Source organism: Burkholderia ambifaria AMMD, from assembly GCF_000203915.1.
GTDB lineage: Bacteria > Pseudomonadota > Gammaproteobacteria > Burkholderiales > Burkholderiaceae > Burkholderia > Burkholderia ambifaria.
On the sequence record NC_008391.1, the window covers coordinates 2,397,038 to 2,454,708 of the forward strand.

A 57,671-nucleotide genomic window follows, 5' to 3' on the forward strand; every position below is an offset into this window, starting at 1 on the left:
CGATCGTCTGGTAGGGAATGTCGCTCATCGTCGTCGTGGGGAAAGAGTCGCGAAGTCGGGCCGCGCTGTGCGCAGCGTCGGGAGACCAGTCTCGGCTTCTGCTACATATCCGTCAAATTGATCTAAAATTGCTGATCAAATAAATACGGCAAATGATGGAGGTCACGATGACATCGGTCGATCACCTCGATCTGAACCTGTTGCGGGTGTTCCAGGCGATCGTCGAGGAGCGCAGCCTGACCAAGGCCGGCGAGCGGCTCGCATTGTCGCAGCCGGCCGTCAGCTATTCGCTCGGGCGGCTGCGCACGCTGTTCGACGATCCGCTGTTCGTGCGCACGCGCGCGGGGATGCAGCCCACGCCGGTCGCGCTCGAACTCGCGGGGATCGTCGGCAAGGCGCTCGACATGGTGCGCGCCGCGCTGCGCTATGCGGAGCGTTTCGATCCGGCATCGAGCACGCGCACGTTCCGGCTGTCGCTGTCGGACGCGGGCGAGATGGCGTACCTGCCGGCGATCTGCCAGGCGCTGCGCGAGCGCGCGCCGCGCGTGACGCTGAGCGTGCAGCCGCTGCCGGTGGAGGAGATCGAGGAGGCGCTGCGCGCGAGCCGGCTGGACTTCGCGATCGGCAACCTGCCGGAGCTGATGCCGCGCACGCGCCACCAGGTGCTGTTCGAGGAAACCTACGTGTGCATGACGGGCCGCCGGCGCGGGTTGCCGGCCGGCGCGGCGCTGAGCCTCGAGCAGTTCGTGCGCGCCGCGCACGTCAACGTGAAATCGGTCGAGCACAGCCACCACGCGCTCGACGACGCATTGCGCGCGCAGGGCGTGGGCCGCAACATCGCGCTCGAAGTGCCGCACTTCGTCGCGCTGCCGAGCGTGCTGTCGGTCACCGATCTCTATGCGACGCTGCCGAGGCGGCTCGCGCGGATCCTGAACCGCGGCAACGCGTTCCGGCTGTACGACCTGCCGGTGACGTTGCCGCCCGCGCCGGTCACGATGCACTGGCACGAGCACTTTCACGAGGACGAGGGCATCGCGTGGATGCGCGCGCTGCTTGCGGAGATCGTCGAGCATTTCGACGAGGCGTGAGCGCGGGGGGGCGGCCGTTGCGATGCAGCCGCGCATCGTCGCGTTATCGCATCAAAGATCGAGGACGAGCACCGCCGAGCGCGCACGCGACACGCAGCAGCAGATCACCGTGTTGCTCGCGCGCTCGGCCTTGCTGAGGCAGTGGTCGCGATGATCGGGCTCACCGTCGAGCACCGGCACCATGCAGGTGCCGCACACGCCTTCGCCGCATGACGTGTCGACCTCGATGCCGATGCGCGCGAGCGCGTCGACGATCGACGTGTCGGGCGCGACGCGCACCGATTGCCCGCTGCGCTGCAGCCGCACTTCGAAGCCTTCGGCCGGCGCGGCATCCGTGGCGGCATCGGCCGCGGCCGGTTCCGCCGCGAAGCGTTCGAGATGAATCGCATCCTCGGGAATCCGCGTGGCCGCCGCCGCGACGACCGCATCCATGAACGGGCCGGGGCCGCACGTGTACACATGGGCGCGCGCATCGATCGCTTCGACGCAGCGGCCGAGCTCGGCCGCCAGCGCATCGGGCTCGATGCCGTAGTGGAATGTCACGTGCGTGGCGAACGGGTCGGCCGACAGTTCGTCGACGAAGGCCGCGTGTTCCCGGCTGCGCGCGAAGTAGTGCAACCGGTAGCGCGCGCCGCGCTGCTCGAGTGCATACGCCATCGACAGCAGCGGCGTGATGCCGATCCCGGCCGCGATCAGCACATGTTCGCTTGCGTCGTCCGTCAGACGAAACAGGTTGCGCGGCGCGCCGATCGACAGCTCGGCGCCGACGCACACGTCGTCGTGCAGCGAGCGCGAGCCGCCGCGCGAGCGCGCTTCCTTCTTCACCGCGAACAGATAGCTGCCGCGCTCGTCGGGGCGGCCGCACAGCGAATACTGCCGCGTGACGCCGGACGGCGCAGTGACGTCGATATGGGCGCCCGGCTCGTACGCGTCGAACGGCTGGCCGTCGACACGCGAGACCCGGAAACAGCGGATGTCCTGCGCCGCGTCGATCAGCGCATCGATCCGGACCTGGTGGCGGTTCGCTTGCATGGGTGTTCCGTGGGGTAGGAAGAAACCGGCGCGGCGGATACCGCGCCGTCATGCAGCCGAGAATAGGGATGGGCATCGCATAAATCAAATCGATAAAAAAGCGATGCCGGAATCAGTGGGATGGATAATTGATCCGCGACCCGATCGCCACGCGCTCAGCGTGCGGCGACCGCGTTGCCGCCGTCGATGGCCACGCTGGCCGACGCGGCCGCATGGCCACGCTCGCGTTCGAGACTGCGGCGGTACTGCCGGCACCCGGCCGCGAGCAGCAGCGCGGCGAGCGTGGCGGCGACGACGTTGACGATCGACATCGAATGGCCGACCGCCGCCGGCGCGCCGAACACGCGATCGGTGAACAGCGCGACGACGGTCGTGCCGATGCCGAGCGCGATCAGGTTCGACACGAGCAGGAACAGCGCTGAGATCTGCGCGCGCATCTGGTTCGGCGCGAGCGTCTGCATCGCGGCGGTCGACGTCGGCATCGGGAACGACGCGAAGAACATCGCGACGACGAGCATCGCGAGCGACGCCGGCAGGCTGTCGAGCTGCGTGAACAGCGTCTCGGGAATGACCATGCACGCGGCGCCGATCGCGCCCGCACGCATCGGCGCATCACTGCGTCCGCGGCGCAGCAGCCAGTCGTTGAGCCAGCCGCCGCAGAACACGCCGGCCGTGTTCGCGACCAGCAGCACGATGCCGAGCGTGTAGCCGGCTTCGACGGCCGTCATCCCGAAGTGGCGGATATAGAACGCGGGCGTCCAGCTCAGCAGGCAGTACAGCGTCATCGCGTAGAACGAGAAGCCGAGGTAGTGGCACGTGAAGGTCGCGCGATGCGTGCCGACGAAGCGCAGCGAATCGCGCATCGACACGCGCCGCACGGCGCCCGAGCGATCCTGCGCGAGCCCCTTGCGCTGCGGGTCGCGCACGGTCGCGGCGAACAGCAGCGCGACGAGAATCCCCGGCAGCCCGACGATCAGGAACGTGACCTGCCACGCGTGCACCTGCCCGACGAGCGGCAGCGTGAACGCGCTCGCATGCTTGAGCAGCGCGATCACGTAGCCGCCGATCAGGAACGCGACGCCGCCGCCGATGAACGAGCCGAGCGAATACACGGCGATCGCGCGGCCGAGCTTCTCCTTCGGGAAGTAGTCGGCGAGCATCGAATACGCGCCGGGCGACAGCGCGGCCTCGCCGACGCCGACCCCCATGCGTGCGACGAACATCTGCACGAAATGCTGGCTGAGCCCGCACGCGGCGGTCGCGACGCTCCACAGCGCGATGCCGAGCGCGATGATGCGCGGGCGCGCGTAGCGGTCGGCGAGATACGCGACGGGCAGCCCCATCACCGCGTAGAACAGCGAGAACGCGAAGCCGTTGAGCAGGCTGAACTGCGTGTCGGTCAGGTGCAGGTCGCGCTTGATCGGTTCGATCATCAGGACGAGCACCTGGCGGTCGACGAACGAAAAGACGTACGCGAGCATGCAGACGACGACGACATACCATTCGTACGTATAGCGCTTGCCGTCGGCAGCGCGGGCCGTAGGTGCGGACATGCGGATTCTCCAGGAGCGGGCGGTGGAAAGACGCGGCGCCGGCCTCGCGGGCCGGGCGCCGTCGCGGCGCGAAAGCGTGCGGGTGACACGTGTCGGAGACGCAGCGTAGTCGGCCAAATTCGGCCGCCATAGCCGGAGTGACAGCCGCGCCACACGGACCTTTACCGACCCGGATAAAGAAAACACCGAGGCCGTGGGTGCGGGGCGGCGCGCAGCGCGCGTGCGGCGGGGCGCGCGCGCATCATGCGGCGCATCTATAAGCGTTATAGAGCGGATTGCGTCGACGTCCGAAATTGTCGTTCCTAGACTCGGCCCGGTTTTGATCGGCAGTGTTCGCACGAGATCGCGAACGCGTTTCACATCGAGCGGCGCGACGCCGACCGGCGCCGGAATGACTACGGGACGACGAAGATGAACCATCCGAACGGGCGGGCCGACCAGCTTGCCGTACCGCGTGCCACGCTGGTTGCCGCGCTCCTGGCGTGCGCGTCGCTGCCGGCCCTCGCGCAATCGAGCGTGACGCTCTACGGCCGCATCGACACCGCGATCGAATACGCGAACGCCGGGCCGAACCACGTGACGCGCATGGGCAGCGGCAACCTGTGGGCGTCGCAGTGGGGGTTGAAGGGCGTCGAGGATCTCGGCGGCGGCTACGCGGCGATCTTCAAGCTCGAGGACGGCTTCAACGCGGCGAGCGGCGCGCTGTCGAACAGCAGCGCGCTGTTCGGCCGCGAGGCGTGGGTCGGCATTACCGGGCCGTTCGGCGGCGTGCAGTTCGGCGAGCTCTACACGATCCTGCACACCACGCTCGTCACGTACAGCCTGCCCGGTCTCGGCGCAGGCCTCGCGTGGGGCAACGCGACGAACAACTTCGTCGGGCCCGCGTTCCTGCGCGTGCGCAACTCGATGCGCTACACGTCGCCGCGCTACGCCGGCTTCCTGCTCCGCGCGATGGCCGCGCGCGGCACCAACGGCGCGACCGGCCAGCCGGCGACGCTCGGCGATACGTACGGCGCGGGCCTCAACTACGCGCGCGGCGGATTGTCGGTCGACGTCGACTACATGCAGCAGAAGTTCAGCCCGGTCGCCGCATCCGCGCTCGGTGCCACGAGCACGGCCGCGAACGGCAACTACACGCTCGGCGCGATCTCGTACGACTTCAGCGTCGTGAAGATCGCCGCGCTGTACATGCGCCATCGCGGCGGCCCCGACGTCGGGGCCGCGATCGACAGCCAGAGTGCGTATCCGCACAGCGACACGATGGAGCTCAGCGCGACGGTGCCGATCGGCCGCGCGTCGCTGCTGCTGAGCATCGGCCACTACCGGAAGGTCGCGGACAGCGACGGCAACGCCGATTCGTACGGCATCCGCTTCGACTATCCGCTGTCGAAGCGCACGGTGCTGTACACGGGCGCGGCGATGGTGCGCAACGGCGCGCATGCGCGCTTCGTCGTGAACGGCGCGGCGGGCGGCGGCGTCGCGGTCGCGAAACCCGGCGCGACCGCCAGCTCGATCGTCGCGGGCATCCTCACGTCGTTCTGAGCGCCGAGCGTTGCCGCTGGCCGCCTGCGCCGCTACGCGCAGGCGGGCGGGTGCGGCGCGAGCCATGCGTCGAACGGCGGCTGCCGGCCGATATCGAACAACTCCAGCAGCAGCGCACGCAGCCAGCGATGGCCCGGGTCTGCATCGAAGCGCCGGTGCCAGTACGCGTTGACGGCCCATTCGCCGGCCCCGGCGATCTCGTACAGCGTGCACGGCTGACGCGCGGCGAACGTGATCGCGACGGTCTCCGGCAGGATCAGCGCGTAATCGCCGTGTTCGAGCAGCGCCGGCACCACCATGAAGTCGGGCAGCGCGGCCCGTACGCGCGGCATCAGTCCGTGCCGCTCGAGCAATTGCATCGACTGCGGATGCGATGTCACGGCGACGAAGCGCAGCGTGTCCGGCGCGTTGCCGTCGAGCACGAAATCGTCGGGCAGCGCGACGCGTTGCGCGGTGCGGCGCGGCATCAGCAACACGCAGCGCTCGTGCAGGAGCGCCGCGCGCTGGAAATGGCTCGACGCATCCGCGAAATGCCCGAGCGCGAAATCGATGCGGCCCGATTCGAGCGCGACGTTGAGCTGGCATTCGTCGACGTGCAGCGTCTCGATCACCGCGCCCGGTGCGCGCCGGTCGAAGGCCGCGAGCAGCGTCGGCAGGAAGGCGCTCGCCGCGAAATCGCTCATGTGCAGCCGGAACACGCGCTGCGTGCTGTCCGGCGTGAACCGAGAGCCTTCGTCGAGCACGTCCTGCAGGATCGCGAGCGCCTTGTCGACCGAGATCGCGAGCCGCTGCGCGCGCGGCGTCGGCTCGACGCCGGTGCCGGTGCGCACGAACAGCGCGTCGCGGAACATCAGCCGCAAGCGGCCGAGCGCGTAGCTGACCGACGGCTGCGTGACGCCGAGCCGCAGTGCCGCGCGGCCGACGTGCCGCTCCTCGTACACCGCACGAAACGTCTTCAGCAAGTTGAGATCGAGATCCTGCACGCGCAGGCCGTCGGGCGAGTCGCCGTCGTGCGGTGAAGGTTCGGCGCGGGCCGAGGCCGGCGCCCGGCTAGTGGCGGAGTGCGTCATGGTGCTTGCCTCGCGGTGACGGAAGGCGCGTGGCCGTAACGCCGCGCATAGGCCTTCGCGAAATGGCCGAAGCCATGAATGCCGTGCGCGATCAGCACGTCGGTCACGCTGCGCGCGTCGCCGCGTTGCAGCGCGGCGTGCACCGCGGCAAGCCGACGCTCGCGCACGTAGGCGGCCGGCGTGGTGTTCAGGAACGCGCGAAACGCATGCTGCAGCGTGCGCGGCGCGACGCCCGCGACGGCCGCCAGCGCGGCGAGCGCGAGCGGTTCGCCGAGATGCGCGTCGACGTGGTCGCATGCGCGGCGCACGTGCGCCGGCAGCGGCGGCGTGCCGCGCGTCAACGGGGCGCTGTACGAATGCGGCAGATGCGTGAGGAGCAGCGACATCAGCCACGCGGTGAGATCGGCGCCGAACGTCGTCGCCGATGTGCCGATGCCCGGCTGCGCGCCGAGCCGGCACAGATACTCGAACGTCGACGGCACGAGCGCGGCCCCCGCGCCGTTGCCGCCCGCGGCGAGCTCGAACTGCAGCGGCCGCGTGAGCGTCGCGTGCAGCATGTCCTGCAGCTTGCGCTCGAGTGCGCCGCGCTCCAGCCGCAGCACCAGGTTGCGGCAATCCGGGCTCGTGCTCAGGCGGCTCGCGAGCGCCGGCGACGACACGGTCAGCTCGCCCGGGCCCGCACGCGCGACCCGCTGGCCGGCCCGCAGCTCGCACGCGCCCGACAGCGTCAGCCGGAACAGGAAGTGATCGGCATCGTCGCCGAAATCGATGCGCGTTTCGCGGCCGTAGCAGAGTTCGAGCAGCGCGCCATGATGCAGCGGCACCTCGTACAGCTCCGCATGAAACGGATCGCGGCCGTGCGCGGCCATCCGGTGCGGCCCGAGCCGGTGCGCGACCGCGCGTTCGACTTCGTCGGGCGCATGCAGCGTGCCGAGCCGGTTCGGCGCATGTCGGGAGAGGGCGATGTCCATGCGGTGGCCTCGTGTCGGATGCGTGGGTGCGGCGTCATGCGCGTCGCCGCGATTGCGTTGCGCGAACGGGCGTGCCGTTGCGTGTTTTGAAGCGACGCGCTGCGCGCCGCCGCGTAGTCTCGGCAACACTCACTCACCGGGAGAAAACGATGAAGGTATGTGTACTGGGCGGCGGCCACGGCTGCCATGCGGCCGCGATCGACCTGTTCGAGAAGGGCCACGACGTGACGTGGTGGCGGCGCGACCGCGAACCGCATGCGCGGCTGCGCGAGCTCGGCGCGTTGCACGTGACCGACTATCGCGGCGAGCGCGCGGTGCCGCTCGGCGATGCGCCCGGCGCGATCCGGCTGACCGACGATCTCGCGGCCGCGCTGCGCGGCGCGCCGCTCGTCGTGGTGCCGCTGCCGGCCGTGTCGCACGACGCGCTGGCCGCGCAGGTCGCACCGCTGCTCGAGGACGGCCAGGTCGTGTTCCTGCCGCCCGGCACGTTCGGCAGCTTCGTGTTCGCACGCGCGGCGGCCGATGCCGGCAACCGTGCGCGCGTCGCGTACGCCGAGACGGGCACGTTGCCGTACCTGGTGCGCAAGCACGGCGACAACGCGGTCGTGATCAGTGCATACGCGACGCGCCTGCCGACCGGCGTGTTTCCCGCGAACGCGGCCGGCTGGGCGTTCGACGTGCTGCGCGTCGGCTATCCGTCGGTCGAGCCGGTCGAGGACGCGCTGTCCGGCGCGCTGATGAACGCGGGCCCGGTGATCCATCCGCCGCTGATCCTGATGAACGCCGGGCCGCTCGAACACTTCGATGCGTGGGACATCCACAACGAGGGCACGCAACCGTCGATCCGCCGCGTGACGAACGCGCTCGACGCCGAACGCATCGCCGTGCGCGAGGCGCTCGGCTACCGCGCGCCGCATTTCCCGCTCGCGGACCACTACGCGACCGACGGCGACGAATGGATGTACGGGCGCGGCGCGCACGGCAAGCTGACCGACAGCGGCGACTGGCGCGAGAAGATCGATTTGCGCACGCATCGCTACATGCTCGAGGACACCCGGCTCGGGCTGTCCTTCATCGTGTCGTGTGGGCGCTGGGCCAACGTGCCGACGCCCGTTGCGCAGGGGCTGCTGAGCGTCGCGTCGGCCGTCACCGGCCGCGACCTGTATGCGCAAGGGCGCACGCTCGATGGTTTGGGTCTTGCCGCGCTGTCGCGCGACGCGCTGCGCGCGCTGCTCGATGCGGGGTACGCCGCATGACGGCCGCCCTCGACGTGACGCGCGTGCACGTGCTCGGCGCGGGACGCATGGGGCAGGGGATCGCGCTCGTGTTCGCATTCGCGGGCCTCGACGTGATGCTGATCGACTTCAAGCCGCGCGACGCGCAAGGGTGGCGTGCATTCGAGGAGCGCACGCGCGGCGAGATCCTGCGGCCGCTGCATGCGCAGGTCGCGCTCGGCCGCATCGATCGCGCGCAGGCCGACGCCGTCGTCGCGCGCATCGCGCTGGTTCACCGCGACGGCGCGGCGCACGCGGTGCGCGACGCCGGAATCGTGTTCGAAGCGCTGCCGGAAGTGCTCGACGCGAAGGCTGACGCGCTGCGCTGGATCGGAGAACATGTCGGTGCGCGTGCAACCATCGCGTCGACGACGTCGACGTTCGTCGTCACCACGTTGCAGCGCCATGTCGCGCACCCGGAGCGGATGCTGAACGCGCACTGGCTGAACCCGGCGCTGCTGATGCCGCTCGTCGAGATCAGCCGCAGCGACGTGACGGATCAGTCGATTGTCGATGCGCTCGCCGCGCTGCTCGAGCGCGTCGGCAAGAAGCCGGTGATCTGCGGGCCGGCGCCCGGCTACATCGTGCCGCGAATCCAGGCGCTCGCGATGAACGAGGCCGCGCGGATGGTCGAGGAGGGCGTCGCGAGCGCCGCGGACATCGACACGGCGATCCGCACCGGCTTCGGCCCGCGCTTCGCGGTGCTCGGGCTGCTCGAGTTCATCGACTGGGGCGGCTGCGACATCCTGTACTACGCGTCGACGTATCTCGCCGGCGAGATCGGTCCGCGCTTCGCGCCGGCCGCGAGCGTCGTGCGCAACATGGAGGCCGGGCGCGACGGCGTGCGCACAGGTACCGGGTTCCACGACTATGCGCAGGTCGATGTGCCGGCTTACATGCAGCAACGGCTCGGCGAGTTCGCGCGCCTGCTCGACCACCTCGGGCTCGCGCCCGCGTTCGATGCCGCACGGCGCGATTCCGGGGCCTGAGCGTCGCACGGCGCGCGGCCGCGCGGTCATGCCGCGTCGCCGCGCGTGCTGGCGGCGGGCATACCGGCTGCGGGCGTACCGGCTGCGGGCATACCGGCACCGGGCGTACCGCGCGTCTCGCGCATCACGCACAGCGTCGCGACGGTCACGAGGCCGAGCGCAATGAGGAACAGCGATACGGGCCACGACGCGTGATAGCGCGCGAGCAGCGCGGTCGCGATCAGCGGCGACATTCCGCCGGCGAAGATCGATGCGACTTCATGGCCGAGCGCGACGCCTGAGTAGCGCACTTCGGTGCTGAACAGCTCGCCGACCAGCGCGGGCAGCGTGCCGATCATCGCGCCGTGGCTCACCGCCGTGCCGATCGTCAGCGCGAGCCACACGAGCGGCGTCGCGCGCGTGTCGAGCAGCCAGAAGAACGGAAACGCGCACGCGACGAGGCTCAGCGCGCCGATCAGGTACACGGGCTTGCGGCCGATCCGGTCGGACAGGCGGCCCCACGCGAGCATCGCGCCCATTTCGACGATCATCGCGATCATCACGCCGGTCAGCATCACACCGTTCGGGATGCCGACGTATTTGCCGTAGACGAGCGAGAACGCGAGGAAGATGTACGCGCCGCCGTTTTCGGCGACGCGCAGCCCCATCGCGAGCAGGATTTCCTTCGGATGACGACGGATGCACTCGACGATCGGCAAATGGGTATGCGCGCCGCGCTTGGCGGCCTGCTCGTAGTCGCGGCTTTCCGGCAGGTGGCGGCGGATATAGATGCCGATCGCGAAGATCGCGATGCTCGCGAGGAACGGCAGCCGCCAGCCCCACGTGCGAAACGCATCGTCCGGCAGCGCCTGCGCGGCGAGGAACGCGGCTGACGACAGCACGAAGCCGCCGCCCACGCCGAGCTGGCTCCACGCCGCGTAGTAGCCGCGCTGCTCGGGCGGTGCGTTCTCGCTGATCATCAGCACGCCGCCGCCCCATTCGCCGCCGGACGCGACGCCCTGCAGCAGCCGCAGCACGACGAGCGCCGCGGGCGCCCACAGCCCGACCTGTGCGTAGGTCGGCAGCAGGCCGATCGCGAACGTCGACGCGCCCATGATCAGCAGCGTCCACACGAGCGACGCCTTGCGCCCGTAGCGGTCGCCGACATGGCCGAACACGATCCCGCCGAGCGGCCGCGCGACGAAGCCGAGCGCGAACGCCGCGAACGCGGCGAGGCTGCCGGCGAGCGGCGACGCGCCGGGCGGAAAGAACACGTGGCCGAACACGAGCGCGGCGGCCGTGCCGTAGACGAAAAAGTCATACCATTCCATCGCGTTGCCGGCGACGGAGGCGATGACGATCCGGCGCAGTTGCCGGTCGGCGAGCGGCCGGGCGGCGCTCGGGGATTGCACGGTGTCGGTCGGGTACATGGCGGACTCTGAAGGGGGACGAACGCGTGCCGTCTCTGGAGAGCGCATGCGGCACTGCGGGCTAGTGTTGTCGGCACCGCCGCCCCGGTCAAATCCACAAAAAAAGGGGAGTGTCATCACTCCCGCTGATGATGGGTGGGCCACGTACCTGCCTCACGGTCAAGAAGGGGCACCGGGGACGATTCGGACGCGTACAACCTGCGTAGTGGACGGTCGATTGATTTGTCCTTGGCGGGGGAACAGCTCAGACAGCGTGCAATGAGTTTGCGTGGAAACACAAGCGGATGCCGTCAGCGGTTCACGAACGTTCAGACAGCCTGAGTTCCAGCATCCGTTGTTTCAACTATAAGAAAGGTCACGTCGAAAAGTGGTTTCCCTAACGAAAGTCAAAGTCGGAAAAATCGTATTCATCCCATAGGCGACGCTGCATTTTCACGTTATCAATCTCGATCCACGTGATATGCGAGATCGCTGATGAAGAATGCACAAGGCCATGAAATGGTTCGCCTGGGTGACCAAACCGACCACGGCGGCGAAGTCGTCGAATGCGCGAATGACCTGAAACATCTCGGAATCGGTGTGGCGCTTGACGGCCATGGCGTGCGTTGTCCGAAATGCGGCGGTATTTTTCCGTTACTGGCGAGTGGCCCGCGTACGCATCACGGTCGACGTGTGGGGTATCACGGCGACAAGACTGGTTGCGGCGCGACCGTCATCGGTCAGCGAACAACGGGGGCCGCGTAAATGGCGATGTTTACTCAGGCTCACACGCTGTCCATCACGGGCGCGGCATTGCCGACCTATGGGATGGACGCGCTACCAGTATTCGTGCCAGTGCGCTTGCAAGGCACCGAAACCATCGGCCGTCTTGATGAATGCCGCTACCTCGTCACGCTGCGCACCGACGGCGCTTATGCGGTTTCGCCGAGTCGCACGGCCGATCTCGATCTGGACAAGATGGTCGGTACTGAAGTGACGGTGTCGATCCAGATCGAAGGCAAAGGGCATTTCATTCCCGGGCTGGCCGGGAGCGCCGGGCTCCGCAACATCGGCGCGGGAACGCGCGAAATCACCGGGCTTGTCGAAGCAGCACGGCTCGCGGGTAGGGATCGAGATTCGATCCTCTACGAACTCGAACTACGGCCGTGGCTCTATCGCGCAACCCTGACGCAGGATTGTCGCCTGTTTCAGGATATGACAGTCGTTGAAGTCACCGACGCGGTGCTCGCGAAATATCCCTACCCCGTCGATAAACGCCTGGGTGCATTCCGGGGCACCTATCCGAAACGTGACGTGCAGCGACAGGCGTTTGAATCGGACTGGGCGTTCCTGCAACGCCTCTGGGAGGAATGGGGGATCTGGTGGTGGTTCGAGCACGATGATGGCCATCACCGTCTGGTCTTGTGCGACTCGATGGGCGGCCATCATCCGCACGGCGCGGCCTATGAGATGCTGCGTTATCTGCCGCCCGATGGTCAGCGTATTGATGAGGAACACATTCGCGCGCTGTCCGTGACCAGCCGACTGACGCCGGGGCGCGTAGTCGTGACAGACTACGACTACACCCGCCCGCGCGCCAATCTGGCCGCCACGGCGGAAGACCCTCGCCCGACCGCAAGCGCAGACGGCGAGATTTACGGTTGGGGCGATTACAGTCAGCCGCTCGCGGGCGCGCAAGGGCTGACGGGCCAGCCGAACGATACGGAACGGGAGGCGCAGCACTTCGCGCGCGTGCAGCTTGAAGCGCAGCGCTGCGCGGGGCGGCGTGCGAACGGCCAAGGCAATCTGCGCGGCCTCACGGTCGGCTACACCTTTACGTTGACCGGCTATCCGCAGCAGGCAGCGAACCGTGAATACCTCGTTGTAGCGTGCACGCTCGACATTGAGGAAGTCGCGGGACGGACCAGCGGCACCCGGACCTATCGCGTTGACGCGCAATTCGAACTGTTGCCGACAAACGAACCGTTCCGGCTGGAGCGTAGCGTCCGCAAGCCCGTCCTGAGCGGGCCGGAGAAAGCCATCGTCGTCGGCCCCGCCGAACAGGAAGTCTGGACGGACCAATACGGCCGGGTCAAGGTTCAGTTTCAATGGGATCGGCAGGGCCGGCACGACGAGCATTCGGGTATCTGGCTGCGCGTGCTGTCGCCGTGGCAAGGTGTGGACATGGGCGCGACGTTCCTGCCGCGTATCGGTCATGAGGTCGCTGTGTCGCACTACTACGGTGATCCGGATTTACCGGTGATTATCGGCAGTGCCGTCAACGCGTTCCGCCAGCCTGCGTTGGACCTGCCGCACAATCATGCGCTGTCGGTACTGCGCGGCAAGGAATTCCACGGCACCGCATCCGGCCACGTAGCAATCGACGATACGCGGGAGCAAATCCAGACGCAGATAGCCAGCGACGCGGGCACGTCGCAACTGAGTCTCGGCAATATCCGGCGTATTACCCGAAAGAAGGGCCGTGCCGACGCGCGCGGCAAAGGCTTCGATCTTCGTACCGACGACTGGGGCGTTGTCCGGGCTTTGAAAGGTTTGCTCGTGTCGACGGACGGTCAACCGGGCGGCCCCGGTCACGCGAAGGACGTCAAGGAGGCAGTGGGTCGGCTGACGCAGGCGCGCAAGCTACAGGAAAGCCTCACGGATTTGGCGCAACAGCACGACGCGCAACAGCATGGCGCAGACCAGAGCGTCGTGACCTCTGCGCTCAAGGCGCGCAACGAGGCGATCGGGGGCAACACGCCCGCCGGCCCGGACGATTTCCCGGAACTGACGGAGGCCGACATCGTGTTTGCGGGGCCGGCGGGTATCAGTCTGGCGGCCGGGCGTAGCGCCCATATCGCGAGCAACGAGGACGTGGCGGTCACGAGCGGCCGGCATGTCGGAATTGCGGTAGGGCGCTCGCTGTTCGCGAGCGTGTCGAATGCGTTCTCGCTGTTTGTGCACAAGGCAGGCATGGCACTCGTTGCCGCCGCGGGGAAAGTGCGCGTCGAGGCGCAGACCGATGGTGTCGACGTGACCGCTAAAAAGGCAATCCAGATCACGAGCACGACCGACAGTATCCATCTGCACGCCGCGAAGGAAATCGTGCTACATGCCGGTAGTACGGAAGTGCGCATTAGCGATCAGGGCTATGTGGTGCGAACAGCGGGTGAGCACACGATCTTTGCAGGCAGTCATCAGACAGACGAAGCGCGGGTGCGACTGATGCGGCTGCCGGTCACGCCCCACAATCCGGGGCAGTATGCCGTGCACTTTGTGCTGTTGGAGCACGACAGCGGGTTTGCCCTGCCGAACCAGCCGTACCGGGTCACGCTCGACAACGGCCGCGTGATAGAGGGGGTGAGCAACGAACTGGGCGAAACGGACGTGGTGACGAGCCACGACATCGCGTTCGGCACGGTGGAACTGCTGGCGGCGAGCGACCCGGACAAGGTGATTGCGGTGAACCGGGCCGCCATCGTGCGCGACAACACGACGCCCTACACCGCCCAAGCGCCGAACGCCGACAAACGCACCACAACGATCAAGGGCAAGAAGGTCAGCACCCCGGAACAGGGGGCTACGTCCGAGAGTCAGCCGGCCGCGTTCGCGAGCTGCGACCCGCTCAACTTCGGATTGCGCTTCCATCACTTCATCGACGGGGCTAAACAGGGCGATGCGCGTGCGGACATGCCGATACGCCGGGATGTTGAGTATCCGGTGACGAAGACCTATACAGCCGCGATCAAGAAGGCGCTCACCGGGATCGAGTGGGGCAAGGTCAATGCATTGAGCCGCGAGATATCGGACGAGGCAAAGGAAAGTATCGCGCTTGCGGTTGGCAATGTATTGAATACCGCTCTTGCGGCGGGGCCGTTTGGATTGCCAAGAGGTTCTTCAAGTGACCCGATGAAGTCAAATGGCGTGACTCCCAAGATCGATATTGTTAACGCAACGGAAGGGGCTGCCAAATACAACATGCGTCCGGATGTCAGTGCGTCATTTATCGCTAGGTACTGGGCAATAGTTATCCAAGAGAAAGAAATTGCGAAGATCGATGCATCATCGAACAATGCAACTGCCTTGGATGGAACGCTGAAGGCGTTCGCGGACATGCTTTATCACGAAGCACGACACTGCCAGCAGGCGTTCTGGATGGTGGCGCTATTTAGGCAACATCCAGCCGATTACGCAATGTTTTCCCATGCAACAAAAGTTTACAAGGACAGCACGCGCAAGGACGTCTTCAGCGCAGCCCAAAAAGCCATTATCCCAGATGACGCGCGTGTGATGGCGGGGCTGCATCGCATGTTGATATTTCACTATTACTGGATGATTTCGTACATACAAAATCAACCGGGCGGAGCCTATGTGAAGCCCGACGTGCCAATTGCACAGGCCGAGGTGTGCAAGCTGTTGAGGGTGTCGCCAGAAACGGCGGCCAAGATGGCGAGATTCGAAGTTGGATACCGGAGCCAGTTACATGAAGAAGATGCTTATGCGTGTGCGGAGGCGGTGCAAGCCTATTGGGACCGCCCTGATCGTGCTTTCGTGCGTAACCCCGGTACATGCACAGGAGGATACGATGCTTCACATAACGCCATTGGGGGAGGGGTTTGAAATGCAGACGACCGACGAAGAGCAGCGCGTTATGCTGCGCACCATCCTTAAAACAGCAATGGCAATCCTACGCGATGACGCGCCATACGATCCTGAACATATTGTCTTCGGAAAAAATTACACAACGTGGACGCACCCTCCGGCAAAAGGGTTTCTTTATAAATACAAAAATCGTGTACTACGGGGTACGAAGATTGAGTTTTCCACTGGCGACGATCCGGAGGATTACGGTGACGATCGCGATAAGGTGAAAATTGTTCCGGCTGGAGTAAGAATTGTCCTCGACGCAAAGGTTGCCAATCTGCCTGATACGGAAATCAAATCGCTCCTCCAACTAGAGGACTATTGGGTTGACGGGGATGGGAATCGTGAATATGGGAATGAAATAATGGGACGCACTCCCGACGCCCCCAATTTGCAGTCCTTTCGCTACCGCTCAAAAGATATTCCAGGCAGTAAATTTCCGATCGATGTCGATCTTGGTTACATCAATCCGGTGGATGGATCATTTCCGCAGCGACTGTGGATAGTCGAGATACGCCGCACATACGAGATTTTGACGCCACAAGAACGCGAACAGCGCCGCTTGGAAGAGCAACAAGCAAAGCGCCACAAATACGGGTTGATGAATCTGTGTACTGGGATGCTGTGCCCTGAAACGGGGATCTGGCAGGGATACACCAAGACTTCCAGTTCGGATATTCATATGATCCGGAAGGGGCATACATTCCCCGATGTCCGCACGCTGACCCCTCGGGAGCAAGCGGAGCGAAACCAGTACACGAACCTGTTCGAGCCGGGCCAGTGGATGTGGGTGAAGGAATACGTGGAGCCGGAGTGGATGAAGGAAGGCTGACCCGGAAATTGCGGCAAGGGCAGGAGCGGCTTCCGAAAATGATGGCCTTGCTTCAACAACATCCGGGCGACTATGTGATCTTCTCGTAGGCAATAAAAGTATATAAGGCTGACTCTCCAAAGGAGATTTTTGAAGTCTCAGAGAAGACGAAAATTCCCGATGATGCGCGGGTTACCACGGGACTTCATCTCATGTTGATTTTCCACTATTACTGGATGATTTCGTATCTGCAAAATCAGACGGGCGCATCCTATGTGAAGCCAGACGTACCGATTGCACAGGCCGAGGTGTGCAAGCTGTTGAGAGTGTCGCCAGAAACGGCGGCCAAGATGGCGAGTTTCAAAGAGGGTTACCGGAGCCAGTTACATGAAGAAGATGCTTATGCGTGTGCGGAAGTGGTGCAAGCCTATTGGGACCGTCCTGATCGTGCTTTCGTGCGTAACCCCGGTACATGCACAGGAGAATACGATGCTTCACTTCAAGCCATTGGGGGAGGGATTTGAAATGCAGACGACCGACGAAGAGCAGCGTGTCATGCTGCGCACCATCCTTAAAACAGCAATGGCGATCCTACGCGATGACGCGCCGTACGATCCTGAGCATATTGTCTTCGGAACAAACTACACAACGTGGACGCACCCTCCGGCAAAAGGGTTTCTTTATAAATACAAAAATCGTGCGCTGCGCGGGACGAAGATTGAATTTTCCACCGGCGACGATCCGGAGGACTACAGTGATGATCGCGACAAGGTGAAAATTGTACCGGCTGGGGTAAGAATTGTCGTTGAGGCAAGGGTTGCCAATCTGCCTGACACGGAAATCAAATCGCTCCTCCACCTAGAGGACTATTGGGTTGATGGCGAAGGAAATCGTGAATACGGGAACGAGATGATGGTACGCGATCCGAAGATGCCAAACTTGCAATCTTTCCGCTACCGATCAAAAGATATTTCAGGAAGCAAGTTTCCTGTGAACGTCGATCTATTTTACGTGAATCCGCCAGACGGATCAACTCCGCCCTTTCTTGATGAAGTCAGAATAAGCCGAGCATACAAAATCCTGACGCCTGAGGAACGCGAACAGCGCCGCTTGGAAGAGCAACAAGCAAAGCGCCACAAATACGGGCTGATGAATCTGTGTACGGGCATGCTGTGCCCTGAAACGGGGATCTGGCAGGGATACACCAAGATTTCCAGTTCGGATATTCATATGATCCGGAAGGGGCATACATTCCCCGATGTCCGCACGCTGACCCCTCGGGAGCAAGCGGAGCGAAACCAGTACACGAACCTGTTCGAGCCGGGCCAGTGGATGTGGGTGAAGGAATACGTGGAGCCGGAGTGGATGAAGGAAGGCTGACCCGGAAATTGCGGCAAGGGCGGGCGGCGTGGCAGAGCGCTCAGCGACACGTCGCTCAACACCCTGCCACGTGGCGACGCAAACCGGAGGTCGTCGCGCCTTTGCAGTGACTAGCGCTAGCCGAGGGCGATAAAGGAACATGGCGCGACCTCTGCGCTTTCATCCGCATTCGCCACGCCGCCCGTACGTCGTCGCCCGTTACCGCTCGATCTGCCGGTTCCAGCGCGTATCCCACTGCGCGCGGCGCGCGTTGATCGCCGCCCAGTCGACCACCGTCACCTTGCGCACGAGATCGTCGACGTTGCCGAGGCTTTGCTGCATCGCGGCCGGCATCTTCGCGAGGCGGTTGGTCGGGATCTGCTTGCCGGCTTCGGCGGCCTTCGTCTGCGCGGGCGCGGACAGCAGGAACTGCGCGAGCTTCTGAGCCAGCTGCGGATCCGGATTGTTCGCGACGACGCACAGGTCGACGAGCAGCAGCACCGGGCCTTCCTTCGGGTTCGCATACGCGACCGGAATGCCCTTGTCCTGCAGGTCGCCGACACCGGTCGGCGTCAGCGGGAACAGGCCGGCCTCGCCGGTCTGCACCATCTCGGAGATCTTCGCCGAGTTCGGGATGTATTCGACGACGTTCGGCCCGACCGTGCTCGCCCACTTGGTGAAGCCGGGCTCGACGTTCTGTTCGCTGCCGCCGAGCAGCCGGTTGATCGCGAGGAAGCCGTGCAGCCCGAACGTGCTGCTCGACGCGGACTGGAACACGACCTTGCCCTTGTATTTCGGGTCGGCGAAATCCATCCACGACGTCGGCGGCGCCCAGCCTTTCTCCGCGAACAGTTTCTTGTTGTACGCGATGCCGGTCATCCCGAGCTGCACGCCCGCGCCGACGTCGTCCTTCATCCGCGCGAACGGATACAGCTCCTTGAGCACCGGCGAATCGTCGAGCTTCTGGCACACGCCGAGGCTGACCGCGCGCGCCATCACGCCGTCGTCGAGGAACGCGACGTGGATCTGCGGCTTGTTGCGGTTCGCGAGCAGTTTCGCGAGCACGTCCGACGACGTGCCGGGCACGACGACCACCTTCACGTTGTTCGCCTTCTCGAACTCGGGCAGCACCTGGCTCGTATAGGCCTTTTCCATCGGCCCGCCGTTCATGCCGACGTAGATCGTCTTCGTTTGCGCGAACGCGGGCGCGGCGGCGCCGGCGACGCAGAGGGCGGCGGCGGCCGCGATCGTTCCGAACAGTTTCACTTGTGGGTCTCCTCTTGACGGAAAGGGGCGATCGGCGTGTGCGGCGCGAAGCGGCCGATCGAGAATGCTTCGAGTGGCGTGGCGGTTTCGCCGGTCGTGACGAGCTCGGCGAGTACCTCGCCGACGCCCGGCGCGAGCAGGAAGCCGCCGCCGGAAAAGCCGAACGCGTGCAACAGGTTCGGCGTCGTGCGGCTCGCGCCGATGATCGGGTTGTGGTCGGGCGTGCAGCCTTCGACGCCGCTCCACGTGCGGATCAGCAGCGCATCGCGCAGCGCGGGCAACAGCGCGCACGCGTCGCGCATCACCGCGCGCGTCGTGTCGACCGACGGCTGGCCGAATTCGCCGTCGCCGCGGCCGCGTCCGCCGCCGATCACGCAGTTGCCGCGCGCGACCTGCCGCGCGTACACCCCGCCGCCGTACACGCCGAGGTTGTGCGTGATGAACGGAGGCAGCGGCTCGGTCACCCACATGTTCGGATAGATCGGTTCCATCGGCACGGCTTCGCCGAAGCGTTCGGCGATGGTGTTCGCCCAGGCGCCGGCCGAATTGATCAGCCACGTCGCCGTGCACCTGCGGCCGCCCCCCTGAACGTGAAAGCGCATGCCGTCGTGCCGGGCGTCGTCGACCGCTGCGTGCTCGAACACGTCGGCGCCCGCCGCGCGGGCCGCACGCGCGAACGCGGGCGACACGACGCGCGGGTTCGCGTGCCCGTCGGTCGCGCACAGCGAGCCGCCGAGCGCCGCGCGGCCCAGCCACGGGTAGCGGCGGCGGAACGCGTCGCCGCGCATCACCTGCAGCGGCAGCCCGTGCTCGCCGGCGACCGTTGCATACGCATCGAGCGCATCTAGATCGGCGTCGCTGCGCGCGAGCCGCAAGTGGCCCGACACGACGAATTCGCCGTCGATGCCGATCAGCTCGGGCAGGCGGTCCCAGATGCGCCGTGCGCGCAGCGCGAGCGGCAGTTGCTCGGCCGGGCGTCCCTGGCAGCGCACGCCGCCGTAGTTCACGCCGCTCGCCTGCGCGCCGCAGTCGCGGCGCTCGAACAGCGCGACACGCAGCCCGCGCCGCGCCAGCGCCAGCGCGGCCGACGCGCCGACGAGGCCGCCGCCGACGATCGCGACGTCGTAGTGACGGCGTTCACTCATCGCGCGCCTCGTCGGGAATCGCCGCGACGTCGTCGCCCGCGAGCGCGGCCGAGATCGGGAACGGCTTCACAGGTGGTTGCGCGCGCAACCGACCGACGTCCGCGAGCGGGCGGCCGGTTTCGGCGGCCAGCACGAGAGCGGTCGCGTCGCCGCACATGCGGCCCTGGCAGCGGCCCATCCCGGCGCGCGTCAGCGCCTTCAGCCGGTTCAGCTCGGTGGCCGCGCCGTCGCGGATGCAGCGCCGCAGCGTGCCCGCGTCGATCTCCTCGCAGCGGCACACGATCGTGTCGTCCGGGCAGCGTGCGGGGAGCTCGGGCGGCGGCGCGAACGCCGCCTCTAGGCCCGCGCGGAATGCGCCAAACCGGGCGAGCGTGCGGTCCAGCGCGGCCGCATCGGGCTTGCCGGCCGGCAATGGCGATGACGATGACGTCGCGATGCCCGCGTCGTCGAGCAGCGCGAGTGCCGCGCGTCGCCCGGACGCCTCGGCCGCATCGGCCCCCGCGATGCCGGCGCCGTCGCCCGCGACGTAGAGGCCGCGCACCGACGTGCGACCGGCCGCATCGCGTTCCGGCAGCCATGCGTGATTGAGCGGATCGAAACGGAACCGGCAGCCGGCGAGATCGGCAAGCTGCGTTTCCGAACGCAACCCGAAGCCGAGGCCGAGCGCATCGCAGTCGATCCGGCGCGGCGGCGCATCGCTACCGGCCGCGCGCCACGCGAGGCCGGTGACGTGCCGCTCGCCGAGTACGCGTTCGAGCGTGACGCCCGTTTCGATCGCGACGCCGTGCGCGCGCAGCCAGCCGATGTAATACAGCCCCTTCGCGAAGGTCGCCGGCATGCGCAGCAGCGCCGGTGTCGCGGCCGCCTGCCGGCGCAGCGGGCTCGTGTCGAGCACCGCCGCGACCTGCGCGCCGGCCTTCGCGTACTGGTAAGCGACGAGATACAGCAACGGCCCGGTGCCCGCGAACACGATGCGACTGCCGATCGCGCAGCCCTGCGACTTCAGCGCGACCTGTGCGCCGCCGAGCGTATAGACGCCGGCAAGCGTCCAGCCCGGCACCGGCAGCATGCGATCGGTCGCGCCGCTCGCGATGATCAGGTGCGAGAACGGCACGGTCGTTTCGCGACCGTCCTGCAGCGTGTCGACGCGGCCCGCGCCGCATGCCCAGGCGAGCGTGTTCGGCCGATAGTCGACTCGTGGCAGCAGCGCGGCCATCGTCCGGTGCACGGCGTCCGCCTTCGCGGCCTCGAAGCCGTACAGCGCACGCTTGCCGCGGGCGAACGCGCCGTCGACCGGCGGCTGCCGGTAGATCTGGCCGCCCCAGCGCGCGTTCTCGTCGATCACGACAGGGCGCAGCCCCGCGTCGACCAGCGCCTCGGCCGCGCGCACGCCGGCCGGCCCCGCGCCGACGATCACCGGTCGCAGTGCGTCACTCACGATGCGTCTCCGTTGAGGGCGTGCTGCGCGCCGGTGACGATCCGCATGCCTTCGGCGATCGGCGTCGAGCAGGCGCGCACGCGTGCGCCGGCCTCGGTGCGCACCCAGCAGTCCTGGCACGCGCCGATCAGGCAGAAGCCCGCGCGCGGCGTGCCGCTGAATTCGCTCACGCGCACGCGGCGCTGCGCGACGAGGATCGCGGTGAGCACGGTGTCGCCGGCGAGCGCGTTCGCGGGGCGACCGTCGAGCGTGAACGCGATGGCGGCGCGCTCGCGTTCGGCGACGCGCACGAATTGCGGGCCGTCGTCGGCGATGTCGGTGGAACGGGAAACGGAAGTCATCGTCAGTGTTGGCCGATCAGGATGCGGTTCAGGCCGTACACGCGATCGAGCAGCAGCATCGCGCCGGCGGTGATGAGGATGACGAGCGTCGATACCGACGCCATCATCGGATCGATCGATTCGGTCGCGTACATATACATGCGGACCGGCAGCGTGATCGTCTGCGGCGACGTGACGAAGATCGACATCGTCAGCTCGTCGAAGCTGTTGATGAACGCGAGCAGCCAGCCGCCGGTGATGCCGGGCACGATCATCGGCAGCGTGATGCGGCGAAACGTCGTCCACGGATCGGCGCCGAGCGAGCACGCGGCCTGCTCGATGCTGCGGTCGAGGCCCGCGACGGACGCGAGCACGAGCCGCATCACGAACGGCGTGATGACGATCATGTGCGCGAGCACCAGCCACGCGAACGAGCCTGTCGCGCCGATCAGCGCGAAGAAGCGCAGCAGCGCGATGCCGAGCACGAGGCCGGGAATCACGAGCGGCGATAGCAGCAGCCCGTTCAGGAACGCGCGGCCCGGAAACGTCGCGCGGCCGATCGCGAGCCCGGCGGGCAAGGCGATCGCGAGCGACAGCGTCGCCGACGCGAACGCGAGCTTCACGCTGTTGGCGAACGCGGTGACGAAGTCGGGATAGTCGAGGATCGCGCGGAACCAGCGCAGCGACAGCCCGTGCGTCGGCAGCGTCAGCGTTTCGTCGGGCGTGAACGCGACGAGCACGACGATCGCGAGCGGCGCGAGCACGAACAGGATCACGAGCGTATGGAACGCCAGGGCGAAAGGGCCGTTCTTGCTCATCGGGAAGCGCCTCCGAGGCTGCGCGCGTAGCGGCGTTCGAGCACGCGGTAGTAGGTAAGCATCACGACGAGGTTCGCGACCAGCAGCAGCACCGCGATCGTCGCGCCGAGCGGCCAGTTCAGCGAGCCGAGGAATTCGTCGTAGACGGCGGTCGCCGCGACCTTCAACCGACGTCCGCCGAGCAGGCCCGGAATCGCGAAGGCGCTCGCCGACAGCCCGAACACCATCAGGCTGCCCGACAGCACGCCCGGCATCAGCTGCGGCACCACGATGCGGCGCAACGTCGTGAACGGCGAGGCGCCGAGCGACAGCGCCGCGTGCTCGGTCTGCGGATCGAGCCGCTGCAGCGCGGTCCACACGGGAATCACCATGAACGGCAGCATCACGTGAACGAGCGCGATCACGATCGCGAACGTCGTGTATTCGAGCTTGTACGGCCCGAGGCCCGCGAGCCCGAGCGCCTGGTTCACGAGCCCGCTCGTGTTCAGCAGCATGCTCCAGCCGAACGCACGCACGACGACCGACACGAGCAGCGGCGCGAGGATCACGAGCAGGAACAGCGAGCGCCACGGGTCGCGCATTTTCGACAGCACGTACGCTTCCGGCGTGCCGATCGCGACGCAGATCACGGTGGTCAGCGCGGCGATGCCGAAGGTGCGCGCGAAGATCGTGTGGAAGTACGACGAGCCGAGCACCTCCGCGTAGTGGCCGAACTGGAACGCGGCGATCGGGCCGGTGGCCGGGTCGAAGCGATAGAACGTGAGCGTGAGGGTCATCGCGAGCGGCACGAGCACGAGCGCGGCGAACAGCGCGAACGCGGGCGCGCACATCAGCCACAGCGGCGCATGCGCGCGCCACGTGGCGCGCGGCACGCGGCCGCCGGCAGCGCGCGGCGTCACCGCATCGCCTGCGGCGGCGGACGGCGCGAGGCCGGCCGTCGCGCCGTCGGCGGGTAGCGGGCGGGTAGGCTGTCCCATTCAGGCCTCCCGGCGCATCACGCGCACCGCGTCGCTATGCCAGTCGACGCCCACCGGCGCGCCTTCCGCGAGCGGCTCCGCGCCTTCGTTCTGGCAGCACACGAGCACTTCGCCGAGCGCGCTGTCGACGCGGTACAGCCACTGGCTGCCGAGGAAGAAGCGGCTCGTGACGGTCGCGGCGAAGCGGCCTGCGCCCGGCGCGCACAGTCGCAGCTTTTCCGGGCGGATGCAGACCGACACGGCGTCGCCGACACGGATGTCGCGCTCGCGCGCCGGCAGGTGCGCGGTGCGGCCCGTTTCCGCGAGATCGTGGCCGAGGTCGATGCGGATCGCGTCGCCGTCGTGCGCGACGATCGTGCCGGGCAGCAGGTTCGCCTTGCCGATGAACTGCGACACGAAATGGTTCTCGGGACGTTCGTACGCGCGGTACGGCGTGTCCGTCTGCGTGATGCGGCCGGCTTCCATCACGACCACGCGGTCGCTGATCGACAGCGCTTCCGACTGGTCGTGCGTGACCATGATCGTCGTCGTGCCGATCTTGCGCTGGATCGCGCGCAGTTCGAACTGCATGTCCTCGCGCAGCTTCGCGTCGAGATTCGACATCGGCTCGTCGAGCAGCAGCACCGGCGGTTCGATCACGATCGCGCGCGCGATCGCGACGCGCTGCCGCTGGCCGCCGGATAGTTCGCGCGGGAAGCGGTGCGCGAGCGCATCGAGTCGCACGAGCGCGAGCGCCGCGCGGATGCGCTCGGCGCGCTCCGCCTTGTCGACGCCGCGCATGTCGAGGCCGAAGCCGACGTTCTCCGCGACGCTCATGTGCGGAAACAGCGCATAGCTCTGGAACACGATGCCGAGCCCGCGGCGGTTCGGCTTCATGTGCGTGATGTCCTGCCCGTCGAGCGCGATGCGGCCGCGCGTGACGTCGACGAAGCCGGCGATCATCTGCAGCGTCGTGGTCTTGCCGCAGCCGGACGGCCCGAGCAGCGACACGAATTCGCCTTGTTCGACCGACAGGTTGACGTCGGCGACGGCGGTCAGTTCGCCGAACGATTTCGTCAGATCCGTAAGCGTGAGAAACGACATGGGGAGCTCCGGGTTCGCACACCGTGGCCGGTGCGCCGATGACGCGGACTCTAGCCAGCCATATTTCGGAGCGTCAATTTGGAATTCTGCTCAACGGGATGAATTTCGAAAAAATTCCGATGAACGGAATGGAATGTCGAATCGGGCGGGAATCGTTCCGATGGATGAAGGGCGGCCGGCCCGCGAAACGCGCGCGTCAATCCCGTGCACACCCGGATGCCCGCGCAATTTCGGCCGGACGACAATGGCGACTACCGTATTCCGTTCACTGAAATCATCGAGGAGAGCCGGCATGCCAGAACCGCAGTCGCCCGAAACGTCGCCGGCCGCACGCGCGCCGCGCCCGGACGAGGACGCCGCCGATCCGGCCGGCGCGCCGGGCACCGGCATGCTGCAGCGTGCGTTCGCGATCCTGCGCGCACTGGCCGGCATGCAGCAGGACGGCGTGCGCGTCACGCACCTCGCGAAGGCCGTCGGCCTCACGCAGGGCACCGCGCACCGGATCCTGCAATCGCTGATCGCCGAAGGGATGGTCGAGCAGGACGAACAGTCGAAGCTGTACCGGCTGAGCGTCGACTTCTTCGCGCTCGCCGCGCTGGCCGGCAATCCGAGCAGCATGCGCACGCTGTGCCGGCCCGTGCTGCTGCGGCTGTGCGCGAGTCTCGGCGAGACGATCTTCCTGCTCGTGAAGAGCGGCTTCGACGCGGTGTGTCTCGACCTGTGCGAAGGGCCGTTCCCGATCCGCTCGTTTACCGGCGATATCGGCGGGCGCATCGCGCTCGGCGTCGGGCAGGGCAGCCTCGCGATCCTCGCGTTCCTGCCGGAGGCCGAGCGCGAGGAAGTGATCCGCTTCAACGTGCCGCGCATCCGCGGCTACGGCGTGCTCGACGAGGTGTACCTGCGCACCGAGATCGAACGCGTGCGGCAGCTCGGCTACGCGGGCCGCAACAGCGGCGTGCTCGACGGGATGGCCGGCGTCGCGGTGCCGATCCTCGACCGCACCGGGTATCCGGTCGGCGCGCTGAGCGTCGGCACGCTGGCGTCGCGCCTCGGCGACGACCGGATGCCGATGGTCGTCGAACTGCTCAGGCGCCAGGCGGACGCGATTGGCCCGCGCACGAATCCGTTCGACGCCGCGTTGCGGCGGCCGATGCATGGGCTGGCCGGGAAAACGGTATAGATGCGTCGCGCGTCGCTGGTTCGTCAGCTTGCTGATGCGAGCTCTTTACGTCTGATCAAAGCGCGCATTGTCGAGCGCTTTCGCTTACTTGCGACGGCACGACGCCGGCCTGACCTGCACGAACAACGATCGTGGCAGCCGGCCCATCGCGCCCGCGCCGCGCACTTACCCGCGCCACACGCCGGACGGCAGCGACACGCGCGACATCGATTTCGACGCGCTGTACGACGCATGCGCTGAAATCATCGAAGCGTGCCCGGGCGATGCCGACGGCCGATCACGCCATCGCCGCTTCACCAACACGAAACTGCGCGACGGCATCGCTGAGCCGCGTGCTCTGATCCTCGAGCGACAGCGCCGCGGCGGCGGCCTCCTCGACCAGCGCGGCGTTGCGCTGCATCGTCTGCTCCATCTGGATGACGGCGGCATTCACCTGCTCGATGCCGGAAGTCTGCTCGTCGAAGGCGATGCTGGTCTCGCCCATGATCGCGTTGACGCGCTCGACCGCGGTGACGAGTTCGGACATCGCCGAACCGGCGAGCGCGACGAGGCCGCTGCCGTCCTCGACGCGCTGCGTCGAGTTGCCGATGAGCTCGCGGATTTCCTTCGCCGCCGATGCGCAGCGCTGCGCGAGCCCGCGGACCTCGGTCGCGACGACCGCGAAGCCGCGCCCCTGCTCGCCCGCGCGCGCCGCTTCGACCGCGGCGTTCAGCGCGAGGATGTTGGTCTGGAACGCGATGCTCTCGATCACGCCGACGATGCCGGAGATCCGCGCGGAGCTGTGCGAAATCGCGGACATCGTTTCGACGACGCGCTGCATCGCGTCACCGCCTCGCGCGGCGATGCCGGCCGCGCCTTGCGCGTAAGTGCGTGCATCGCGCGCGTTGTCCGCGTTCTGGCGCACGGTCGCGGTCAGCTGCTCCACGCTCGCCGCCGCCTGTTGCAGCGACACGGCCTGCTGCTCCGTGCGCGCGGACAGGTCGACGTTGCCGCTCGCGATCGTGCGGACATCGCCGACGATCGTCTCCGTGCTCGTGCGGACCTGCGTCACGGTTTCGACGAGGCCGTCCTGCATCCGCTTCAACGCGTTCAGCAGATACGCCATTTCGTTTTTGCCGGGAATGACGACCGTGCCGGTCAGGTCGCCTTTCGAGATCCTGTCGAAGTGGTCGACGGCGAGATGGATCGGCTCGATGATCGCCTTCGCGAGCACGCGCTGCGCGAGGAAGCCGACGATCAGCGCGAACAGCGCGACTGCCACCATCGCCCACACGATCCGGTGGAAGCGTGCGCCGGCCGCGTCGTAGCGTGCCTTCTGGCGCGCGACCTGGAACGATTCGAGCGCGTCGATCGCATCCTGGTAAGCCGTGAACAGCGCCGGTTGTGCGGTGCGGTGCGTGTCGAGGAAGTCGAATGCGTTGTCTTGGTCGAGTTGCGACATCGCCTTCAGGAACACCTGGTCGAGCAGCGTGCGACGACGCGTTTGCAGCGTGTCGAACAGCGCTTGCTCGTCGGCGTCGCGTGCGTGCAGGCGCGTGTAGGCGTCGAGTTCGTCGTTGCTCTGTTTCAGCAGCGTGTGAAGTTGCGCGATTTCCGCCTTCGCGGGCTGGCCGGCGCTGATGATCTGCGCGACGTCGCTCACGCGTTCGCGCAGCACGAGCATGCGCTCCGAGCTGGTTTTCAGGTGCAGCAGCGACGCGGTGTCGTCGCGGTACATCGCTTCGAGCGAGCCGTTGCCGGCATACAGCGCGGCGATGCACGCGCCGACGACCAGGACGAGCAGCGCCGTATAGCCGGCGATGGTCGCGACGAGTCCGCCGCGGATGGTGAGTTTTCGCATGACGTTCCCTTGCCGGCGGCACGACGGGCGGCCGACGGCGGATGTGGATTCCGGAGCACGAACGACGACGGGCGCCGCGTCGCGATGCGGGGCGCCGGGATTGCGAACGAGTTAACGGCGGCGATGACCGGAAGTTTTTATCCGAACGCGACGCGAACCCGACGGAATGCGACAAAGGGGAGCCGGCATGCGTTGGCGCGGCGGGGCAGTGTACTGAATGTGAAGGTGGCAGGGCACGGGCGGGCAGCCGCATCGGTGGCGATCGCGGCTGCCGCGCCCGCGTTGCCGTCAGCCGCCGGTCTGGAACCCCAGCGCCGCGGCCTTCGCGCGCAGGTCCGCGAATCGATCGGCGGCGGGATTGGCCGCCAGTTGCGACGGATCGATGCCCGACACCGAGCTGGATGGCGATGGCGCGGTGGCCCCCGCACACGTTCCGCCGAACGGCCCTTGCGCGACCGTGAACACCGGTGCATCGGTGCGCGCCGCGCCGTTGAGATCGAGCGCGTACGCGAGATTGAAGGTCGCCGGATCGCTGCCGCGCACGCCGAGCGGCTTCAGGCCGAAGCGCCATTGCAGCAGCGCGTGGATCGAGCTCGGGTCGAACGGATAGCGCGTGACCGTGCCGGCACGCACGCGCGGGCCGAGTAGCGCAAGCGGTACGCGAAAGCCGAGCTTGCCGTCGTTGCCGACTGCGTGCTCGTTGTTGCTGATCGGCCGGATCGGCGGCACCACGTGCTCGAGAAAGCCGCCCCATTCGTCGTAGACGATGATCATCAGCGTGCGGCTCCACGTCGGGCTCGTGCGCAGCGCGTCATACACCTGGTTCAGAAATGCCTGCCCGTTGCGGATGTCCGCGTGCGGGTGGTCGTCGGCGGACGTACCGGCCTGCTCGCCCGAGAAAACAGGATCGACCATGCAGAACGGCGGCAGCGTGCCCGCCGCCGCATTCGACAGGAACTCCGAAAACGGACGCGAGATGCCGAGATAGCGCGTGCCGTAAAGCGCGGTGAACGGCACGTCGTGGTAGTAGTAGTTGCAACCGACGTTGGCGTCGCTCAGGTTGTCCCAGATCGTGCGCAGCGACGAGTTGTCGACACTGTCGGTGAGGCGGTCGGTGGCACCGCTATGCAGATAGAGGCGATTCGGGATCGTGTCGGTCAGCACGCCGGTGAAGTAGAAGTCGCCGATGGTGTAATTGCTCGCCACCGCATTGAAGAACGGCAGGTCTGCCGCCGCGTAGAAGCCGATCGGCAGCAGGTCGCCCTGCGTCTGGCTCGTGCCTGGTGTGAGGAGAAAGCCGTTCATCGCCCCCGAGGCCAGCTGCACACGTCCGCCCTCGTAGCCGTGGTTCGGGTCGTGGTACGCGCACGCCTGATAGCCGTATGCGGGATCGGCCGACAGTGAAAACGGTGCGTGGGTGGCGCCGAACGCGTCCTTGTATTGGCGGGTCGCGGGCATGCCCTCGGCGCCGGGCACCCAGCCCAGGAAGTGATCGAACGAGCGATTTTCCATCGTGACCAGCACGATGTGATCGATGCCCGAACTCGCCGGCTCGGGCAACTTCGGCCGCGGCAGGCTGTAGCGATCACCGGCATTCGGCGAAGGCGTGTCGCCGATCGACGGCGCGGGCGCGTTGCCGTCCGGTGAATTGATGTCTCCATCTCCGCCGCCTCCGCAACCCGGCAATGCGACACTGCCGGCCACTGCTGCAACACCAGCCAGAAAACGGCGGCGGTTGTAGCGGCGATATGCATTCGACTCGTCCATGACAACGTCTCCTTCATTATTGGGTGCGGCGCTGGCCAGCCGATCACGCATCGCCGCCGCGAAGCGATGCGCACTCGCCGTGCGGAAAAATGCGAGCGGGCCGGAAGGCGCAACCTTCATGCCTGCGGGGCGCGTTCGATGCCCGCAGCCGCCGATGTTGTTGCGCGTTCGACGGTCGCTCGGCCGGCGGGCTGGCTCGCTTGCATGTGCGGGTCGCTACTGCGTGTTCGGCGCAGTGCACCATTCGTCGTTTCGTGCGCAACGAGGTCGTAGTCGGACGATTGAACGACGCCAAAGCGCAGGTCCTTGGTCAAAAGGAATCGACGATTGATGCATTGCGAGAAGGCGTGCCGTCAGCTTCGTGGCGCGATGTCGCGTGCGAACGCGCGGTTGACAGTCGCTGCCGGATTGAGGAGAGTTTCGACATCGTTGCGCGGGTGCAAGCAGGGCAGCCGGTTCCGTGCGTGTGCAACGAGCAAGACGATGGCGCGCACCCGACTGCTGCGCCGCGCCGAGCCGAAATCGCTGCACTGTCGATGCCGATGGTTGATGGTCGGCGGACATGCTAGGATTTCCGACAAACAACTTCGGAGACTGCCATGCCGTTCATCTGCGAGAACGTTGAATGCCGTGCCGTGCTGGCTCGAGGGCAAGTCAGGTCCCGTGCGGAGGACGCGGGCTGGTGCTTCTACTGCCCGGACTGCAAGGCCAGGAACGAGTTGAAGAATATCGGCGCGGCCGACGGCCCGGTCGAGCTGGTTCAGCCGGAGCGGTCCGGTCTTCCGCACAAGGTCGTCGCGACGGCCCGGCCCCTCGAAGACGGCAGATACGCGGCGCAGTTGCGCGTTCAGCGCGCGCTCGCGGTGAAAGGCACATACGCAGCCGAAGAGCAGTGGGAGGAACTTGGCGTCTTCCCCGACCCGCAAGAGGCCGTCGCGCATGCGAGGTCCTTCGCAACGGGTCTGCTTGAACCCACGACGTGATCGTTGATACCGTCAGTTGTGCTGGGTAGTGCCACCGCACTCGCTCGGTAATGAATACGTGTCCTCGGAGTCCCGCACTGTCGTGCGGCTCCGAGCATCTTTACGGTTGCCTGAAACGAAGAAGGGGCGTCGTGCACGCGAGCACGACGCCCCTTTGCATTTCCCGCTCGCATCCGTCAGTTGTGGATATCGAACGAAATCAGTGAGTCAGCACATGGCGCCTGTGATGCGCGCCATGCTGCGCCGGTAGCCGGCCGGCGAGAACATGGCGTTCAACGCGGCCGTCGACGCGATCACGCCGACGTGCAGCCACCACGCGATCGCGAAGCCGCCGCCCACGTCGCGCAGCCCGCCGATCAACCACGGGCTCGCGGCGACGATCAGGAAGCCGATGCCCTGCACGAACGCGGCGAGCGCGCCCGCGAGCCGCGCGTCGGGCAGATGGTCGAGCGTGACGATCAGGCTCATCGAGAAGAAGCCGCCGAGCCCGAGGCCGACGCTCGTGACCCACAGCCACGGCGCGAACGCGGGCATCGTCGCGAAGCCGACGAAGCCGGCCGCCTGCAACGCGAGCGTGAGCCACAGCACGGCGCGGCGATCGTGCGAACGTTTCGCGAGCAGCGGCATCGCGAGCGCGCCGATTGCCTGGAAAAGCGCCATCCACGCGAGCAGGTTGCCGCTCGCCTGCGGGCTCATGCCGACGCTGCGATAGAACGCGGGCAACCACGCGACGAGACTCGCATAGCCGCTGTTGCTGAGGCCGAAGAACAGCGCGAGCTGCCACGCACGCGGAATCCGTGCGAACGCGGTGACGGGCGCCGATGCCGTCGTGGCGTGCACCGCGTCGCGGGGCGCCTTCGCGCGCCACAGCGCGAGCGTGACGAGCGCGGGCACGGCCCACACGGCGAGCGACAGATGCCAGCCGCCATGCGCGGCGAGCCACGGGCTCGCGATCGCGCCGAATGCGCCGCCGCCGACCAGCGCGGCCGAATAAAGCCCCATCGCGAGCGGCAGCCGGTCGACGAACCAGCGCTTGGCGAGGCCGGGTGCGAGCGACTGGATCACCGCGACGCCCGCGCCCGCGACGATCGCGGTGACCACTAGCCCGGTGCTGCCACCGGTCCACAGGCGTGCGGTGCAACCCGCGGCGATCAGCGCCAGCGCGACGCTCAGCGCGCGTTGTTCGCCGACGCGCCGCGCGAGCCCGACACCGATGCCGGCGACGACGCCCATCAGCACGAACGGCAGCGTGGTCAGCAGCGCGGCCGCGCGGAAGCCGAGGCCGGTGTCGGCGCGTACGAGGTCGAGCAGGGGGCCGAACGCGGTCAGGAACGGACGCAGGTTGAGGCCGGCCAGCACGAGCAGTGCGAGCGCGCCATAGGATACGGAAGCCGCGTGCGGACGCGGAACGGCTTGCGCGGTGGCGGGGTCGGTCATCGAGATGCTCCGGAAGGGGCCCGTGGCCCTGTGATGCGATGCCGAAAGGGTAAAGGCGCGCTTGCCCCGCGGAAAATTAAATATTCGACTGGGTGTCAGTGCGGATCGTGATGGCACGGTGCGGCGTGACGGGGCCGAATGGACGAGCCGGCCGGGCGGCGGCCGTTGCAGCGGCGGGTTCGGTGCGATGCCGGGCGCACCTTCGACGCGCCGCTACGCAGCCGGTGCGTGCGGGTCGCGGGGTTGTTCACGGGCCTGTTCACGCGCGGCGACGAGCGCCCGGATCCGCGCACGATCGGCCGGCGTCGCGGGCGTGAAGACCACGAGGCTCAGATCCGGGCGACCGGTCACCGAGAACGCCGAGTATTCGAGTGCGATCCGGCCGGCCTGCGGATGACGAATCTCCTTCGTCCCTTCGTCGTGCGAATGGATGTCGTGGCTGCGCCACATCGCATCGAACTCCGCGCTCGCCGCGCGCATCTCGTCGACGAATGCCTGCACGGCCTGCGTCGCGCCGCCGCGCGCGATGTCGGCGCGAAACGCGCCCACCGCGAATCGCGCGACGCGTTCCCAATTCGGCTGCGCGTATCGCACCGCGGCATCGATGAAGATCAGCCGCAGGATGTTGCGCGCGGGCGGCGGCAGCATGGCGTAGTCGGTGAGCGTCGCGGCGGCCGCGTCGTTCCACGCGACGACGTCCCACGTCGCCGTGCGCACGATCGCGGGGCTGGCGTCGAGCGAATCGAGCACGTGCTGCAGGCGCGGCGTCACGTCGCGGCTCGCGTGATAGCGCACTTCGGGCGGATGACCGAGGCCGATCAGGAACAGGTGCTCGCGTTCGGCGTCGTTCAGCAGCAGCGCGCGGGCGAGCCGATCGAGCACGTCGGCCGACGGCGCGCCGCCGCGCCCTTGTTCGAGCCACGTGTACCAGGCGGCGCTCACGTGCGCGCGCTGTGCGACTTCCTCGCGGCGCAAGCCCGGCGTGCGGCGGCGCGCGACGGGCAGCCCGAGCGCGGCCGGATCGAGTTTCTCGCGGCGGTCCCGAAGGTACGCGCCGAGCAGGTTGTCGGATGCGTCAGCCATAGCCTGTTAGTTCGTTTACCGGTAAACCGTCACGTCTTCACCGTCCGCGACGCTCGACAGATAGTAAGCCTCTCATTCATCCGGAGGTGCTGAACATGCGTGTCTTTGTTACGGGAGCGTCGGGTTTCGTCGGCTCCGCGGTCGTCGCCGAACTCGTGGCCGCCGGGCATTCCGTGCTCGGCCTCGCGCGTTCCGACGCGGCGGCTGCATCGGTCGCCGCCTTGGGCGCGGACGTGCATCGCGGGTCGCTGGAGGATACCGACAGCCTCACGCGCGGCGCGCAGGGCGTCGATGCGGTGATCCACACGGGATTCAATCACGACTTCTCGCGCTTCGCGGAAAACTGCGAACTCGACCGCCGCGCGATCGAAACGATCGGTGCGGCGCTCGCGGGCTCGACGCGGCCGCTGATCGTCACGTCGGGCCTCGCGCTCGTCGCGCCGGGCCGCGCGGCGACCGAGGACGATCCGCACGTGCCGGTATCGGCCGGCTATCCGCGAGCGTCCGAAGCAACCGCGGCCGCGCTGGCCGCGCGCGGCGTGTGCGCGTCGGTCGTGCGCCTGCCGCCGTCCGTGCACGGCGACGGCGATCACGGCTTCGTGCCGCGCCTGATCGCGTTCGCGCGGGAGAAGGGCGCATCGGCGTATCTCGGCGACGGCGGCAATCGCTGGCCCGGCGTGCACCGGCTCGACGCGGCGCGCGTGTATCGGCTCGCGGTCGAACGCGGTGCGCCGGCCGCGCGCTATCACGCGGTCGCCGATACGGGCGTGCCGTTCCGCGAGATCGCTGAAGTGATCGGCCGCCGGCTGAACGTGCCGGTCGTGTCGAAATCGGCCGCGCAAGCCGACGAGCACTTCGGCTGGTTCGCGCTGTTCGCGGGAATGGATGCGCCCGCAACGAGCGAGCACACGCGCGCATGGCTCGACTGGGCGCCGACGCAGGTCGGATTGCTGGCCGACATCGACCGGCCGCGGTATTTCGAAGCCTGACGCGCGCATGCGGCGTGCCGTCGTTTCCGGTCGGCACGCCCGGCGCGCCCCTGCTCAGACGGTCACGACGATCTTCCCGACCTGCGTGCCGGCTTCCATGTACCGATGGGCTTGCGCGATGTCGTCGAACGCGAACGTGCGGTCGATCGACGGCTTCAGCGCGCCGGCCGCGAGCCCGTCGACGATGAAGCGCTTCGCGCGTTCGAGCCGCTGCGCGTCGCCGGTGATCTCGAACAGCTCGTAGCCGCGCAGCGTCAGGTGGCGCGCGAGCAGGTCCATCACCGGCACCGGGATGTCGCGCGTGTCGAGCGCGCCGTACTGGAAGAACGTGCCGTTCGTGCGCAGCGCGTGCAGCAGGTTCGCCGCGGCGGGCCCGCCGACCGGATCGAACGCGATGCGCGCGCCGCGGCCGCCCGTCAGTTCCGCGACCTGTTGCGGCAGGTCCGCCGGGTTGCCGGCGATCACGTGCGCGGCACCCGCATCGAGCAGCGCCTGGCGCTTCGCCGCGCTGCGCGTCAGCGCGATCGGCACCGCGCCGACGCGGTTCGCCACCTGGATCGCCGCGAGCCCGACGCTGCTCGATGCGGCGCCGATCAGCACCGTGTCGCCGCGCTCGAGTCCGCCGAGTTCGATCAGCGCGCCCCATGCCGTGACGAACATCATCCACGTCGCGGCGGCTTCCACGAACGACAGGTTCTCCGGATGCCGGACGAGCGCATGCACGGGCACGTTGACCACGTCGCCGTACATCCCGTAGTCGGCGAACGAGAATGACGGCACGACGCTCACCGCGTCGCCGACGGCGAACGCGGTCACATCCGGCCCGACGGCGGCGACCACGCCCGAAGCTTCATAGCCGAGCGACGCGGGAAAGCGCGGCTGGATCGTGTATTCGCCGCTGCGGAACATGACTTCCGCGCGGTTGATGCCGATCGCCTTCACATGCAGCTGCACTTCGCCGGGGCCGGGCGCGGGGACGTCGACGGTATCGATCTGCAGCACGTCGGGGCCGCCGACACGATGGAAACGAATGACACGGGACATGGCGCTCTCCTTCGATGAACGGGGTAGATGAAGGAGAACTGTAGGCGGGGGAGCGCGGCTGATAAACGCACGGCCTGATCATTGATTGTTATTTGACGAATAACAATAGGCGCCCGATTCGCGTCGCCGTCCGTCGATATTCGATGCGCTACGCTGATCGAGCGATTCGACATCGCATCCGGAAACGAGCGGGTCTCGCATCGATGTCGTGTCTCGAATCGAATCAAACACCTTCATTGTTGCGCGATGTTGCGGCAACCGAGTGCCACGCAACAGCCTGACTGCCCGATCGTTCGTGATCGCAAGCAGCATCGCGCGCGAAATTGCTTTTCACCGCTTGCTGTCTATATTGGGATCAGTTCTTTTCGATGTGAGGAATAAAAACGATGACGACTCAATCGAATGTGCTCGAAAAATTCCGGCTGCGTGCGGCGCTCGACGGGAATCGGCCCGCCGTGGTCTCGGCGCGCGAATGCGTGAGTTACGGGGAACTCGACCGGCGTAGCGATATGCTTTCGCGTGAGTTGCGCGATCGGGGAATCGCGGGCGGCAGCCTGGTGCCGATCGAGGCGGCGCGCAACGCCGATTTCATCGTCGGCATCCTCGGCATTCTGAAGGCGGGCGCGACGTATGTGCCGATCGACGACCGCTATCCGGATGCGCGCAAGCGCTACATCCTGCAGCAATGCAACGCCGCGCTGGTGTTGACGACGGGCGCGACACATCGGGACGCGGCCTTCCGGTTCGCCGGTGTGGCGGACCTGTCCGCGGATCGGTCGGCGCGTGACGACGCGCGCCCGACCTACGATGCGGATGCACGGGACGCAGCGATTTACGTGATCTTCACGTCCGGTTCCACCGGTGCGCCGAAGGGCGTGATCGTCGAACATGCCGCCGTCGCGGCACTCGTCGATTGGCACAACGCGCGTTTCGCGATGCATGCCGAATGCCGCACGACGTTGATGGCGGGTCTCGGTTTCGATGTATCGCAGTGGGAAATCTGGTCGACGCTCTGCGCGGGCGCGACGCTGTTCTTGCCCGACGACGAAACGCGCTTCGATCCCGACGCACTGGTCGGCTTCTTCGTTCGTCATCGGATCACGCATGCATACGTGCCCACCGCGATGGTCGCCGACGTCGTGAGTGTCGGGCAGCCTGCCGGCCTGGCGCTGAAATATCTGTTCACGGCGGGCGAAAAGCTCGGCCCGATCGATACAGGCAGCATCGATTACACGGTGATCGATTACTACGGACCGACCGAAGCGACGATCTTCGCGACGTGCCACGTCGTTCCGAGCGCAACGCTCCGCCGTCCCGAGTCGATCGGATGGCCGGTCGGCGGTACGGAGATCCTGATCCTGAACGACGCGCGGGAAGCGGTGACGGGAAGCAACGTCGGCGAGATCTGCATCGGCGGGCCCGGCCTCGCCCGCGGCTATCTGGGCAACGCCGCGTTGACGCTCGAAAAGTTCCGTCCTCATCCGCTGCGGCCGGGCAGCACCCTCTATCACACCGGCGACCGCGGCCGCCGGCTGGATGACGGCTCGATCCAGTTTCTCGGCCGAGTCGACGATCAGGTCAAGATCAGGGGCAATCTGGTCGAGCTGAGCGAGATTCATGCTGCGCTCATCCGATCCGGCGAGGTGCGAAAGGCCGTGGTGCTGGCGTTGCCCAATGCGGCTGGAAGCGGGGTCGAACTCGTCGCGTTCGTCGTGCCGCATGATCCGGCCAAGCCGGCCACGCATGTCGTCGATGCGCTCAGGGCGAGCGTCCGGCGCGATTTGCCCGATTACATGTGGCCCGTCGGTCATGTGCTGCTCGACGATCTGCCGATGACGGCAAACGGCAAGACCGACCGGGCCGCGCTCGAACGGCGTTACCGCGCGGAACAGCGCGAGCGGACGGAGAAGGAGCCGTATGCGCCCGCCGAGCGAATCGTTGCGGACGCATTCATCACATTGATCGGCCATGCGTCGTTTCGCAAGACCGACAGTTTTTTCGACATCGGCGGTAATTCGCTGCTGACGGCGAAACTCGCAAAGGCGCTGTCGGATGCCGCAGGCACGAAGATGCTGATCCGGGATGTTTACGAGCACCAGTCGGTGGCGGCGCTGGCGTGCGAAATCGAGCGGCGTGTCGGCGCCGCGGCGCTCGAGATCGAGCGCGAGCCCGTCTATGCGCTGGATAACGATATCCGCGTGCCGGACGAGGCGGATTTCAGCCGCCCGTTCGACGATGCGTTGCTGGCGTGTCCGCGCACGATCCTGCTGACGGGTGCCACGGGATTCGTTGGCGTCCACTTGCTGGCCGAACTGCTCGCGACGACGTCGGCGGTGGTGCATTGTCTGGTGCGGGCCGACGATGCCGCGGCGGGGCGCGCGCGGATCGACGAAAAGCTGCGTGCATACGACGTGAATGTCGGGCCGGACGAGCGATCCCGCATCCGTGTGTGCGCGGGCGATATCACGCAGGCGCGCTTCGGCATGAACGAGCACGATTACGCGGAGCTGGCGGACGAAATCGACATCGTTTACCACTCGGCCGGCGCCGTGAATTTCATCCAGCCGTATTCGTACATGAAGAAGATCAACGTGGACGGGCTGACGCAGATTCTCGCTTTCGCCGGGTGCCGGCGAACCAAGGCGCTGATTCTGCTGTCGACGATCTCGGTGTACAGCTGGGGACATCGTTTCACCGGCAAGACCATGATGACCGAAGCCGACGACATCGATCAGAATCTGCCGGCGGTGCTCGAGGACATTGGCTATACGCGCAGCAAATGGGTGATGGAGAAGATGGCCGATCTGGCCGCGCAGCGCGGCCTGCCGCTGATGACGTTCCGGCTCGGCTACGCGACGTTTCATGGCGAGACGGGCGTCAGCGCCGATTATCAGTGGTGGGGGCGGCTGGTGAAGACCTGCATCGCGCTCGGTACCGTCCCCGATCTCGACGATCTGCGCGAAGGGTTGACGAGCGTGGATTACATGACGAAAGCGCTCGCGAGGATTTCGCGTAATCCGGCGGCGCTCGGGCGCAAATTCAATCTGATCAATTCGCCGGAGACCAACATCACGCTCAAGGAGTTTTTCGCGAGGCTGGAGCGATACTTCGGTCTGCGGTTCCGGGTCGTTCCGTTCCGTGAATGGCTCGGCGCGTGGAAGACGGATATCGATGCGCCGCTCTATCCGTTGTTGAGCCTCTTCGACGACAACATTCGCGATGGCATGAGTACCGCCGAACTCTATCAGAACAACTATGTATGGGACTGCCGCAATGTAATCGAATTTCTCGAGGGCAGCGGGATCGAACAGCCGGCATTTTCCCGCGAGCAGCTTGCGCGATACCTGGAGCGTTCGGTCGGTTATCGGGTGACGGGGTGACGCGCTCGCGCGTGACGCCCCGGCGGCGCTACACCGGATACCGACGTGCGAACAGCTCCGTGAGCCAGTCGATGAACACGCGTACCTTGTCGGGCAGGTGCGCGCGGTTCGGGTACATCACCGACACCGGTTTCGGCTCGGCCGGCACACCGGGCAACAGCTCGATCAGCTGGCCCGAATCGATGCTCGGCTGCAGCGCCGGCCGCAACGCGTGCACGATGCCGAGGCCGGCGAGCCCGCACGACAGCAGCGCTTCCGAGTTGTTCGTGAGGAGACTGCTCGGCAGCTTCACGTTGACGCGTTCGTCGTTCGCGCGGAACGTCCATTCGAGTATCTTGCGATTGGCGCCCGTGAAGAAATTGACCGCGCGATGCGTGCGCAACTCGTCCAGCGTGCGCGGCAGTCCGTGGCGGACGACGTAGGCGGGCGATGCGCACGTGACCATCGGTACCGCGCCTACCGTCCGCGCGATCATGCTCGAATCCTTCAGCGTGCCGACCCGCACGACGCAGTCGATACCTTCGCCGATCAGATCGGCCGGCTGGTCGCTCGCGCCGAGCACGAGCTCGATCTGCGGATAGCGCTGCTGGAATTCGGGCAGCGCGGGAATCACGACCGTCTTCGCGAGCGCGACGGCAATATCCAGCCGCAGCCGGCCTTTCGGCGCGACGCGCTGCTTCGGGAACGACGCGAACGCGTCGTCGATGCTGCCGAGCAGCTGCACGCAGCGCGCGTAGAACGCCTCGCCTTCGGCCGTCACGCTGACGCGCCGCGTGCTGCGGTTCAGCAGCCGGATGCCGAGTTCCTGTTCGAGCTGTTGCACGGCCTTCGTGACGGCCGGCCGATGCAGTTGCAGCGCATCGGCGGCCTGCGTGAAGTTGCCGCGTTCGACGATCTGTACGTAGATCTGCATCGTTTGCAGACGGTCCATGGCGCTTCCGGATGTCGTAGCGAACAGCCATCTTCGCACAGGGTTCCACGCCGGTTCAGCGTGGATGCGAGGCGGGCGACACGCGCCCGCCGCCGTTCATTCGACCGGATGCAGGTCCTGCAGCAGCGTCGGCACGAGTTCCGACACGGTCGGGTGGATGTGCATCGCGCGGCTGATCGTCGTGTACGGCGCGCCGGCGGCCATCACGTCGAGCAGCGCGTGCACGACCTCGTCGCCCGTCACGCCGAGGATCGACGCGCCGAGAATCGCGTGGCTGTCCGCGTCGACGATCACCTTCATGAAACCCTGGCTCTCGCCTTTTTCGACCGCGCGGCCGACGCGCGTCATCGGCCGCGTGCCGACCAGCAGCCGACGGCCAGTCTGCTTCGCTTCCGCGAGCGTCATGCCGACGCGGCCGAGCGGCGGATCGACGTACATCGCGTACGCGGCGATGCGGTCGGACACCTTGCGCGGATCGCTGTCGAGCAGGTTCGCCGCGACGATCTCGTAGTCGTTGTACGCGGTGTGCGTGAACGCGCCGCGCCCGTTGCAGTCGCCGAGCGCCCAGATGCCGGGCACGTTGGTGCGCAGTTGATCGTCGACCGTGATGTAGCCGCGCGAGTCGGTCGCGACACCGGCCTGGTCGAGCCCGAGGTCGCCGGTGTTCGGCACGCGGCCGACGGCGAGCAGCAGGTGCGAGCCCGCGACCTCGCGGCCGCCGCCCGCGCAATCGAGGCCGACCACGACGCCGTCGCCGTCGCGCCGCGCATTCAGGCAGTTCGCGTCGAGCTGCACGTCGATGCCTTCGTTCTCGAGAATCTCGCGCACGGCCTGCGACACGTCCTCGTCCTCGCGATGGATCAGGCGCGAGCCCTTCTCGACGATCGTGACCTTCGAGCCGAAGCGGCGGTACATCTGGCCGAATTCGAGCCCGACGTAGCTGCCGCCGATGATCACGAGATGCTCGGGCAGGAAGTCGACGTCCATCATCGTCGAGTTGGTCAGGTACGGCACCGAGTCGAGACCCGGCATCTGCGGGATCTGCGCGCGCCCGCCTACGTTGATGAAGATGCGCTTGGCCTCGAGCAGTTCGTCGCCCACGCGCACGGCATCGGCGCGTTCGAAGCGGGCGTGGCCCTGAAACACGGTCGTGTTGTCGAGCCCGCGCACCCATTGCTCGACGCCGTGGTTCGAGCGGCCGGAGATCCGGTCCTTGCGCGCCTTCACGGCCTTCATGTCGACGCTGACGGGGCCGACCGACACGCCGTATTCTTCCGCGCGCCGCGCGAGCTGCGCGGCGTATGCGCTCGCGATCAGCGTCTTGGTCGGAATGCAGCCGGTGTTGACGCAGGTGCCGCCGAAGCGGCCGCGCTCGACGATCGCGACTTTCATGCCGGCGCCGGCGAGCCGCGCCGCGAGTGGCGGCCCGGCTTGCCCGGTGCCGATGACGATCGCGTCGAATTGTTGCGTCATGACGTCCTCCTGCGCGGGTTCAACGTGGGAAGGGCGGCGCGCAAGCCGCATGCCGCGCCGGCGCGCCTGAACGGCGACGAGCGCCTATGGTAGACCGGTTGGCGCGGGTGTGCGAGTTGCATGGATGCGCGCGAGACGGAACATGCTTCATTCCCGGCCGGGCTGGCGGCTTCCCGCCCCGTGGCAACGCGGCCCCGTGATGTGTCCCTGCATCGACCGCCCGCGGCCGGAAGGGGCGGGGGCCCGGCGCGGTGTCAACGCTTCGAGCGAGCGGATCGCTTGCGGTCCGGCGCCGCGTTGGCTACGTCGACCGGAACGAACGGTGCCTCGAAGTGCTTGACGAGAAAGTCGATGAACGCGCGGGCCCGCGTCGATTCGTTGCGTTGCCCGGGATAGTAGACGAACAGGTCGGCGGACGGCAGGACGACGTCGGGCAGCACGAGACGGAGTCGGCCGCTCTGGATGTATTTGGCGAGATCCCACTCCGAGCGGATCAGGATGCCGTGACCGTCCAGCGCCCAGCGCAGCACGATGTCGCCGTCGTTGCTGGACAGCGAGCCGCTCACCTTCAGCGCTTCGAGGTGATCCTCCTGCATGAAGCGCCACACGCCGAACGCATCGTCGTTTTGCGTGTGGATGATGCAGCGGTGATGAGCGAGATCCTCCTTGCACTGCGGCACGCCGTTGCGCTCGAGATACTTCGGCGACGCACACAGGAACCGGCGATTGCTCATCAGGCGGCGCGCCCTCAAGCGCTGGTCCGGCAACTCGCCGAACCGGATGGCCATGTCGAATGCGCCTTCGACGAGGTCGACCGGGCGATCGGTGACCACGAACTGGACATCGACGTTCGGATAGCGCTTCGCGAATTCCGACACCAGCGGTGCGATGGTCGTGCGCCCGAAACCGAGCGTCGCATTGATGCGCAGCCGCCCGTGCGGATCCGCGGGCGTACCCGCGATCGCGTCCTCCATCTCGCGCACCTGGTCGAGAATCTGCGTGGCGTACCGCGCGTACATCTCGCCTTCCGGCGTCAGGCTGACGCTGCGGGTGGTGCGGTTGACCAGCCGCTTGCCGAACCGGTCTTCAAGAATGCCGAGCCGCTTGGTTGCCGCGGGCGGCGTGATCCCGAGCGAGCGGGCCGCGCCCGACAGGCTCTTCAGTTTGGCGAGCTGGACGAAGAACTCGAAGTCGGAGGTCGAATCAGTTCTCACTTTTGGTAAAAAATGAAATGAATTGAGGTGAATTATAGGGCGCTCTCCGCGGACTATGCTCGGTCTCGTTGCAGCAACGTGCATGCAATCGAGCTACCCGCAAACGTGCCAGTCCAGGAGACGCCGCCATGAGAATCGTCGAGATTCGCGAACAGACCGTTCCGATCAGTTCCCCGATCCGCAACGCCTACATCGACTTCAGCAGGATGACGCTGAGCCTCGTCGCCGTGATCACCGACGTGATCCGGGACGGCAAGCCGGTCGTCGGCTACGGCTTCAATTCGAACGGCCGCTACGGCCAGGGCAAGCTCATGCGCGAGCGCTTCATCCCGCGCATTCTCGAAGCCGACCCCGGCGCGCTCGTCAACGATGCCGGCGACAACCTCGATCCGCACCGAATCTGGGCGACGATGTTCACCAACGAGAAGCCGGGCGGCCATGGCGAGCGCTCGGTCGCGATCGGCACGATCGACATGGCGGTGTGGGACGCGGTGGCCAAGATCGAAGGCAAGCCGCTGTTCCAGCTGCTGGCGGACCGCTACGGCGACGGCCGGCCGGATCGCAGGATCTTCGTCTATGCGGCGGGCGGCTACTACTATCCGGGCCAGGATCACGAGAAGCTGAAGGACGAGATGCGCAGCTACATCGACCGCGGTTACACGGTCGTGAAGAAGAAGATCGGCGGCGCATCGCTCGACGAAGATCTGCGACGCATCGACGCGATCCTCAGCGTGCTCGGCGATGGCCAGAAGCTCGCCGTCGACGCCAACGGCCGCTTCGATCTCGACACCGCGATCCGCTATGCGAAGGCGCTTTCGCAATACGACCTGTTCTGGTACGAGGAACCGGGCGATCCGCTCGACTTCGAGCTGCAGGCGACGCTGCGCAATTACTACGACAAGCCGATGGCGACGGGCGAGGACCTGTTCTCGATGCAGGATGCCCGCAACCTGATCCGCTATGGCGGCATGCGCGCCGACCGCGACTGGCTGCAGTTCGACTGTGCGCTGAGCTACGGCCTCGTCGAGTATCTGCGCACGCTCGACATGCTGCGCCAGCACGGCTGGTCGCCGAGCCGCTGCATTCCGCACGGCGGTCACCAGATGTCGCTCAACATCGCGGCCGGCCTCGGCCTCGGCGGCAACGAGTCGTACCCGGACCTGTTCCAGCCGTACGGCGGCTTCCCGGACGGCGTGAAGGTCGACAACGGCTACATCACGATGCCGGACCTGCCGGGCATCGGCTTCGAAGGCAAGGCCGACCTGTACGCGCAAATGCGGAAGCTGTCCGCATAAGCGTCGTCGGTAAGGTGCGCCGGACGCTCGACGGCGCACCGCATCACATTACAAAAAAATCAATCGGGCAGGCGGAATCGGCGTTGGCGTTCAGGGCGATCGGCTGCATCGCCGGCACGCGTGCGCTTTCCGGAAACAGGACGCCATGCACAGGAGACAGTCATGCTGGCATCACGCATTCGCAGAACGCTTTCCAAACTCTACGTCCAGGTTCTGATCGGCATCGTCGCCGGCATCCTCGTCGGGCACTTCTACCCCGATATCGGCGCCCAGCTCAAGCCGCTCGGCGACCTGTTCATCAAGCTGATCCGGATGTTGCTCGCGCCGATCATCTTTGCGTCGGTCGTGGTCGGCATCGCGCGCATGACCGATCTTCACGAAGCCGGCCGGGTGGGCGTCAAGGCCGTGCTGTATTTCGAAGCCGCGTCCACTGTCGCGCTCGTGGTCGGGATGGCGGTCGTCAATCTGGTCCGGCCGGGCAGCGGGATGAACGCGGATCCGGCGAAGATCGACGGTGCCGCAATCGCCAGCTACACGCACGCGGCGCAGCATCACGGCACGCTCGACTTCCTGATGAGCATCGTGCCGGGCAGTGTCGTCGGCGCTTTCGCGAACGGCGAGATACTGCCGATCATCTTCTTCTCGGTCATCTTCGCGGTCGCGCTCGCGAAACTCGGCGCGAGGACCGCGCCGCTCGTGGACATGCTGGACATGTTCCTGCAAGGGATGTTCGGGGTCGTGCGCATCGTGATGCATGTGGCGCCCGCCGGCGCATTCGGCGGGATGGCGTTCACCATCGCCAGATACGGGATCGGCACGCTCGCACAGTTCGGACAACTGATGCTGTGCCTGTACCTCACGTCGATCCTGTTCGTCGTCGTGGCGCTCGGCCTCGTCATGCGGGTGTGCGGGTTGTCGCTGTGGCAATACCTGCGTTATATCCGCGACGAGATCCTGATCACGCTCGGCACGGCATCGACGGAAGCCGTGCTGCCGCAGATGCTGCTCAAGATGGAGCGAATGGGTTGCTCGCGTCCGGTCGTCGGGATGGTGCTGCCCACCGGCTATACCTTCAATGCCGACGGCACCGCGATCTACCTGACGATGGCGTCGCTGTTCATCGCGCAGGCATTCAACATCCACCTGTCGATCTGGGACCAGCTTCTGCTGCTCGGCGTGCTGCTGCTGACGTCGAAGGGCTCGGCGGGCGTCGCGGGCGCGGGTTTCGTCGCGCTGGCCGCAACCTTGTCGACCATGCATCAGGTGCCCGTATCGGGCCTGGTCCTGCTGCTCGGCGTCGATCGCTTCCTGAACGAGGCGCGCGCCGTCACGAACCTGATCGGCAACGGCGTGGCAACGGTCGTGGTGGCCCGCTGGGAAGGGGCGCTGGACCTCGACAAGGCCCGGGCCGTTCTCGATCGTCGCGCCGGGGCGGAGTCGCTCGTCGCGGACGAGCACGACGCGGGACCGCCGGGGCCGCAGCGGCACACGCACGCGAGCACGCCGGGCATGCAATCGAATGGGCGCTAGTCGCGGCGTGTCAGGAACACGGACATGCGCATGCCGAAACCTGCGCATGCTTGCCGCGCGCCGGTTTTCATTCCTTGCGCCGCCACTGGCTGAACGACACCGGCTTGCGCGCGTCGGCCCGCACCACGCTGACGATGTCGGGCTTGCCAGGATCGACCGGAAACGATTCGGTATGGATCTGGCTGGAAAACACCCAGCCGTGCGTGCGCGGGACGTAGTGGAACGTCACGTAGTCGCTCCAGTGCTGTCCGCATGCGACGTCGTTCTGCACCGTGAAATAGCGCCCCTTCACGGCGATCCCGCCGTCGGCGGCGGATTCCGGATCGAACGGGTCGCACTGCAGCGCGTCGTTCGCGCGCAGCACGACGTCGTCGTTGCGCGCGGCGAGCCGATAGGTGTGGTCGGCCTGTTCCTCATAGATCAGGAGCGGGCGCGGCGACGGCTGCTCGCGCGTGTCGGTCGCGCGATGCACGACGACGAGCAGGGTGCGCCGGCCGTCGCCGAGTGCCGGGCCGGGCTGCGCGACGAACGGCTGATAGCCGGCCGGCAATTGCGCGGCAATCGACGGCGGCAGCGGCGGCGCTGCCTGCGCATGGCAGCACCACGCGGCGAACAGCGGAACGAGGAGGGCTCGACGAACCGCCGCGGCCGGCGCGCGCATCGTGCCCCTCACAGATCCCGCCCGAGAAACGCGGTGTCGGGCACCGGATTGAACGCAACGGGCGGCGCGGGCGTGAAGCCGAGCGAACCATACAGTTGCCTTGCGGCGGCGAATTCGGGCAGCACGATCATGGCGGGTGGCGCGGGTGGCGGGAACGGCAGCCAGCATAGCAGCGCGCCGGTGCTTCCGGCAGCTCGCGAAGCGTGCCAGAATCAGCGACTTCACCGTCGGAATCGACACGATACGACACGCAGGCGCCGGCGCTTCGGCGTCGCTGATCAAGGAGACTTCGATGACTGCATCGGCTGCCGTACTCGCCATTCTGGCCGCGCTGTGGCTCGGCGCGATGATTCCCGGCCCGAGTTTCGTGCTGGTCGCCCGCAATTCGATCGGGCTGTCGCGCCGCGACGGGCTCGCCACCGCGCTCGGCATGGGTGTCGGCGGGATCGCGTTCGGCGGCGTCGCGCTGGCCGGGCTCTACACGCTGCTGCAGACGGTCGAATGGCTGTACGTGGGGCTCAAGGTGGCGGGCGGCGCGTACCTGATCTACATGGCGTCGAAGATCTGGCGCGGCGCCGAGCGGCCGATCGCGATGGACGACCCGCAGGCGGCCGTCGCCGGCAGCGCGCGCAAGTCGTTCTGGATCGGCCTCACGACCCAGCTCAGCAACCCGAAGACGGCGATCTGGTATGGCAGCATCTTCGCGGCGCTGCTGCCGCAGCATCCGCCGCTGTGGTGCTACCTGGCGCTGCCGCCGCTCGTGTTCGGCGTCGAGTGCGGCTGGTACACGATCGTCGCGCTGTGCTTCTCGACCCGCCGGCCGCGCGAGCTTTACCTGCGCGCGAAGAAGTGGGTCGACCGCGTCGCGGCCGGTGCGATCACGCTGCTCGGGCTGCGGCTGATCCTGAACGCGCCGAAGGTCGGCATCTGACGACGGGCGGTGTCGCCGTTTCATTCCTGACGGGCATGCCGCCACGGCCGGTCATGCCGGCGGGCGATAGGGCAGCCGTTCCATCCGACGCGCGCAAGCGCGCGTCACGCCGCCGGAAACCGCTCGATCAGCGCCGCGAACCGCGCTTCATCCGGAAACGCCGTCACTTCATACCGCACTGGCCGGTGCGCGGTGGCCGTCATCAGGTCGCCGCATGCGTCCCGCAGCGCGGCCATCGGCACGTGGGCCGACTGCCGCGTCGCTTCCCGATACAGCACGACGATGTCCGTCTCGGGCAGCAGCGTCGGCACGCCGTCGCTCCACACGCTGACGCTGAACAGCTCGCCGTTCTGCCGCCGGTACACGGTGTAGGTCGCGACGAAGATGTCGGTGCCGTCGCGCTTGTGCAGCTCGTCGAGCAGTGCCCGCTGATCCTGGTAGTCGCCGGCGAGTTCGTCCACGCGCAGCGCATGCAGCTTCGCCTCCAGTCCTGGCGGAACGAAATTGCGCCACGCGGCGCCGTCCCAGCGCAGCATCAGCGACGGCAGCGGGCGCGGCTGCGCGCGCGCCTGTTCGGCGAGTTCGACCATCGTCGCGAGCCCGGCCGCATTGCGGTCGCCGGTGAGCAGCAGCACCGTCCGGTTCGGCGCCATCACCACCGGCGCGCCGGAGATCGGCTGGCGGTGCAGCAGGTCGGTCAGCAGCAGGCGCGCCGCGTCGTAGTAGTCGCTGAACTGCGACAGGAACACGCCGTCGCGCAACGCGGCCCACGGCGCCGACGACATGCCGCGCAGGTTGTCGATCGCGACGTCGCATGCGTCGTCGAAGGTGACGCCCCATTCGGCGAGCCGCGCGGTCGTCAGCCGCGCGACGCTGAATTCGCCGTCGTATGCGATGCCGATCTCGAGGTTCTCGCACAGCGGCCGGAACGCGACCTCCGACGCGCCGGGCTGTCCGGCGAGTTGCAGCGCGACCGCGCCGCGCTCGGTCGCGCTGCGGATCACGGGGCGCAGCCGCGGGCGGACGTCCGCGAAGTTCGACGGGATCTCGTGCTGCATCATCGCGTTCGCCTGGCGCTTGAGCGTCGCTTCGCGCTCGGCCGGCTTCGCGCCCGCGTAATCGCGGAACAGGTTGTGCAGGTTGATGATGTTCGACGGGACATCCGCTTGCACGAGACGGCCCTTGTCGTCCTCGTGAAGCCACTCGCGCGTGTCGCCGGTCGCCCGCAGCGCGGCGATCAGGCGTTCGGCGAAGTCCTGCCGGGTCGGCGGTTTGCTGAAACGCTCGCGCAGGCGCGCGACGAAGTCTGAAAGCATCGTGAGCGGTCGGGCGGGCCCGTCTGTTATTGGTTCTGTTGTCATGGGCGGCGGCACCCGTCTCGCCGGGGCGCCGACTGCGGCCCGCGGATATCGGCCGGATATCCGTCACGCGTCCGGCGGCCCGCACGCCGGGTGCATCGCGGCGCGGGCCCGCGGCGGGCGCGATCGCGCGGCGGGTGTCGCGATGGTACCGCACCTGCGTGGCGAAATAGTAGGCCGGTCAACATCGGCGCCCGCCGGGCCGGGCGCCGCAGTCGCGCGCATGGTGGTGGCCGAAGGCGGCAAGGCGGTGTTGCTGGACATCAATGAGGATGCCGGCGCGAGGCTCGCGCACGAACTCGGCGGGCGGCCGGGTACGTCGCCAGGACCGCGCCGGCTGTCCGCCACCCCGACGATCGGCCCGTGAGCCTTGTGCGGCGGGCGTTCGCGCCGGTTGCGCGGCATCCCGGGCCGGCGCGCTTCCCCGATTCTGGCGGTCGACCTGCCGCTGACGTGTAAACTGCTGCCTTTTTGACGGTTTGCAGCATGGTGCAAGCTCCTCCGCGCCCGGCACTGAGCGGCCCGACGCTCGTCCGGCTGCTCGCGCGCCTGACCGATGCCGACGTCGCGGAATCCCGGCAGCCGCTGTCTGACCGCCTGAGCCAGTGGCTCGGCTGGACCGACGCGATCACGCTGTCGTCCGCGCTGAATGCGACCCCGCCCGGCGTCGCGGCCGGCGTGCGCGGTTACGACGCCGAGCGCGACGGCGCGCGCGTGCGCCACGACCTCGCGCAGGCGATCACGGCCGCCCACCGCCCGCGTACGCGGCGGCGCCCCGGCGAGATGCCGCCGCCGCCCGCCGACACGGCCGATTTCGCGGATTTCCGCCAGAGCTGTCTGTCCCTGCAGCAGGAGATGGAGACCGCGATCGGCCAGTTGCGCGGCCGCCTGCGGGTCGCGCTCGCCGCGCGTTCGTCCGGGATGGCGCGGCTCGCGGCGCTCGACGCGATCATGGAGCGCGTGCTCGGTGCGCGCGAGCGCAGCCTGCTGTCCGCCGTGCCCGCGCTGCTCGGCACGCGCTTCGAGCGGCTGCGCGACGCGGAACGGCAGGCGCTGGCCGATGCGCAAGCGGCAGCCGATGCCGATGCCGACGGCGACGCGCCGTCCGCCGCGGCGATCGTGCCCGGCACGTGGCTCGATACGTTCCGCGACGAAATGAAAAGCATCCTGCTCGCCGAACTCGAAGTCCGGTTTCAAACGGTAGACGGGCTGCTTGCAGCCCTTCGTACCTGCTAATCCCTACGCTATGTCCAGAATTCGTCTTGATCTCGTTGTCTTCATCGCCGGCCTGCTCGCAGTCTGTTGGATCGGCGTCGGCTATGTCGCGTCGAGCCCGCTCGCGGCGGCCGTCACGCTGCTGATCGGCGCGTGCTACGTCGCCGGTGCGTGGGAACTGCTGCGCTACCGGCAGGCGACCGCCACGCTGTCGCGCGCGGTGGCCGGCCTGACCGAACCGCCCGCGACACTCGACACGTGGCTCGATACGCTGCACCCGGGCCTGCGCGGCGCGGTGCGTGCGCGGGTCGAAGGCGCGCGCGTCGCGCTGCCGGGCCCGTCGTTGACGCCGTATCTCGTCGGCCTGCTGGTGCTGCTCGGCATGCTCGGCACGCTGCTCGGGATGGTCGTGACGCTGAAGGGCACGGGCGCCGCGCTCGAAAGCGCGACCGACCTCGACGCGATTCGCGCGTCGCTGATCGCGCCGGTGAAGGGCCTCGGCTTCGCGTTCGGCACGTCGATCGCGGGTGTCGCGACGTCCGCGATGCTCGGCCTGCTGTCCGCGCTCGTGCGCCGCGAACGCGTCGACGCGGGCCAGCAGCTCGACGCGAAGATCGCGACGACGTTGCGCGTGCATTCGTCCGCGCATCAGCGCGACGAATCGTTCCGGCTGCTGCAGCGCCAGGCCGACGTGATGCCGGCGCTGGTCGACCGATTGCAGACGATGATGACGACGCTCGAGGCGCGCAGCGTCGCGCTGCACGATCGCCAGCTCGAAAGCCAGCAGGCGTTCTTCGATCGCACCGAGCGCGCGTATGCCGGTTTGGCGTCGAACGTCGGCGACGCGCTGAAGGAAAGTGCCGCCGAAAGCGCGCGCGTGGCCGGCGCCGCGCTGCAGCCGGTCGTCGCGGCGACGATGACGGGCCTCGCGCAGGAGATGGCCGCGCTGCGCGACACCGTGACGGGCGCCGTGCAGCGTCAGCTCGACGGGCTGACGGACGGTTTCGAGAAGACGACCGAAAACGTGACGGCCGTATGGAACCGCGCGCTCGACGAGCAGCGCCGCACGGGCGACGCCGTCGCGCAGCAGCTGCAGACGACGCTCGGCCAGTTCACCGACACCTTCGCGCAGCGTTCGACGGACCTGCTCGACGGCGTCGCGACGCGGCTCGAATCGACCGAGAGCCGCCTGTCCGACGCGTGGCGCGACGCGCTCGCGCGTCAGGAGCAGGTCGGCGAGACGCTGGCCGGCCAGCATGCGCAGGCGCTGGGCGACGCCGCCGCGACGTTCGAGCGGCATTCGGGCGCGGTGCTCGCCGCGATGCGCGAGTCGCACACGGGGCTGCAGACGCAACTGGCCGCGCGCGACGAGGAACGGCTGTCGGTATGGAATGCTTCGCTGACCGCGATGGCGACGAAGCTCGGCGACGAATGGCAGCGCGCGGGCGCGCACAGCGCGGGCCGTCAGCAGGAGATCTGCGACGCGCTTGCGCAAACGACGCGCGATCTGACCGCGCAAGCGGCAACGTTCGAGCAACGCTCGAACGAGCTGCTGTCGACGATCCGCGATTCGCACTCGGGCTTGCAATCGCAACTGGCTGCCCGTGACGAAGAACGTCTCGCGACTTGGAGTGCTTCGCTCACGGAGATGGCGACGAAGCTCGGTGACGAATGGCAACGTGCAGGCGCGCACAGCGCGGGCCGTCAGCAGGAGATCTGCGACGCACTCGCGCAAACGACCCGCGATCTCACCACTCAGGCAGCCACGTTCGAACAACGCTCGAACGAGCTGCTGTCGACGATCCGCGATTCGCACACGGGCCTGCAAACGCAACTCGCTGCCCGTGACGAAGAACGTCTCGCGACGTGGAATGCTTCGCTCATGGAGATGGCGACGAAGCTTGGCGACGAATGGCAGCGAGCCGGCGTGCATAGCGCGGGCCGTCAGCAGGAAATCTGCGACGCGCTTGCACAAACGACGCGCGATCTGAGCGTGCAAGCGGCGACGTTCGAACAACGCTCGAACGACCTGCTGTCGACGATCCGCGATTCGCACTCCGGCCTGCAAACGCAACTGGCTGCCCGTGACGAGGAACGTCTCGCGACGTGGAATGCTTCGCTCGCGGAGATGGCGACGAAGCTCGGCGACGAATGGCAGCGAGCCGGCGTGCACAGCGCGGGCCGTCAGCAGGAGATCTGCGACGCACTCGCGCAAACGACCCGCGATCTCACCACTCAGGCAGCAACGTTCGAACAGCGCTCGAACGATCTGCTGTCGACGATCCGCGAATCGCACACGGGCCTGCAGACGCAACTGGCCGCGCGCGACGAAGAACGCCTGTCCGCCTGGAACGACTCGCTCGCCGCGATGGCCGCCGCGCTGCGCGACGAATGGGCGCGCACGACCGAACAGGCCGCGACGCGCCAGCAGGACATCTGCGACACGCTGACCCGCACCGCGAACGACATCACCGCGCAGGCGCAGGTGCACGCGAGCGACACGATCAACGAAATCTCGCGCCTCGTGCAGGCCGCGTCGGAAGCGCCGAAGGCCGCGGCCGACGTCGTCGCTGAACTGCGTCAGCGCCTGTCCGACAGCATGGTGCGCGACACCGCGATGCTCGAGGAGCGCAGCCGCCTGCTCGCGACGCTCGAAACGCTGCTCGGCGCGGTCAATCACGCATCCACCGAACAGCGCACCGCGATCGACGCGCTCGTCAGCACGTCGGCCGATCTGCTCGATCGCGTCGGCGCACGCTTCAACGACACCGTCGATGCCGAAACGCGCAAGCTCGATGCGGTGGCCGCGCAGGTTACGGCCGGCGCCGTCGAGGTCGCGAGCCTCGGCGATGCATTCGGTGCGGCCGTGCAGATCTTCGGCGAATCGAACGACAAGCTGCTGAACCACCTGCAGCGCATCGAGGCCGCGCTCGAGAAGTCGCTCGCGCGCAGCGACGAGCAGCTCGAGTACTACGTCGCGCAGGCGCGCGAGGTGATCGACCTGAGCATGATGTCGCAGAAGCAGATCGTCGAAGACCTGCAGCAGATCGCCGGTCGGCGGGCATCGGTCGGAGCGTGACGCATGCATGACGAAATCGACGACGGCACGCCTTCCGCGCCGGTGTGGCCCGCGTTCGCCGACCTGATGTCGGTGCTGCTCGGCGCGTTCGTGCTGATTCTCGTCGGCGTGATCGGCATGCAGTTGCAGCTCACGTCGAAGCTCGAGGAAGCCGTGCGTGCGCGCCAGCAGGAGGCGCAGCAGCGCAAGTCGCTCGAACAGGCGCTCGCCGGGCCGCTCGCGGCCGGCCGCGTGACGCTCGTGAACGGCCGCATCGGCATCAGCGGCGCCGTGCTGTTCGCACTGAACTCCGACCAGCTGCAGCCCGACGGCCGCGATCTGCTGAAGACGCTGGCCGGGCCGCTGGCCGCCTATCTGACGACGCGCGACGAGATCCTGATGATCAGCGGCTTCGCCGACGACCAGCAGGTGCGCGCCGGCAACCGCCAGTTCGCGGACAACTGGGAGCTGTCGGCCAAGCGCGCGCTGACGGTCACGCGGGCGCTGATCGACGCCGGCGTGCCGGCGCGGTCGGTGTTCGCGGCCGCGTTCGGTTCCGAGCAGCCGGTCAGCTCGAATGCGGACGACGAAGGCCGCGCGAAGAACCGTCGCGTGGAGATCGCACCGGTGCCGCGCAAGTCCGCATCGAACGGAGGGAAGCCGAAGTGACGGACGACGCGACGCACGTGCGCGCGACGCTCGACGCGTGGCGCGAGCAGGGCGCCCACCGGCTCGATCCGGTGCGCTTCCATCGGCTCGACGCACTCGAGAAGCGCGCGGCCGCGTTCGACGGCGACGCGCGCGCGTTGCTCGATGCGCGGCTCGCGACGCTGCTGGAAGGGTTTGCGGAGATCGTCGCGCGCGCCGGTGAAGCGGCAGCCGCGAGCGAGACGGCGCAAGCAAGCGCGCAGGCGCCTGCACGCGGTGCGCTCGGTGGGCTTGTCGAGCAGCTCGCGCGCGATGCGCAGGCCGACCGGCGCGGTGTCGATCCCGAGCTGATCGACTACTTCCGCACGATGTGGTCGAAGGTCCGGACCGAACAGCAATATCGCCAGTCGCTCGACCAGGTGCCGCGCAACGCGGGACCGCTCAATTCGAACAGCCTCGTGCATCGGTCGCTCGCGACCATGCGCGAGCTGTCGCCGGAATATCTGCAGCAATTCCTGTCGTATATCGATGCGCTCGCGTGGCTCGAGGATCTCGCCGGCGGCGGCGCGCAGCCGGAGAAGGAAGCGCCGCGCGCGAAGGCCGCGAAGCCGGCTAAACCGGCGGCGAAACCGGCGAGGAAGACCACGCGCACCAAGGCGCGATAACGCACGCGGTCGGCCGCGCCGATCGTTGTCTAGCGGCCCGGCGCCTGCGCGTCGATCGCCGCGCGCAGCGCGTGCAACGCATCGGTGAGCGCCGACGCGAACGGCGGGTGCGCGGCGATGTCCGCCGCATCGAGCTGGCTGCCGAGGATCGGCAGCGCGATCGACGCGCGCTCGACGATGCACGCCGACATCACCGACAGCGTTTCCCGCAGCGCTGCGTCCGCATGCGTCGCGCGCGGCGACGCGTTCAATACCGCAACCGGCTTGTCCACGACGGCTTCGCATCCCACGACCCAGTCCAGCGCGTTCTTCATCACGCCCGTCACGCCGTGTGCGTATTCCGGGCTTGCGATCAGCACGCCGTCCGCGATGTTCAGCCGCTCGATCAGGTCGCGCACCGCGGCCGGCGACGGATGTTCGGCATCGGGATTGAACAGCGGAAATTCACCGAGACGATCGAAGCGCGTGATGCGCATCCCGCGCGGCGCGACGCGTGCTGCCGCATCCAGCAGCGCCGCGTTGTACGACTGCGCACGCAGGCTGCCGCACAGCGCGACGATGTCGATGTGGCGTTCGGAATCGGTTCGGGGTTCGGTAGACATCGAGGTGGGCGTCGGTAGGTGGGTTGCGCGGTGACGTCGCGCGGATCCGCCGGATTATCGCATCGACGCGTGATCGGCGTGAGCGACGTGACGCGCGCTGGCGGCCCGGTGCAGATGGGCGAGTTCGCGTTCCTCCTGCTGAAATCTCGCGTCCTGACACCTTGCGCCAGCGACGTCCGTCATCCCCGTTGCCCGCGCCAGTTCACCGAGCGTCCACCCGTTGCCGAGCAACAGCCGGCGCGTATGCAGCGCGCCGTGCACGTGGTCCGCGACGGCTTCGCCGAGATAACGCAGCGCGCGGCCTTCGACGTCGACGAAGCCGTGCCGGTACTCGTGCGCGAGCGTGGCCCACAGCTGCGCCGCGCCGACCGACTGCCGGGCGCCGCTGATCAGGCACAGCCCCGCGTCGAGCGCCCAGCGATAGAGCGTCGTCGCGAGGCCCTTGCGTTGCGCGGACCCGCGCAGCCGCGTATGCGGGGCGCGCAGGTAGCGGTCCGCGCGGCGCGGGAGTTCGGGCAAGCGGTTGAAGATCGTGTAGCCGGCGAGCTGCCGGGCCGACGGATCCTCGATGTAAAGGAAGTATTCGCCGTCCGCCTCGCGGTGGCGGACGATCAGGCCCGAGTCGCCGAGCGCGACGGCCGGCAGGCCGTGCAGGCGATGGCCCGGATGGTGCAGACGCGCATGGAGCGTGTCGAGTTCATCGTCGATGTCGTGCTGGGAATGCTGTACGTCGATACGCATGGCAAAAGGCGCCCGTCCCGGGCGCATCGAGAAAGCGGTTCATCGCAACGGGGAATGGACGGGGAAGCGGCCCCGGGCTCGACGCGCGAGCCGGGGCCGCGAATCAGCCGGGGATGTGCTGGAAGCCGGCGGCGATCGCGGCGAGGCCCGCGATGCAGAGTGCGAACAGGATCAGGACTTTGTGGATCACGCCTCTCTCCTCTTGACGTCCTCACCCGCCTAAAGGCAGGTGATTCCCACACCTGGCGATGCACGTCCGCATCGGAGAATGTTCAGCGCAGCGTTGGTATCTCGATCATGCTCGACACCACATTCACTGCAGGCCCACTCTCTTATTCGCAGTCCGGCGATACCTTTCGGCCGCGTCGTGCTGTCTTTCGACCCGCACGCCGAACAGGACTGGGTAGAACCGCTTTCGTCGACTTCCTCGAACGTGGCCCCGTGCGCGATCGCCTTGTAGCGGAGCTTGCTTCGGAAGGACGACCAGGATGCGTCGTAGACGCTCTTCGCCATCCTGGTTCTGGCGAGCTTCGCGGCCGACACGTTGCCGACCGCGATGTAATCGAAACGCCGCACCAGATCGAGCGCGAGCTTGTGCTGGAAATCGGCACGGGCATTCGCCACTTTGGCGTGCAGCTTCGCGATATGTCGCTTGTGCTTGCGCGCCCGTTGAGCTTTCGCCAGTTTCTCCGCCGCGCGTCGGCCGAATCGGTCATTGGGCAGCTTCTCGCCGGTCGAAAGTGTGGCGAAGTCTTTCAGGCCGAGATCGATGCCAACACCGGAACGGACCGGGCGGGCCTGCATATCGGGCATCTCGATCACGATGTTGAGAAACCAGTTGCCGCGCGCATCCTGTGCGAAGTTGGTCCCATCCTTGATCTTGCCTTCGGGAAGCGGCCGGCTACTGAACACGCGAAAGGTATTGCCGGCGAATCGGAACGCATCACCCTCGCGCTTCAGGTGACAGCCCTTCAGTGGCACCCAGCCAAGCGACTTCCTGCCGCGATAGCGCAGGTAAGGCCGACGGTGCTGGCTGCGCGACTTCGCGTATTGCTCGCACGTCGCGTTGATCGTGCCGGAGTGAATGCCAAGCGCCTTGCTGCTGCCGCTCGTCAGTCCATTCAGGTCGAAGCCTGTTGGCCACTTCTTGCTCCATTTCAGCGCGTGCTTCTGCGTATCGTTGCAGAAGTTCCAGACGTAGTTCACCGCACGGCTCTGCTTGTTGAGCAGTCCGTTGAGCGACTTCACCCGGTAGCGGTAGACAAGAATCATGCCGGTGATCCTAACCCGTGGAAGAAGCTGCCTGTCAACAGCACGCCTTTCCTTCCCGCCATCCGCCCCGAAGGAAGTCCCATTGGGGGAAATGGCGGGGTTTCTCGGAGCACATTCTGATGAACGCGCGGCGCCGAAGGACGGCGCCGCGGAGACGGTGACGGCGGGCACGGCCCGCGCGGCCGTCGTGCGGGACGACGGTCGGAGGTCCGGCGACAGGCGCGCGCGGACGGTCAGCACCATACGCGACGGGCGCGGGGCGGGCAATCCGACGGCGGGAGAAAAGCGACGAAACGCGGGGAATCGGCGTGTTTCGCGACAATTGGCCGCAAGGGGCGGCGTGTGATGGCGATGCGTTTGCGTGGGCGGGGCCCGGCGTGCGACATCGCGAGTGGGTTTGTATCGCACATGCGCGACACGACACGGCAGCCGCTGCGTCGATCGCACGCGTTCCGCCCGGCTGCCATGCTCGAGGCGCTCATCGAACCGATGGGCGCGAGACACCCTCACACCGCCTGCCGCACCCCGAACGCCTGCTTGATCCGCGCGAACAACCCGTGCCGAGCGATCCATTCCGCATACGCGCGATAGTCGGGATCCCGCATCAAATGCCGTTCTTCCGTCTTCGCCCGCGTGTAGTAGATCAGGTTGACCGCGACGAGCCCCGCGCAGTGCATGAGCCCGAGCTGCCAGCCGAGCGGCTCGACGAACGGTACCGACACCATCCAGTACGACAGGTTCTTCGCGATGTACGCCGGATGCTTCGTGAAGCGGTACGGGCCCGACGTGATGATCCCGCGGTTCGTGAGGTTCGAGAAACGCAGCCCGAACGAGATCGTCGACAGCGCGTAGGTCATCAGCAGCAGGATGATCACCGCGCCCCAGATCACGCGCAGTGTCGGCGCGGACAACAGCCAGTTGTCCCAGAACAGCGAGCCTTCGTAGCGGATGTAGTTGTTCGAGATCAGCGACCAGAACGGCTGGTAGCACATCAGCGCGGCGACCCAGCCGAGCGTGGTCGGCTCGACGGTGCGCACGTGGCTGTCGAGGATGCGGAACGTGCACAGGTAGCCGACGGTGCCGAACATCAGGTCCATCGTGAACGACAGGTCGTACAGGAACACGAAGGTCGCGAGCGTCATCGGCGCGTGCATCGCGTTCGCGAGCGACGCGCTCAGGTGATCGGCGTCCTTCGACAGGTAGACGGTCATCAGCGGCAGGAAGAACGCCTTCACGCCCCAGCCGGCGAGCATCTCGCGCACGGGCTGCCAGCTCGCGGGCTGCTCGCGGCGGAACAGGAAGCGGCCCCACAGCAGGTACGCGTCGTCGGTCTCGCGCTGGTGGCGATCCATCCACGCGAAGTAGAACGGCGCGGCGACGATCACGTACGGCGCAAGCGAGCGCAGCAGCGACCAGAACGGCAGGTAGAACGCGCCGTGATATTCGGGCAGCAGCCAGTAGAGCAGGCCGATGCCGGCGTAGATCGACGTCAGCGCGCCGAGCCGCGTCGTGACGCGGGCGAGGCCGAGCGTGCGCACGGCCTGCCGCGACAGTCCCGCGCTCGGGCGCAGGTAGACGCGCGAGATGAAGATTTCGTGCAGCGCGA

49 protein-coding genes (2 of these 49 running past the window's edge) are annotated in these 57,671 nt (G+C 67.2%); 21 read left to right on the forward strand and 28 right to left on the reverse strand.

Going from position 1 to position 57,671, the window contains the following annotated elements:
- A protein-coding gene (locus BAMB_RS26745) for an aromatic ring-hydroxylating oxygenase subunit alpha (protein ID WP_011660273.1) crosses the window boundary here: on the reverse strand, positions 1–28 show its 5' end (the start). It extends 1,256 nt beyond the left edge of the window; 28 of the gene's 1,284 nt are visible here — the first part of the coding sequence; it begins with the start codon at positions 26–28; its stop codon lies off the left edge, out of view.
- Positions 29–167: 139 nt separating this feature from the next.
- Here BAMB_RS26745 and BAMB_RS26750 point away from each other — a divergent pair, with 139 nt between their 5' ends.
- Positions 168–1,088 (forward strand): LysR family transcriptional regulator, encoded by a 921-nt coding sequence (locus tag BAMB_RS26750; protein WP_011660274.1) that lies wholly within the window; start codon positions 168–170, stop codon positions 1,086–1,088.
- A gap of 51 nt (positions 1,089–1,139) precedes the next feature.
- Here the strand turns inward: BAMB_RS26750 and BAMB_RS26755 are convergent, their stop codons facing one another.
- Positions 1,140–2,120, reverse strand: a complete 981-nt coding sequence (locus tag BAMB_RS26755; protein ID WP_011660275.1) for a PDR/VanB family oxidoreductase — start codon at positions 2,118–2,120, stop codon at positions 1,140–1,142.
- A 155-nt stretch (positions 2,121–2,275) separates the two neighbouring features.
- Positions 2,276–3,673, reverse strand: coding sequence for a spinster family MFS transporter (locus BAMB_RS26760; protein ID WP_011660276.1), 1,398 nt, complete (start codon positions 3,671–3,673; stop codon positions 2,276–2,278).
- A 411-nt stretch (positions 3,674–4,084) separates the two neighbouring features.
- Here BAMB_RS26760 and BAMB_RS26765 point away from each other — a divergent pair, with 411 nt between their 5' ends.
- On the forward strand, positions 4,085–5,215 hold the full coding sequence (locus tag BAMB_RS26765) for a porin (protein ID WP_011660277.1): 1,131 nt from the start codon (positions 4,085–4,087) through the stop codon (positions 5,213–5,215).
- Positions 5,216–5,247: 32 nt separating this feature from the next.
- On the opposite strand, the gene BAMB_RS26770 is transcribed toward BAMB_RS26765, so the two are convergent.
- Together BAMB_RS26770 and BAMB_RS26775 are read right to left on the reverse strand one after the other, a co-directional pair.
- Positions 5,248–6,285, reverse strand: coding sequence for a LysR family transcriptional regulator (locus BAMB_RS26770; RefSeq protein ID WP_011660278.1), 1,038 nt, complete (start codon positions 6,283–6,285; stop codon positions 5,248–5,250).
- The gene (locus BAMB_RS26775) at positions 6,282–7,256 is read right to left on the reverse strand and encodes an AraC family transcriptional regulator (protein ID WP_011660279.1); all 975 of its coding nucleotides are present in this window, start codon (positions 7,254–7,256) and stop codon (positions 6,282–6,284) included. The genes BAMB_RS26770 and BAMB_RS26775 overlap by 4 nt, the downstream gene beginning before the upstream one ends.
- A gap of 149 nt (positions 7,257–7,405) precedes the next feature.
- Between BAMB_RS26775 and BAMB_RS26780 the strand changes: the two genes are divergently transcribed.
- Together BAMB_RS26780 and BAMB_RS26785 are read left to right on the forward strand one after the other, a co-directional pair.
- Positions 7,406–8,512, forward strand: a complete 1,107-nt coding sequence (locus BAMB_RS26780; RefSeq protein ID WP_011660280.1) for an NAD/NADP-dependent octopine/nopaline dehydrogenase family protein — start codon at positions 7,406–7,408, stop codon at positions 8,510–8,512.
- Positions 8,509–9,519, forward strand: coding sequence for a 3-hydroxybutyryl-CoA dehydrogenase (locus BAMB_RS26785; protein ID WP_011660281.1), 1,011 nt, complete (start codon positions 8,509–8,511; stop codon positions 9,517–9,519). Before BAMB_RS26780 ends, BAMB_RS26785 begins: the two co-directional genes overlap by 4 nt.
- Before the next feature lie 26 nt (positions 9,520–9,545).
- Here the strand turns inward: BAMB_RS26785 and BAMB_RS26790 are convergent, their stop codons facing one another.
- Positions 9,546–10,928, reverse strand: coding sequence for an MFS transporter (locus BAMB_RS26790; RefSeq protein ID WP_011660282.1), 1,383 nt, complete (start codon positions 10,926–10,928; stop codon positions 9,546–9,548).
- 474 nt (positions 10,929–11,402) lie between these two features.
- On the opposite strand from BAMB_RS26790, the gene BAMB_RS34525 reads away from it, so the two are divergent.
- The 5 genes from BAMB_RS34525 to BAMB_RS26805 all read left to right on the forward strand — a co-directional run bounded on the left by BAMB_RS34525 (position 11,403) and on the right by BAMB_RS26805 (position 17,742).
- Positions 11,403–11,672, forward strand: coding sequence for a PAAR domain-containing protein (locus tag BAMB_RS34525; protein WP_011660283.1), 270 nt, complete (start codon positions 11,403–11,405; stop codon positions 11,670–11,672).
- Positions 11,673–15,527 (forward strand): type VI secretion system Vgr family protein, encoded by a 3,855-nt coding sequence (locus BAMB_RS26795; protein WP_011660284.1) that lies wholly within the window; start codon positions 11,673–11,675, stop codon positions 15,525–15,527.
- 1 nt (position 15,528) lies between these two features.
- Positions 15,529–16,383, forward strand: coding sequence for a hypothetical protein (locus BAMB_RS26800; protein WP_011660285.1), 855 nt, complete (start codon positions 15,529–15,531; stop codon positions 16,381–16,383).
- Between the two features lie 191 nt (positions 16,384–16,574).
- Positions 16,575–16,886 carry a hypothetical protein gene (locus BAMB_RS34530; RefSeq protein ID WP_011660286.1) on the forward strand — a complete coding sequence of 104 codons (312 nt, stop codon included), beginning with the start codon at positions 16,575–16,577 and terminating at the stop codon, positions 16,884–16,886.
- On the forward strand, positions 16,852–17,742 hold the full coding sequence (locus BAMB_RS26805; protein ID WP_127456237.1) for a hypothetical protein: 891 nt from the start codon (positions 16,852–16,854) through the stop codon (positions 17,740–17,742). Before BAMB_RS34530 ends, BAMB_RS26805 begins: the two co-directional genes overlap by 35 nt.
- 198 nt (positions 17,743–17,940) lie before the next feature.
- On the opposite strand, the gene BAMB_RS26810 is transcribed toward BAMB_RS26805, so the two are convergent.
- From BAMB_RS26810 to BAMB_RS26840, 7 genes are read right to left on the reverse strand one after another with little or no spacing between them, the layout of a single operon-like run.
- The gene (locus BAMB_RS26810; RefSeq protein ID WP_011660288.1) at positions 17,941–18,987 is read right to left on the reverse strand and encodes an ABC transporter substrate-binding protein; all 1,047 of its coding nucleotides are present in this window, start codon (positions 18,985–18,987) and stop codon (positions 17,941–17,943) included.
- Positions 18,984–20,132, reverse strand: coding sequence for an NAD(P)/FAD-dependent oxidoreductase (locus tag BAMB_RS26815; RefSeq protein ID WP_011660289.1), 1,149 nt, complete (start codon positions 20,130–20,132; stop codon positions 18,984–18,986). The genes BAMB_RS26810 and BAMB_RS26815 overlap by 4 nt, the downstream gene beginning before the upstream one ends.
- Positions 20,125–21,570, reverse strand: a complete 1,446-nt coding sequence (locus BAMB_RS26820) for an FAD/NAD(P)-dependent oxidoreductase (protein ID WP_011660290.1) — start codon at positions 21,568–21,570, stop codon at positions 20,125–20,127. The genes BAMB_RS26815 and BAMB_RS26820 overlap by 8 nt, the downstream gene beginning before the upstream one ends.
- Entirely contained in the window at positions 21,567–21,911 is a 345-nt protein-coding gene (locus BAMB_RS26825) for a (2Fe-2S)-binding protein (RefSeq protein WP_011660291.1), read from the reverse strand. Before BAMB_RS26825 ends, BAMB_RS26820 begins: the two co-directional genes overlap by 4 nt.
- 2 nt (positions 21,912–21,913) lie before the next feature.
- On the reverse strand, positions 21,914–22,708 hold the full coding sequence (locus BAMB_RS26830; protein ID WP_011660292.1) for an ABC transporter permease: 795 nt from the start codon (positions 22,706–22,708) through the stop codon (positions 21,914–21,916).
- Positions 22,705–23,685 (reverse strand): ABC transporter permease, encoded by a 981-nt coding sequence (locus BAMB_RS26835; RefSeq protein WP_011660293.1) that lies wholly within the window; start codon positions 23,683–23,685, stop codon positions 22,705–22,707. Before BAMB_RS26835 ends, BAMB_RS26830 begins: the two co-directional genes overlap by 4 nt.
- On the reverse strand, positions 23,686–24,768 hold the full coding sequence (locus BAMB_RS26840) for an ABC transporter ATP-binding protein (RefSeq protein WP_011660294.1): 1,083 nt from the start codon (positions 24,766–24,768) through the stop codon (positions 23,686–23,688). It abuts the gene before it with no gap.
- A gap of 292 nt (positions 24,769–25,060) precedes the next feature.
- Here BAMB_RS26840 and BAMB_RS26845 point away from each other — a divergent pair, with 292 nt between their 5' ends.
- On the forward strand, positions 25,061–25,948 hold the full coding sequence (locus tag BAMB_RS26845) for an IclR family transcriptional regulator (protein WP_011660296.1): 888 nt from the start codon (positions 25,061–25,063) through the stop codon (positions 25,946–25,948).
- A 277-nt stretch (positions 25,949–26,225) separates the two neighbouring features.
- Here BAMB_RS26845 and BAMB_RS26850 read toward each other — a convergent pair whose 3' ends face one another.
- Positions 26,226–27,788 carry a methyl-accepting chemotaxis protein gene (locus BAMB_RS26850; RefSeq protein ID WP_011660298.1) on the reverse strand — a complete coding sequence of 521 codons (1,563 nt, stop codon included), beginning with the start codon at positions 27,786–27,788 and terminating at the stop codon, positions 26,226–26,228.
- A gap of 288 nt (positions 27,789–28,076) precedes the next feature.
- Positions 28,077–29,555, reverse strand: a complete 1,479-nt coding sequence (locus BAMB_RS26855; protein ID WP_011660299.1) for an alkaline phosphatase family protein — start codon at positions 29,553–29,555, stop codon at positions 28,077–28,079.
- A gap of 599 nt (positions 29,556–30,154) precedes the next feature.
- On the opposite strand from BAMB_RS26855, the gene BAMB_RS26860 reads away from it, so the two are divergent.
- Positions 30,155–30,538, forward strand: coding sequence for a hypothetical protein (locus BAMB_RS26860; RefSeq protein WP_011660301.1), 384 nt, complete (start codon positions 30,155–30,157; stop codon positions 30,536–30,538).
- Between the two features lie 207 nt (positions 30,539–30,745).
- Here the strand turns inward: BAMB_RS26860 and BAMB_RS26865 are convergent, their stop codons facing one another.
- Together BAMB_RS26865 and BAMB_RS26870 are read right to left on the reverse strand one after the other, a co-directional pair.
- Positions 30,746–31,975 carry a cyanate transporter gene (locus tag BAMB_RS26865; protein ID WP_011660302.1) on the reverse strand — a complete coding sequence of 410 codons (1,230 nt, stop codon included), beginning with the start codon at positions 31,973–31,975 and terminating at the stop codon, positions 30,746–30,748.
- Between the two features lie 213 nt (positions 31,976–32,188).
- Positions 32,189–33,058, reverse strand: a complete 870-nt coding sequence (locus BAMB_RS26870) for a helix-turn-helix transcriptional regulator (protein WP_011660303.1) — start codon at positions 33,056–33,058, stop codon at positions 32,189–32,191.
- Between the two features lie 95 nt (positions 33,059–33,153).
- Between BAMB_RS26870 and BAMB_RS26875 the strand changes: the two genes are divergently transcribed.
- Entirely contained in the window at positions 33,154–34,047 is an 894-nt protein-coding gene (locus BAMB_RS26875) for an SDR family oxidoreductase (protein ID WP_011660304.1), read from the forward strand.
- 54 nt (positions 34,048–34,101) lie between these two features.
- Here BAMB_RS26875 and BAMB_RS26880 read toward each other — a convergent pair whose 3' ends face one another.
- Positions 34,102–35,091, reverse strand: a complete 990-nt coding sequence (locus BAMB_RS26880) for a zinc-dependent alcohol dehydrogenase family protein (protein ID WP_011660305.1) — start codon at positions 35,089–35,091, stop codon at positions 34,102–34,104.
- 386 nt (positions 35,092–35,477) lie between these two features.
- On the opposite strand from BAMB_RS26880, the gene BAMB_RS26885 reads away from it, so the two are divergent.
- Positions 35,478–38,471: an amino acid adenylation domain-containing protein gene (locus BAMB_RS26885; RefSeq protein WP_011660306.1), complete on the forward strand. Its 2,994-nt coding sequence runs from the start codon at positions 35,478–35,480 to the stop codon at positions 38,469–38,471.
- Positions 38,472–38,499: 28 nt separating this feature from the next.
- On the opposite strand, the gene BAMB_RS26890 is transcribed toward BAMB_RS26885, so the two are convergent.
- The 3 genes from BAMB_RS26890 to BAMB_RS26900 form a co-directional block, all read right to left on the reverse strand.
- Positions 38,500–39,402 carry a LysR family transcriptional regulator gene (locus BAMB_RS26890; RefSeq protein ID WP_011660307.1) on the reverse strand — a complete coding sequence of 301 codons (903 nt, stop codon included), beginning with the start codon at positions 39,400–39,402 and terminating at the stop codon, positions 38,500–38,502.
- 96 nt (positions 39,403–39,498) lie between these two features.
- Complete coding sequence (locus BAMB_RS26895) at positions 39,499–40,875, reverse strand: FAD-containing oxidoreductase (protein WP_011660308.1); 1,377 nt, start codon at positions 40,873–40,875, stop codon at positions 39,499–39,501.
- 254 nt (positions 40,876–41,129) lie between these two features.
- Entirely contained in the window at positions 41,130–42,089 is a 960-nt protein-coding gene (locus tag BAMB_RS26900; protein ID WP_041491595.1) for a LysR family transcriptional regulator, read from the reverse strand.
- 128 nt (positions 42,090–42,217) lie between these two features.
- On the opposite strand from BAMB_RS26900, the gene BAMB_RS26905 reads away from it, so the two are divergent.
- Both BAMB_RS26905 and dctA read left to right on the forward strand, forming a co-directional pair.
- On the forward strand, positions 42,218–43,384 hold the full coding sequence (locus tag BAMB_RS26905; protein ID WP_011660310.1) for a mandelate racemase/muconate lactonizing enzyme family protein: 1,167 nt from the start codon (positions 42,218–42,220) through the stop codon (positions 43,382–43,384).
- Between the two features lie 162 nt (positions 43,385–43,546).
- The gene (gene dctA, locus BAMB_RS26910; protein WP_011660311.1) at positions 43,547–44,914 is read left to right on the forward strand and encodes a C4-dicarboxylate transporter DctA; all 1,368 of its coding nucleotides are present in this window, start codon (positions 43,547–43,549) and stop codon (positions 44,912–44,914) included.
- 67 nt (positions 44,915–44,981) lie between these two features.
- Here dctA and BAMB_RS26915 read toward each other — a convergent pair whose 3' ends face one another.
- Positions 44,982–45,575, reverse strand: a complete 594-nt coding sequence (locus BAMB_RS26915; RefSeq protein WP_011660312.1) for a hypothetical protein — start codon at positions 45,573–45,575, stop codon at positions 44,982–44,984.
- Positions 45,576–45,583: 8 nt separating this feature from the next.
- Complete coding sequence (locus BAMB_RS26920; RefSeq protein ID WP_011660313.1) at positions 45,584–45,706, reverse strand: hypothetical protein; 123 nt, start codon at positions 45,704–45,706, stop codon at positions 45,584–45,586.
- A 161-nt stretch (positions 45,707–45,867) separates the two neighbouring features.
- Here BAMB_RS26920 and BAMB_RS26925 point away from each other — a divergent pair, with 161 nt between their 5' ends.
- On the forward strand, positions 45,868–46,506 hold the full coding sequence (locus tag BAMB_RS26925; protein ID WP_011660314.1) for a LysE family translocator: 639 nt from the start codon (positions 45,868–45,870) through the stop codon (positions 46,504–46,506).
- A gap of 104 nt (positions 46,507–46,610) precedes the next feature.
- Here BAMB_RS26925 and BAMB_RS26930 read toward each other — a convergent pair whose 3' ends face one another.
- Entirely contained in the window at positions 46,611–47,822 is a 1,212-nt protein-coding gene (locus BAMB_RS26930; protein ID WP_041491596.1) for a DUF1444 domain-containing protein, read from the reverse strand.
- A 265-nt stretch (positions 47,823–48,087) separates the two neighbouring features.
- Between BAMB_RS26930 and BAMB_RS35595 the strand changes: the two genes are divergently transcribed.
- The 5 genes from BAMB_RS35595 (at position 48,088) to BAMB_RS26950 (ending at position 53,450) form a co-directional block, all read left to right on the forward strand.
- On the forward strand, positions 48,088–48,231 hold the full coding sequence (locus BAMB_RS35595; protein WP_162487081.1) for a hypothetical protein: 144 nt from the start codon (positions 48,088–48,090) through the stop codon (positions 48,229–48,231).
- A 119-nt stretch (positions 48,232–48,350) separates the two neighbouring features.
- The gene (locus BAMB_RS26935) at positions 48,351–49,100 is read left to right on the forward strand and encodes a DUF3348 domain-containing protein (RefSeq protein ID WP_011660317.1); all 750 of its coding nucleotides are present in this window, start codon (positions 48,351–48,353) and stop codon (positions 49,098–49,100) included.
- Positions 49,101–49,110: 10 nt separating this feature from the next.
- The gene (locus BAMB_RS26940) at positions 49,111–52,158 is read left to right on the forward strand and encodes a DUF802 domain-containing protein (protein WP_011660318.1); all 3,048 of its coding nucleotides are present in this window, start codon (positions 49,111–49,113) and stop codon (positions 52,156–52,158) included.
- Between the two features lie 3 nt (positions 52,159–52,161).
- Entirely contained in the window at positions 52,162–52,806 is a 645-nt protein-coding gene (locus tag BAMB_RS26945; RefSeq protein WP_011660319.1) for an OmpA family protein, read from the forward strand.
- Positions 52,803–53,450: a DUF2894 domain-containing protein gene (locus tag BAMB_RS26950; RefSeq protein WP_011660320.1), complete on the forward strand. Its 648-nt coding sequence runs from the start codon at positions 52,803–52,805 to the stop codon at positions 53,448–53,450. The genes BAMB_RS26945 and BAMB_RS26950 overlap by 4 nt, the downstream gene beginning before the upstream one ends.
- 29 nt (positions 53,451–53,479) lie before the next feature.
- Here BAMB_RS26950 and BAMB_RS26955 read toward each other — a convergent pair whose 3' ends face one another.
- The 4 genes from BAMB_RS26955 to BAMB_RS26970 all read right to left on the reverse strand — a co-directional run.
- A complete protein-coding gene (locus tag BAMB_RS26955; RefSeq protein WP_011660321.1) occupies positions 53,480–54,052 on the reverse strand; it encodes an NADPH-dependent FMN reductase in 573 nt (190 codons plus the stop codon).
- Between the two features lie 54 nt (positions 54,053–54,106).
- Entirely contained in the window at positions 54,107–54,793 is a 687-nt protein-coding gene (locus BAMB_RS26960; RefSeq protein ID WP_041491597.1) for a hypothetical protein, read from the reverse strand.
- 219 nt (positions 54,794–55,012) lie between these two features.
- The gene (locus tag BAMB_RS26965; protein ID WP_011660323.1) at positions 55,013–56,065 is read right to left on the reverse strand and encodes an RNA-guided endonuclease InsQ/TnpB family protein; all 1,053 of its coding nucleotides are present in this window, start codon (positions 56,063–56,065) and stop codon (positions 55,013–55,015) included.
- 506 nt (positions 56,066–56,571) lie between these two features.
- A protein-coding gene (locus BAMB_RS26970; protein WP_011660324.1) for an isoprenylcysteine carboxylmethyltransferase family protein crosses the window boundary here: on the reverse strand, positions 56,572–57,671 show its 3' portion. It continues 184 nt past the right edge of the window; the window shows 1,100 of its 1,284 coding nt (coding positions 185–1,284); its start codon lies off the right edge, out of view — the gene reads right to left on this strand; it ends in the stop codon at positions 56,572–56,574.

Coding starts and splice junctions, on each gene's coding strand:
- BAMB_RS26750 (WP_011660274.1), top strand. CDS start 168: ATGACATCGGTCGATCACCTCGATCTGAACCTGTTGCGGGTGTTCCAG.
- BAMB_RS26755 (WP_011660275.1), bottom strand. CDS start 2,120: ATGCAAGCGAACCGCCACCAGGTCCGGATCGATGCGCTGATCGACGCG.
- BAMB_RS26760 (WP_011660276.1), bottom strand. CDS start 3,673: ATGTCCGCACCTACGGCCCGCGCTGCCGACGGCAAGCGCTATACGTAC.
- BAMB_RS26765 (WP_011660277.1), top strand. CDS start 4,085: ATGAACCATCCGAACGGGCGGGCCGACCAGCTTGCCGTACCGCGTGCC.
- BAMB_RS26770 (WP_011660278.1), bottom strand. CDS start 6,285: ATGACGCACTCCGCCACTAGCCGGGCGCCGGCCTCGGCCCGCGCCGAA.
- BAMB_RS26775 (WP_011660279.1), bottom strand. CDS start 7,256: ATGGACATCGCCCTCTCCCGACATGCGCCGAACCGGCTCGGCACGCTG.
- BAMB_RS26780 (WP_011660280.1), top strand. CDS start 7,406: ATGAAGGTATGTGTACTGGGCGGCGGCCACGGCTGCCATGCGGCCGCG.
- BAMB_RS26785 (WP_011660281.1), top strand. CDS start 8,509: ATGACGGCCGCCCTCGACGTGACGCGCGTGCACGTGCTCGGCGCGGGA.
- BAMB_RS26790 (WP_011660282.1), bottom strand. CDS start 10,928: ATGTACCCGACCGACACCGTGCAATCCCCGAGCGCCGCCCGGCCGCTC.
- BAMB_RS34525 (WP_011660283.1), top strand. CDS start 11,403: ATGAAGAATGCACAAGGCCATGAAATGGTTCGCCTGGGTGACCAAACC.
- BAMB_RS26795 (WP_011660284.1), top strand. CDS start 11,673: ATGGCGATGTTTACTCAGGCTCACACGCTGTCCATCACGGGCGCGGCA.
- BAMB_RS26800 (WP_011660285.1), top strand. CDS start 15,529: ATGCAGACGACCGACGAAGAGCAGCGCGTTATGCTGCGCACCATCCTT.
- BAMB_RS34530 (WP_011660286.1), top strand. CDS start 16,575: ATGTTGATTTTCCACTATTACTGGATGATTTCGTATCTGCAAAATCAG.
- BAMB_RS26805 (WP_127456237.1), top strand. CDS start 16,852: ATGCTTCACTTCAAGCCATTGGGGGAGGGATTTGAAATGCAGACGACC.
- BAMB_RS26815 (WP_011660289.1), bottom strand. CDS start 20,132: ATGAGTGAACGCCGTCACTACGACGTCGCGATCGTCGGCGGCGGCCTC.
- BAMB_RS26825 (WP_011660291.1), bottom strand. CDS start 21,911: ATGACTTCCGTTTCCCGTTCCACCGACATCGCCGACGACGGCCCGCAA.
- BAMB_RS26830 (WP_011660292.1), bottom strand. CDS start 22,708: ATGAGCAAGAACGGCCCTTTCGCCCTGGCGTTCCATACGCTCGTGATC.
- BAMB_RS26835 (WP_011660293.1), bottom strand. CDS start 23,685: ATGGGACAGCCTACCCGCCCGCTACCCGCCGACGGCGCGACGGCCGGC.
- BAMB_RS26840 (WP_011660294.1), bottom strand. CDS start 24,768: ATGTCGTTTCTCACGCTTACGGATCTGACGAAATCGTTCGGCGAACTG.
- BAMB_RS26845 (WP_011660296.1), top strand. CDS start 25,061: ATGCCAGAACCGCAGTCGCCCGAAACGTCGCCGGCCGCACGCGCGCCG.
- BAMB_RS26850 (WP_011660298.1), bottom strand. CDS start 27,788: ATGCGAAAACTCACCATCCGCGGCGGACTCGTCGCGACCATCGCCGGC.
- BAMB_RS26855 (WP_011660299.1), bottom strand. CDS start 29,555: ATGGACGAGTCGAATGCATATCGCCGCTACAACCGCCGCCGTTTTCTG.
- BAMB_RS26860 (WP_011660301.1), top strand. CDS start 30,155: ATGCCGTTCATCTGCGAGAACGTTGAATGCCGTGCCGTGCTGGCTCGA.
- BAMB_RS26865 (WP_011660302.1), bottom strand. CDS start 31,975: ATGACCGACCCCGCCACCGCGCAAGCCGTTCCGCGTCCGCACGCGGCT.
- BAMB_RS26870 (WP_011660303.1), bottom strand. CDS start 33,058: ATGGCTGACGCATCCGACAACCTGCTCGGCGCGTACCTTCGGGACCGC.
- BAMB_RS26875 (WP_011660304.1), top strand. CDS start 33,154: ATGCGTGTCTTTGTTACGGGAGCGTCGGGTTTCGTCGGCTCCGCGGTC.
- BAMB_RS26880 (WP_011660305.1), bottom strand. CDS start 35,091: ATGTCCCGTGTCATTCGTTTCCATCGTGTCGGCGGCCCCGACGTGCTG.
- BAMB_RS26885 (WP_011660306.1), top strand. CDS start 35,478: ATGACGACTCAATCGAATGTGCTCGAAAAATTCCGGCTGCGTGCGGCG.
- BAMB_RS26890 (WP_011660307.1), bottom strand. CDS start 39,402: ATGGACCGTCTGCAAACGATGCAGATCTACGTACAGATCGTCGAACGC.
- BAMB_RS26895 (WP_011660308.1), bottom strand. CDS start 40,875: ATGACGCAACAATTCGACGCGATCGTCATCGGCACCGGGCAAGCCGGG.
- BAMB_RS26905 (WP_011660310.1), top strand. CDS start 42,218: ATGAGAATCGTCGAGATTCGCGAACAGACCGTTCCGATCAGTTCCCCG.
- dctA (WP_011660311.1), top strand. CDS start 43,547: ATGCTGGCATCACGCATTCGCAGAACGCTTTCCAAACTCTACGTCCAG.
- BAMB_RS26915 (WP_011660312.1), bottom strand. CDS start 45,575: ATGCGCGCGCCGGCCGCGGCGGTTCGTCGAGCCCTCCTCGTTCCGCTG.
- BAMB_RS26920 (WP_011660313.1), bottom strand. CDS start 45,706: ATGATCGTGCTGCCCGAATTCGCCGCCGCAAGGCAACTGTATGGTTCG.
- BAMB_RS26925 (WP_011660314.1), top strand. CDS start 45,868: ATGACTGCATCGGCTGCCGTACTCGCCATTCTGGCCGCGCTGTGGCTC.
- BAMB_RS26930 (WP_041491596.1), bottom strand. CDS start 47,822: ATGCTTTCAGACTTCGTCGCGCGCCTGCGCGAGCGTTTCAGCAAACCG.
- BAMB_RS35595 (WP_162487081.1), top strand. CDS start 48,088: ATGGTGGTGGCCGAAGGCGGCAAGGCGGTGTTGCTGGACATCAATGAG.
- BAMB_RS26935 (WP_011660317.1), top strand. CDS start 48,351: ATGGTGCAAGCTCCTCCGCGCCCGGCACTGAGCGGCCCGACGCTCGTC.
- BAMB_RS26940 (WP_011660318.1), top strand. CDS start 49,111: ATGTCCAGAATTCGTCTTGATCTCGTTGTCTTCATCGCCGGCCTGCTC.
- BAMB_RS26945 (WP_011660319.1), top strand. CDS start 52,162: ATGCATGACGAAATCGACGACGGCACGCCTTCCGCGCCGGTGTGGCCC.
- BAMB_RS26955 (WP_011660321.1), bottom strand. CDS start 54,052: ATGTCTACCGAACCCCGAACCGATTCCGAACGCCACATCGACATCGTC.
- BAMB_RS26960 (WP_041491597.1), bottom strand. CDS start 54,793: ATGCGTATCGACGTACAGCATTCCCAGCACGACATCGACGATGAACTC.
- BAMB_RS26965 (WP_011660323.1), bottom strand. CDS start 56,065: ATGATTCTTGTCTACCGCTACCGGGTGAAGTCGCTCAACGGACTGCTC.